The sequence below is a fragment of the Nonomuraea sp. NPDC051941 genome, assembly GCF_044593615.1.
On record NZ_JBIUCF010000006.1, the window covers coordinates 114444 to 169415 of the forward strand.

At 70.7% G+C, this 54972-nt stretch carries 54 protein-coding genes and 1 pseudogene (2 of these 55 running past the window's edge); 22 read left to right on the forward strand and 33 right to left on the reverse strand.

The annotated features are described in order from the left end of the window. Positions 1 to 412, forward strand: the 3' end of a protein-coding gene (locus ACIHFD_RS13360; protein ID WP_397367054.1) for a PEP/pyruvate-binding domain-containing protein. Its footprint begins 1943 nt before the window's first position; only the last 412 of its 2355 coding nucleotides appear in the window; the start codon falls outside the window, past its left edge; its stop codon occupies positions 410 to 412. Between the two features lie 6 nt (positions 413 to 418). Further along, positions 419 to 1009 (forward strand): TetR/AcrR family transcriptional regulator, encoded by a 591-nt coding sequence (locus ACIHFD_RS13365; RefSeq protein ID WP_397367056.1) that lies wholly within the window; start codon positions 419 to 421, stop codon positions 1007 to 1009. Here the strand turns inward: ACIHFD_RS13365 and ACIHFD_RS13370 are convergent. The 3 genes from ACIHFD_RS13370 to ACIHFD_RS13380 are packed head-to-tail and all read right to left on the reverse strand — an operon-like array spanning position 996 to position 2920. Then, positions 996 to 1877: a hypothetical protein gene (locus tag ACIHFD_RS13370; protein ID WP_397367057.1), complete on the reverse strand. Its 882-nt coding sequence runs from the start codon at positions 1875 to 1877 to the stop codon at positions 996 to 998. The two genes, ACIHFD_RS13365 and ACIHFD_RS13370, sit on opposite strands and share 14 nt — an antisense overlap. After that, positions 1874 to 2203: a PadR family transcriptional regulator gene (locus tag ACIHFD_RS13375; RefSeq protein WP_397367058.1), complete on the reverse strand. Its 330-nt coding sequence runs from the start codon at positions 2201 to 2203 to the stop codon at positions 1874 to 1876. Before ACIHFD_RS13375 ends, ACIHFD_RS13370 begins: the two co-directional genes overlap by 4 nt. A 24-nt stretch (positions 2204 to 2227) precedes the next feature. Further along, positions 2228 to 2920 carry a TetR/AcrR family transcriptional regulator gene (locus tag ACIHFD_RS13380; RefSeq protein WP_397367059.1) on the reverse strand — a complete coding sequence of 231 codons (693 nt, stop codon included), beginning with the start codon at positions 2918 to 2920 and terminating at the stop codon, positions 2228 to 2230. A gap of 113 nt (positions 2921 to 3033) precedes the next feature. Between ACIHFD_RS13380 and ACIHFD_RS13385 the strand changes: the two genes are divergently transcribed. The 3 genes from ACIHFD_RS13385 to ACIHFD_RS13395 are packed head-to-tail and all read left to right on the forward strand — an operon-like array spanning position 3034 to position 5185. Then, entirely contained in the window at positions 3034 to 3387 is a 354-nt protein-coding gene (locus ACIHFD_RS13385; protein ID WP_397367060.1) for a YrdB family protein, read from the forward strand. Between the two features lie 2 nt (positions 3388 to 3389). Then, positions 3390 to 4301 carry an NAD-dependent epimerase/dehydratase family protein gene (locus ACIHFD_RS13390; protein WP_397367061.1) on the forward strand — a complete coding sequence of 304 codons (912 nt, stop codon included), beginning with the start codon at positions 3390 to 3392 and terminating at the stop codon, positions 4299 to 4301. Then, positions 4298 to 5185 (forward strand): Gfo/Idh/MocA family oxidoreductase, encoded by an 888-nt coding sequence (locus tag ACIHFD_RS13395; RefSeq protein ID WP_363967403.1) that lies wholly within the window; start codon positions 4298 to 4300, stop codon positions 5183 to 5185. The genes ACIHFD_RS13390 and ACIHFD_RS13395 overlap by 4 nt, the downstream gene beginning before the upstream one ends. On the opposite strand, the gene ACIHFD_RS13400 is transcribed toward ACIHFD_RS13395, so the two are convergent. Genes ACIHFD_RS13400 through ACIHFD_RS13415 form a run of 4 tightly spaced genes read right to left on the reverse strand, consistent with a single transcriptional unit; the run spans position 5169 to position 9547 of the window. After that, complete coding sequence (locus ACIHFD_RS13400; protein ID WP_397367062.1) at positions 5169 to 5990, reverse strand: trypsin-like serine peptidase; 822 nt, start codon at positions 5988 to 5990, stop codon at positions 5169 to 5171. The genes ACIHFD_RS13395 and ACIHFD_RS13400 overlap by 17 nt on opposite strands. Positions 5991 to 6047: 57 nt before the next feature. Next, a complete protein-coding gene (locus ACIHFD_RS13405) occupies positions 6048 to 7052 on the reverse strand; it encodes an acetamidase/formamidase family protein (RefSeq protein WP_350725005.1) in 1005 nt (334 codons plus the stop codon). Beyond that, on the reverse strand, positions 7049 to 8416 hold the full coding sequence (locus ACIHFD_RS13410; RefSeq protein WP_397367063.1) for an APC family permease: 1368 nt from the start codon (positions 8414 to 8416) through the stop codon (positions 7049 to 7051). Before ACIHFD_RS13410 ends, ACIHFD_RS13405 begins: the two co-directional genes overlap by 4 nt. 51 nt (positions 8417 to 8467) lie before the next feature. Then, complete coding sequence (locus ACIHFD_RS13415; protein WP_363967397.1) at positions 8468 to 9547, reverse strand: substrate-binding domain-containing protein; 1080 nt, start codon at positions 9545 to 9547, stop codon at positions 8468 to 8470. A 49-nt stretch (positions 9548 to 9596) separates the two neighbouring features. On the opposite strand from ACIHFD_RS13415, the gene ACIHFD_RS13420 reads away from it, so the two are divergent. Beyond that, positions 9597 to 10043, forward strand: coding sequence for a MarR family transcriptional regulator (locus tag ACIHFD_RS13420; RefSeq protein ID WP_350725011.1), 447 nt, complete (start codon positions 9597 to 9599; stop codon positions 10041 to 10043). Between the two features lie 109 nt (positions 10044 to 10152). Here the strand turns inward: ACIHFD_RS13420 and ACIHFD_RS13425 are convergent, their stop codons facing one another. After that, positions 10153 to 10779: a TetR/AcrR family transcriptional regulator gene (locus ACIHFD_RS13425; protein WP_397367065.1), complete on the reverse strand. Its 627-nt coding sequence runs from the start codon at positions 10777 to 10779 to the stop codon at positions 10153 to 10155. A gap of 75 nt (positions 10780 to 10854) precedes the next feature. Between ACIHFD_RS13425 and ACIHFD_RS13430 the strand changes: the two genes are divergently transcribed. After that, entirely contained in the window at positions 10855 to 11850 is a 996-nt protein-coding gene (locus ACIHFD_RS13430) for an MBL fold metallo-hydrolase (protein ID WP_397367066.1), read from the forward strand. Positions 11851 to 11966: 116 nt separating this feature from the next. Here ACIHFD_RS13430 and ACIHFD_RS13435 read toward each other — a convergent pair whose 3' ends face one another. Further along, the gene (locus tag ACIHFD_RS13435) at positions 11967 to 13244 is read right to left on the reverse strand and encodes a Glu/Leu/Phe/Val dehydrogenase (protein ID WP_350725016.1); all 1278 of its coding nucleotides are present in this window, start codon (positions 13242 to 13244) and stop codon (positions 11967 to 11969) included. A gap of 205 nt (positions 13245 to 13449) precedes the next feature. On the opposite strand from ACIHFD_RS13435, the gene ACIHFD_RS13440 reads away from it, so the two are divergent. From ACIHFD_RS13440 to ACIHFD_RS13455, 4 genes are all read left to right on the forward strand, one after another. Further along, on the forward strand, positions 13450 to 14997 hold the full coding sequence (locus tag ACIHFD_RS13440) for an alkaline phosphatase D family protein (protein WP_363967393.1): 1548 nt from the start codon (positions 13450 to 13452) through the stop codon (positions 14995 to 14997). A gap of 5 nt (positions 14998 to 15002) precedes the next feature. Continuing rightward, positions 15003 to 15716 (forward strand): class I SAM-dependent methyltransferase, encoded by a 714-nt coding sequence (locus ACIHFD_RS13445; protein ID WP_397367067.1) that lies wholly within the window; start codon positions 15003 to 15005, stop codon positions 15714 to 15716. A gap of 91 nt (positions 15717 to 15807) precedes the next feature. Further along, on the forward strand, positions 15808 to 16386 hold the full coding sequence (locus ACIHFD_RS13450; protein WP_350725021.1) for an RNA polymerase sigma factor: 579 nt from the start codon (positions 15808 to 15810) through the stop codon (positions 16384 to 16386). Then, complete coding sequence (locus ACIHFD_RS13455; protein WP_397367068.1) at positions 16379 to 17650, forward strand: CU044_5270 family protein; 1272 nt, start codon at positions 16379 to 16381, stop codon at positions 17648 to 17650. Before ACIHFD_RS13450 ends, ACIHFD_RS13455 begins: the two co-directional genes overlap by 8 nt. 188 nt (positions 17651 to 17838) lie before the next feature. Here the strand turns inward: ACIHFD_RS13455 and rocD are convergent, their stop codons facing one another. The 3 genes from rocD to ACIHFD_RS13470 form a co-directional block, all read right to left on the reverse strand. Then, positions 17839 to 19053, reverse strand: coding sequence for an ornithine--oxo-acid transaminase (gene rocD / locus ACIHFD_RS13460; protein WP_364239944.1), 1215 nt, complete (start codon positions 19051 to 19053; stop codon positions 17839 to 17841). A 2-nt stretch (positions 19054 to 19055) separates the two neighbouring features. Next, positions 19056 to 19853 carry a dimethylargininase gene (ddaH, locus tag ACIHFD_RS13465; RefSeq protein ID WP_397367069.1) on the reverse strand — a complete coding sequence of 266 codons (798 nt, stop codon included), beginning with the start codon at positions 19851 to 19853 and terminating at the stop codon, positions 19056 to 19058. A gap of 123 nt (positions 19854 to 19976) precedes the next feature. Then, positions 19977 to 20462, reverse strand: a complete 486-nt coding sequence (locus ACIHFD_RS13470; protein ID WP_355201945.1) for an Lrp/AsnC family transcriptional regulator — start codon at positions 20460 to 20462, stop codon at positions 19977 to 19979. A gap of 91 nt (positions 20463 to 20553) precedes the next feature. On the opposite strand from ACIHFD_RS13470, the gene ACIHFD_RS13475 reads away from it, so the two are divergent. After that, entirely contained in the window at positions 20554 to 22899 is a 2346-nt protein-coding gene (locus tag ACIHFD_RS13475) for a GH1 family beta-glucosidase (RefSeq protein WP_397367071.1), read from the forward strand. A 21-nt stretch (positions 22900 to 22920) separates the two neighbouring features. Here ACIHFD_RS13475 and ACIHFD_RS13480 read toward each other — a convergent pair whose 3' ends face one another. Further along, positions 22921 to 24093, reverse strand: a complete 1173-nt coding sequence (locus ACIHFD_RS13480) for a hypothetical protein (RefSeq protein WP_397367072.1) — start codon at positions 24091 to 24093, stop codon at positions 22921 to 22923. Between the two features lie 77 nt (positions 24094 to 24170). On the opposite strand from ACIHFD_RS13480, the gene ACIHFD_RS13485 reads away from it, so the two are divergent. Further along, positions 24171 to 25133 carry an isopenicillin N synthase family dioxygenase gene (locus ACIHFD_RS13485; protein WP_397367073.1) on the forward strand — a complete coding sequence of 321 codons (963 nt, stop codon included), beginning with the start codon at positions 24171 to 24173 and terminating at the stop codon, positions 25131 to 25133. A gap of 19 nt (positions 25134 to 25152) precedes the next feature. On the opposite strand, the gene ACIHFD_RS13490 is transcribed toward ACIHFD_RS13485, so the two are convergent. From ACIHFD_RS13490 to ACIHFD_RS13515, 6 genes are all read right to left on the reverse strand, one after another. Next, positions 25153 to 26538 (reverse strand): glycoside hydrolase family 16 protein, encoded by a 1386-nt coding sequence (locus ACIHFD_RS13490; RefSeq protein WP_397367074.1) that lies wholly within the window; start codon positions 26536 to 26538, stop codon positions 25153 to 25155. A 110-nt stretch (positions 26539 to 26648) separates the two neighbouring features. Next, positions 26649 to 27494, reverse strand: a complete 846-nt coding sequence (locus ACIHFD_RS13495; protein WP_397367075.1) for a vWA domain-containing protein — start codon at positions 27492 to 27494, stop codon at positions 26649 to 26651. Beyond that, the gene (locus tag ACIHFD_RS13500; RefSeq protein WP_397367076.1) at positions 27491 to 28342 is read right to left on the reverse strand and encodes a hypothetical protein; all 852 of its coding nucleotides are present in this window, start codon (positions 28340 to 28342) and stop codon (positions 27491 to 27493) included. Before ACIHFD_RS13500 ends, ACIHFD_RS13495 begins: the two co-directional genes overlap by 4 nt. Before the next feature lie 745 nt (positions 28343 to 29087). Then, entirely contained in the window at positions 29088 to 29546 is a 459-nt protein-coding gene (locus ACIHFD_RS13505) for an NUDIX domain-containing protein (protein WP_397367077.1), read from the reverse strand. Next, on the reverse strand, positions 29543 to 30634 hold the full coding sequence (locus ACIHFD_RS13510) for a hypothetical protein (protein WP_397367078.1): 1092 nt from the start codon (positions 30632 to 30634) through the stop codon (positions 29543 to 29545). The genes ACIHFD_RS13505 and ACIHFD_RS13510 overlap by 4 nt, the downstream gene beginning before the upstream one ends. Then, on the reverse strand, positions 30631 to 32577 hold the full coding sequence (locus tag ACIHFD_RS13515; protein ID WP_397367079.1) for a nucleotidyltransferase domain-containing protein: 1947 nt from the start codon (positions 32575 to 32577) through the stop codon (positions 30631 to 30633). The genes ACIHFD_RS13510 and ACIHFD_RS13515 overlap by 4 nt, the downstream gene beginning before the upstream one ends. 140 nt (positions 32578 to 32717) lie before the next feature. Here ACIHFD_RS13515 and ACIHFD_RS13520 point away from each other — a divergent pair, with 140 nt between their 5' ends. Continuing rightward, positions 32718 to 33737: a hypothetical protein gene (locus ACIHFD_RS13520; RefSeq protein ID WP_397367080.1), complete on the forward strand. Its 1020-nt coding sequence runs from the start codon at positions 32718 to 32720 to the stop codon at positions 33735 to 33737. Between the two features lie 686 nt (positions 33738 to 34423). On the opposite strand, the gene ACIHFD_RS13525 is transcribed toward ACIHFD_RS13520, so the two are convergent. Both ACIHFD_RS13525 and ACIHFD_RS13530 read right to left on the reverse strand, forming a co-directional pair. Continuing rightward, complete coding sequence (locus ACIHFD_RS13525; protein ID WP_397367081.1) at positions 34424 to 35146, reverse strand: DUF5941 domain-containing protein; 723 nt, start codon at positions 35144 to 35146, stop codon at positions 34424 to 34426. After that, a complete protein-coding gene (locus tag ACIHFD_RS13530; protein ID WP_397367082.1) occupies positions 35143 to 36654 on the reverse strand; it encodes a CDP-alcohol phosphatidyltransferase family protein in 1512 nt (503 codons plus the stop codon). The genes ACIHFD_RS13525 and ACIHFD_RS13530 overlap by 4 nt, the downstream gene beginning before the upstream one ends. A gap of 140 nt (positions 36655 to 36794) precedes the next feature. Here ACIHFD_RS13530 and recO point away from each other — a divergent pair, with 140 nt between their 5' ends. The 4 genes from recO to ACIHFD_RS13550 all read left to right on the forward strand — a co-directional run bounded on the left by recO (position 36795) and on the right by ACIHFD_RS13550 (position 40840). Further along, positions 36795 to 37529: a DNA repair protein RecO gene (gene recO / locus ACIHFD_RS13535; RefSeq protein ID WP_397367083.1), complete on the forward strand. Its 735-nt coding sequence runs from the start codon at positions 36795 to 36797 to the stop codon at positions 37527 to 37529. After that, positions 37526 to 38299 carry an isoprenyl transferase gene (locus tag ACIHFD_RS13540; protein ID WP_350725046.1) on the forward strand — a complete coding sequence of 258 codons (774 nt, stop codon included), beginning with the start codon at positions 37526 to 37528 and terminating at the stop codon, positions 38297 to 38299. Before recO ends, ACIHFD_RS13540 begins: the two co-directional genes overlap by 4 nt. A 111-nt stretch (positions 38300 to 38410) precedes the next feature. Continuing rightward, entirely contained in the window at positions 38411 to 40036 is a 1626-nt protein-coding gene (locus ACIHFD_RS13545) for an ABC transporter permease (protein ID WP_397367084.1), read from the forward strand. Between the two features lie 42 nt (positions 40037 to 40078). Then, a complete protein-coding gene (locus tag ACIHFD_RS13550; RefSeq protein WP_397367085.1) occupies positions 40079 to 40840 on the forward strand; it encodes a phosphotransferase family protein in 762 nt (253 codons plus the stop codon). Positions 40841 to 41029: 189 nt separating this feature from the next. Here ACIHFD_RS13550 and ACIHFD_RS13555 read toward each other — a convergent pair whose 3' ends face one another. Then, the gene (locus tag ACIHFD_RS13555) at positions 41030 to 41446 is read right to left on the reverse strand and encodes a winged helix-turn-helix transcriptional regulator (protein ID WP_397367086.1); all 417 of its coding nucleotides are present in this window, start codon (positions 41444 to 41446) and stop codon (positions 41030 to 41032) included. Between ACIHFD_RS13555 and ACIHFD_RS13560 the strand changes: the two genes are divergently transcribed. Both ACIHFD_RS13560 and ACIHFD_RS13565 read left to right on the forward strand, forming a co-directional pair. Continuing rightward, on the forward strand, positions 41445 to 41666 hold the full coding sequence (locus ACIHFD_RS13560) for a YybH family protein (RefSeq protein ID WP_397367088.1): 222 nt from the start codon (positions 41445 to 41447) through the stop codon (positions 41664 to 41666). The two genes, ACIHFD_RS13555 and ACIHFD_RS13560, sit on opposite strands and share 2 nt — an antisense overlap. A gap of 315 nt (positions 41667 to 41981) precedes the next feature. Beyond that, entirely contained in the window at positions 41982 to 43016 is a 1035-nt protein-coding gene (locus ACIHFD_RS13565) for a WXG100 family type VII secretion target (protein ID WP_397367089.1), read from the forward strand. Between the two features lie 29 nt (positions 43017 to 43045). On the opposite strand, the gene ACIHFD_RS13570 is transcribed toward ACIHFD_RS13565, so the two are convergent. Then, a complete protein-coding gene (locus ACIHFD_RS13570) occupies positions 43046 to 43318 on the reverse strand; it encodes a hypothetical protein (protein WP_397367090.1) in 273 nt (90 codons plus the stop codon). A gap of 169 nt (positions 43319 to 43487) precedes the next feature. Then, positions 43488 to 44015, reverse strand: coding sequence for a CGNR zinc finger domain-containing protein (locus tag ACIHFD_RS13575; RefSeq protein ID WP_364240559.1), 528 nt, complete (start codon positions 44013 to 44015; stop codon positions 43488 to 43490). 92 nt (positions 44016 to 44107) lie between these two features. Between ACIHFD_RS13575 and ACIHFD_RS13580 the strand changes: the two genes are divergently transcribed. Beyond that, the gene (locus ACIHFD_RS13580; protein WP_397367091.1) at positions 44108 to 45037 is read left to right on the forward strand and encodes a DMT family transporter; all 930 of its coding nucleotides are present in this window, start codon (positions 44108 to 44110) and stop codon (positions 45035 to 45037) included. A gap of 6 nt (positions 45038 to 45043) precedes the next feature. On the opposite strand, the gene ACIHFD_RS13585 is transcribed toward ACIHFD_RS13580, so the two are convergent. From ACIHFD_RS13585 to ACIHFD_RS13625, 9 genes are all read right to left on the reverse strand, one after another. Further along, positions 45044 to 45421: a Fur family transcriptional regulator gene (locus tag ACIHFD_RS13585; protein ID WP_397367092.1), complete on the reverse strand. Its 378-nt coding sequence runs from the start codon at positions 45419 to 45421 to the stop codon at positions 45044 to 45046. Next, complete coding sequence (locus tag ACIHFD_RS13590) at positions 45418 to 46290, reverse strand: metal ABC transporter permease (protein ID WP_350725343.1); 873 nt, start codon at positions 46288 to 46290, stop codon at positions 45418 to 45420. Before ACIHFD_RS13590 ends, ACIHFD_RS13585 begins: the two co-directional genes overlap by 4 nt. A gap of 28 nt (positions 46291 to 46318) precedes the next feature. Further along, positions 46319 to 47098, reverse strand: coding sequence for a metal ABC transporter ATP-binding protein (locus ACIHFD_RS13595; protein ID WP_397367093.1), 780 nt, complete (start codon positions 47096 to 47098; stop codon positions 46319 to 46321). Further along, on the reverse strand, positions 47095 to 48009 hold the full coding sequence (locus ACIHFD_RS13600) for a metal ABC transporter substrate-binding protein (RefSeq protein WP_397367095.1): 915 nt from the start codon (positions 48007 to 48009) through the stop codon (positions 47095 to 47097). The genes ACIHFD_RS13595 and ACIHFD_RS13600 overlap by 4 nt, the downstream gene beginning before the upstream one ends. A 217-nt stretch (positions 48010 to 48226) precedes the next feature. After that, positions 48227 to 49087 (reverse strand): formate dehydrogenase accessory sulfurtransferase FdhD, encoded by an 861-nt coding sequence (gene fdhD / locus ACIHFD_RS13605; protein ID WP_397367096.1) that lies wholly within the window; start codon positions 49085 to 49087, stop codon positions 48227 to 48229. 66 nt (positions 49088 to 49153) lie between these two features. Continuing rightward, on the reverse strand, positions 49154 to 49996 hold the full coding sequence (locus ACIHFD_RS13610; RefSeq protein WP_397367097.1) for a 2Fe-2S iron-sulfur cluster-binding protein: 843 nt from the start codon (positions 49994 to 49996) through the stop codon (positions 49154 to 49156). Further along, complete coding sequence (locus tag ACIHFD_RS13615) at positions 49993 to 51786, reverse strand: NAD(P)H-dependent oxidoreductase subunit E (RefSeq protein WP_397367098.1); 1794 nt, start codon at positions 51784 to 51786, stop codon at positions 49993 to 49995. Before ACIHFD_RS13615 ends, ACIHFD_RS13610 begins: the two co-directional genes overlap by 4 nt. Positions 51787 to 51790: 4 nt before the next feature. Beyond that, the gene (locus ACIHFD_RS13620) at positions 51791 to 53692 is read right to left on the reverse strand and encodes a molybdopterin oxidoreductase family protein (RefSeq protein WP_397367100.1); all 1902 of its coding nucleotides are present in this window, start codon (positions 53690 to 53692) and stop codon (positions 51791 to 51793) included. 38 nt (positions 53693 to 53730) lie between these two features. After that, positions 53731 to 54708, reverse strand: a complete 978-nt coding sequence (locus ACIHFD_RS13625) for a 2-dehydropantoate 2-reductase (RefSeq protein WP_350725070.1) — start codon at positions 54706 to 54708, stop codon at positions 53731 to 53733. A 115-nt stretch (positions 54709 to 54823) separates the two neighbouring features. On the opposite strand from ACIHFD_RS13625, the pseudogene ACIHFD_RS13630 reads away from it, so the two are divergent. Next, positions 54824 to 54972, forward strand: a pseudogene (locus tag ACIHFD_RS13630) (RNA-guided endonuclease InsQ/TnpB family protein) (its annotated part continues 1031 nt past the right edge of the window); the annotation flags it as partial.

Sequence of the window (54972 nt, forward strand, 5' to 3'; positions counted from 1 at the left end):
GGTCCGGGCACGGGCGGCCAAGCGGGAGGAGCTGTCGGGCGTGCGACTGATCGACCCCGCGGCCGTCTTCCCGATCCGCGAGACGGGGGACGCGCTGGTCACCGGCTCCCCGGCCAGCGGCGGCGTGACGACCGGGCCGGTGAAGGTGATCAGGGAGCCGGCCGAGTTCGCCAGGCTGGAGAGCGGCGACGTGCTCGTCTGCCCGTACACGAACCCGTCGTGGACGCCCCTGTTCCAGCTGGCGTCGGCCGTGGTCGTGGACGCCGGCGGCGCGGCCTCGCACGCCGCCATTGTCGCCAGGGAGTACGGGATCCCGGCCGTCATGGGCACCGGCAGGGCCACCTCCGTGCTGGTGGACGGCCAGCCGGTGACCGTGAACGGCGACACCGGTCGCGTCACCCGAGCTCTTTAAGATGCCATGGTGACCGACCACCGCAAGCTGCCGCGACGCCGGGGCGAGGCGCTGAACGCCGCGATCTTCCAGGCGACGCTCGACGAGCTGGCCGAGGCCGGCTACGCCGGGCTGACCATGGAGCGCGTCGCCGAGCGGGCCAAGGCCAGCAAGGCGTCGCTCTACCGGCGCTGGCCCACCCGCATCGAGCTGGTGATGGACGCGGTCTACAATTCGCTGCCCACCCCCGGGGCCGCGCCCGACACCGGCAACCTGCGCGACGACCTGGTGGCCATGCTCAGGATGACGTCGAAGGCGCTGGCGGGCCCGGCGGGCGAGGCCATGCGCGGGCTGCTCGGCGAGGCGCTGAGCAGCGGGTCCCCGCTGCGCGCCCTGCGCAAGGACTCCCAGAGCACCTCCAGGAGGCTGATGACGGAGGTCGTCGGCCGGGCCGTCGAGCGCGGCGAGGTCGCCCCCGAGGCCGTCACCCCCCGCCGCCTCGACGCCGGTCACGCGCTGCTGCGCCACCACTTCCTCTTCGAGGGCTCGCCCATCCCCGACGAGCTCGTCGTCGCGATCGTGGACGAGGTGCTGGTGCCGCTGTTCACGCGGGGCTGAGCTGGCCCATCAGAGTCCTGCCACGCCTGATCGCGCTCCTCGTCACGACGATGGTCATCCACACGCTCACCATCGCGCTCGTCGCGACCATCGCCAGGAACGACCAGGACGCCTTCTCCAGGCCCAGCACCAGCAGGGTCGCGACGGCGCCCCAGGCGAGCGCGTTGCAGAGGGCCGCCGACGCGAGGATCTGGCCGGTGCCGCGCACGTCGGAACCCAGCGACGGCGCGCCCGCTGCCGTCATGGGCAGCGGCAGGACCAGCGCCATGATGAGCGGCACGTGGAAGCCCCCCGCCATCGCTTCGCCCAGCGGCCCGACGGGATAGCCGGCGTGCAGGAAGGCGAGGCTCACGAAGGTCAGGCCGACCAGCCCGACGGGGATCACGAGCAACCAGGCCGTCATGACAACCCGTCGCGCGGTCATCCGCGTGAGCGGCCCGTGCACGGAACGGCGCATCGCGGCGAGACAGGTGTTGAGCAGCGGCGCCACCGAGAGCACGGATATGACGCCCGCCATGCCGAACAGACTCTGCGCCATGCCCTGTATGTTCCTGGCGATCGGCCCGGCTTCGGCCCACACGCCACGCAGGCTGGCCACGTCTGCCGCGTCGCGCAGACCCGGGTTCCACATGAGCAGGAGCGCCGCCCCCATGCAGGTCAGGACCGCCGCGAGCGGAACGGTCAAGGTCCGGGCCCCCGGGACGCGCCGGTGGTGCAGCCACGCGTCGGCGGCGCCCGAGACCAGGTCGAGCACCGTGCGCACGCGTGCCGGTCGCGACGCGATCAGGTCGGCGACCTCCTCGCCGTAACGCTCCCGCCACGCCTTCGGGTAGAGGCTGAGCATCGCCGACGCCACCGCGCGCATCATGCGAGCCCCCAAGCCGCTCCCGTGCGCCTGGCGCCTGCCTGCTCGATGCGGCGCAGGGTGGCGAGCTGCTCGCCGAGCGCCGAGCGCCCGCTCTCGGTGATCCGGTACGGCTTGCGCCGCTCGGCCGACTCGACCGGCTCGATCCAGCCGCGCTCCTCCAGCCGCATCAGCGCCCCGTAGAGCGTGCCGGGCTCCAGCGAGGTCCCCGAGAACTCCTCGATGTCGTTGATCATGCGATAGCCGTGTTTCTGCCCCTCGGCCAGGCTGATGAGCACCAGCAGCGCCACGTCCGTGAAGCGGCCGAGCTCCTTCGTTCTCCGTGCCATGTATTCAGTAAAACTTAGTAAGTCTTACTGAGCAAGCCCGATCGCCGAACCCGCCAGCCGCATCGAGTGCTCGAACGCCGCGCGCCTGTTCTCGATCGTGTTGTTGAACTGGCCGAACACCTCGAAGTTGACCCACCCGTACAGCGTGGTCCACGCGGACAGGCCGCGCCAGAGCACGTCGTCGGGCACGCCGGGCATGAGCCCGCGGATCGCCTCCGCCTCCGGCGCCAGCTCGCGCGGGGCCTCGCCGGGAAGGGCCTGGACCGCGCCCGCGGCCCAGGCGTCGGAGACGATCCGGCCCAGCACGGTGACATCGCGGATCCGGGCCGGGACCGTGTCCTGCGGAGCCTGGTAGCCGGGCACGGGGGAGCCGTAGAGCAGCGCGTACTCGTGCGGGTGCGCCAGCGCCCAGTCGCGTACGGCGTGGCAGGCCGTCATCCACCGGCGCAGGTAGTCGTCCTGCCGGCACTCGGCATCGGCGCGCTCCACGCTCTCGCCGAGCGCGTTGTAGCCGTCGATGATCAACGCGGTCAGCAGGTCGTCGCGGCTCGGGAAATAGCGGTAGATGGCCGAGGAGACCATGCCCATCTCCCGGGCGACCGCCCGCAGCGACAGGCCGCCGGCGCCGTCGGTGGCGAGTTGGCGACGCGCGATGTCGGTGATCTCCCTGGTGAGCTCGGCCCTGACGCGTTCTCTGGCGGTGCGGCTGGCTGTCATGGAAGCAGGCTATCAGAGCGGTGCAAAAAAACGAGAGCACTGCTCTTGACGATCCCTGCTCTTTTGAGAGAGCATTGCTCTCGTAAGCGAATGGCAGTTCACGGAGGACCGAAATGCTCGGCACAGTCAAAGGCGCCAACGCCGTCCTGATGTTCTTCCTGGAGCTCGGCGTGCTGGCCTCCGTGGGATACTGGGGCTTCACCCTGAGCGCCGCCTGGTGGATCCGGCTGCTGGCCGGGGTGGGTGCGCCGGCGCTGTTCATCGCCGCGTGGGCGCTGTTCGGGGCCGGCGGGGGCGCCAACGCCACGTTCCCCCTCACCGGCCTGGCCCGCGCCGCGCTGGAGATCCTCTGGTTCGGCGGCGGCGCCGTCGCGCTCTACGCCTCCGGCCTGGTGACCCCCGCCGTCGTCTTCTTCGCTGTGTTCGTCGTCAACGCGGTTCTCCGCATCATCTGGAAGCAGGTCTGATCATGGGTAAGCACGTCGTCGTGGGCTCCGGCCAGGTCGGCACGCATGTGGCGAACAAGCTGCTCGCTCAGGGACACGAGGTCGCCGTCGTGACCCGCTCGGGCAGCGGTCCCGAGGGGGCCGTCAAGGTGGCCGCCGACATCTCCGACAAGGCCGGGCTGATCGAGGCGACCAAGGGGGCCGACGTCCTCTACAACTGCGTCAACCCCAAGTACCACCGCTGGCTCACCGACTGGCCGCCGATGGCCGAGTCGTTCCTGGCCGCCGCCGAGGCGAGCGGCGCCGTGTACGTGATGCTCGGAAACCTCTACCCGTACGGGCCCGTGAACGGCCCCATGACCGAGGACCTGCCGCTCGCCTCCGACAACCCCAAGTTCCGGGTGCGGGCGAAGATGTGGCGGGACGCGCTGGCCGCGCACGAGGCGGGCCGGATCAGGACGACCGAGGTGCGCGGCTCCGACTTCTTCGGCCCGGGCGCCAGCGACCAGTCCTATCTGGGCGGCCGGTTCCTCGTGCCGCTCAGGGAGGGCAAGACCATCCAGCTGGTCTACCCCCCGGACATGCCGCACAGCTGGACCTACCTGCCCGACGTGGCGGACGCGCTGATCGTGGCCGGCGGCGACGAGCGGGCCTGGGGCCGGCCGTGGCACGTGCCCACCGGCGAGCCGCTGAGCTTCCGCCAGATGGGGGAGCGGATGGCCGCGCTGCTCGGGCGGCCCGCGCCCAAGTTCGCGCAGCTCCCGTGGCCGCTGGTCAGGGTGGCCGGCCTGTTCTCGCCCATGATCGGGGAGCTCGGCCACGTCAGGTACCAGTTCACGCAGCCGTTCGTGCTCGACTCCTCGGCCTTCCAGACCACGTTCGGTGTCGCGCCTACGCCGATCGAAGTGAGCCTCAAGGCTACGCTCGAGGCGTGAAGATAGCCGTGATCGGCCTGGGTGACATCGCGGAGAAGGCCTACCTCCCCGTGCTCGCCGCCCAGCCCTCCCTCGACCTGCACCTCTGCACGCGCAACCAGGCCCGCCTGGACCGGCTCGGCGACACCTACCGGATCGCCGGGCGGTCCACGAGCGTGGACGAGGTGATCAAGGCGGGGGCCGACGCGGCGTTCGTGCACGCGGCCACCGAGGCGCACCCGCAGATCGTGGAGCCCCTGCTCAAGGCCGGGATCCACGTCTACGTCGACAAGCCGATCGCCTACACGCTCCAGGACTCCGAGCGACTCGTACGGCTCGCGGAGAGCGAGGGGAGGTCACTGATGGTCGGCTTCAACCGCCGGTACGCGCCCGGATACGCCGGGCTCGCCGCCCATCCCCGGCACCTCGTCCTCATGGAGAAGAACCGCGACAACCAGCCCGACGAGCCGCGCCGGGTGATCTTCGACGACTTCATCCACGTGGTGGACACCCTCAGGTTCCTCGCCCCCGGCCCGGTGACCGGCACCAGGAGCAGGACCCGCGTCAAGGACGGCCTCCTCGAGCACGTCGTCCTGGAGCTGACGGGCGACGGCTTCACCGCCATCGGCGTCATGAACCGGACGAGCGGGGCGAGCGAGGAGACCTGCGAGGCCATGGGCGACGGCGCCAAGCGCCGCGTGGCCAACCTCGGAGACGTCGTCGACTACCGGGGCGGCGAGACGCTCGCCCGTCGCCCCGACTGGGTGCCGGTGGCCAGGCAGCGCGGCATCGAGCAGATCTGCCTCGACTTCCTCGCCGCCGTGCGCGAGGGCCGCCGCATCGCCGCCGACGACGCCCTGGCCACCCACGCGCTCTGCGAGGAGATCGTCAGCCGGGCAGCTTGAGCATCTCCTTGTCGGCCTTGGCCAGCATCCGCCCGAACACGGACTCGCCCAGCCTGGTCAGCACGGTGTACCCCTGGGTGTCGGTCATCGGGCTGGACGACGACACGACGCCGGCCAGCGCGTCGCCGTACAGGGCGGGACCGCCGCTCCCGCCGGCGGCGGCGTGGCAGTTGCGCGTGATCATCAGCCCGGGCCCCTCGGAGAGGCCCTCGCTCGCGTCGCCCACGCACCGGTACATCTTCGTGCCCGGATAGCCCTTGCCCGCCGGATAGCCGAGCAGTTCGAGCCCGCGCAGCTTCGTGCCCCTGGTGGTGGGCATCGGTCGCACGCCCTTGCCGGTGACGGCCTCCAGCGGGCGCTCGCGGCGCGCCACACCGACCAGGCCGACGTCGTACGGCAGCAGACTCGCCGAGTACGGCTCGGTGCGCCACCTGTCGGGCACCCAAACGCGCACGGCCTGCCAGACCCCCAGCTTCGGCTGCCCCAGGTCGTAGCCGGGCAGGAAGGTCACCTGCTGGAGCGAGCGGCCGTTCTGGTAGAGGCAGTGCGCGGCGGTGACCACCAGGCTGCGGCTGCGCGAGCCGATCACCGTGCCCCCGCACAGCACGTTCGTCCGCGTCACGGGGTCGCGGCCGAGCAGGACCCCCGTCAGGCGCCGCGCCCCTGTGTAGGGGCGCGGGACCGGCGCGTAGCCCAGGCGGTCGCCGTCGGGGGTCAGGACGCGGGGTACGGGGACGTTACGTTGCGACACCTCGGCGACGGCGGTGGGGTCGAGCAGGACCAGAGACAGCACCAACCTGAGCACACTCCCACCTTAAGGTGACGATGATCAGTGCTCTGACCTGCAACATCAATCTTTACCTCAACTTGTGTACTGAGAGCCCAGCGCGCGCAGCCGGGCGTGCGCCGACTCGTAGGCGGCCGGGCGGCCCAGATACTCCTTGGGCAGTTTCGCGACCATCGTGTAGTTGGTGTCGCACACGTTGCCGACCGGCGCCTGCCCGGCCTGGCTGACGAGCTGGTAGGCGTCCAGCGTGTCCAGCCCGGTCAGCTCCGACGTCCAGGTGACCAGGTCGTGCTGGCTGATCCGGTACGCGTCCTCCAGCGGCCTGGCCGAACCCGTGGACATCAGGTGCAGGTCGTCCTCCAGCCGCGGCCACGGCGTCGCCACCCCCTTGACCAGCTCGACCGCGACCACGGTGTTCATGGCCGACTCCACGGCGGTGCCGCAGACCTCACCGTGCCCCTGCAACCCGTGGCCGTCGCCGATCGAGAACATCCCGCCCTCGACGTTGACGCCCAGGTAGACGGTGACGCCCGCGCGCAGCTCCGGGGTGTCCATGTTGCCGCCGTGCGCGTCCGGGGTGATCGTCATGCGTGCCTCGTTCGCGGCGGGGGCCACGCCGACCGTGCCGTGCATCGGGTCGAGCGGCAGTGCCACGCTGAAGTCGCTGTTGCGGGCGTGATAGACGGCCACGCCACGGTCGAGGTCGATGTCGTACCGCCAGACCCGCTCCTCCAGCGGCGGCTGCAGCATGGCCGTGGTGTGGGTGCCGGTCAGCGCGCCGAAGTGGGGGAACGTCGTCGACACCGCCCAGTCCCTGGCCGGTGTGATCTTCACGAAGTGCAGGGCCAGCGTGTCGCCGGGCTCGGCGCCCTCGACGTGGAAGGGGCCCGTCACTGGGTTCAGGTAGGGGAACTCGCACACCTGCGACGGCAGGTCGTCCACGGTCCGCACGCGGCCGCCGAAGCAGTCCTCGGTGTACAGCTCCAGGATCGTGCCCGGCCGTACCTTGCCGACGGCCGAGCGGCCCCCGAAGGTGTAGCTCAGGTCCTCCGGGGAGGGACGGTAGGAGACGACGTTCATTTGACCTCCGAGGGGAGTACGGGCCGGCGGCCGCGGGCGTACGAGATGCCGAGGACGACGAGGCCGACGGCCAGCCAGATGCCGCCGGCCCACTGTGCGTAGACGCTCTGGTTGAAGACGACGGCCACCAGGACGACGATGCCGACCACGGGCAGGACCAGGTGCGCGAGCCAGTTGCGGCTGCGCTGCCTGATGACGTAGTGGACGACGACGGAGACGTGCAGCAGCAGGAACGCGGCCATGGCGCCGAAGTTGACCAGCGAGCTCAGCTCGCCGATGCCGGTCGGCCGCGTGCTCATGTAGACACCGATGATCAGCGAGAGCGCGGCCACCACGAGGGTCGCGTTGACCGGCACCTTGTGCTTGGGGTCCACCTTCGCGAGGAACGAGGGGAGCTGGCGGTCGCGGCCCATCGCGAACAGCAGGCGCGAGGTGGCCGCCTGCGCGACCAGCGAGTTGGCGAACCCCCACGCGACGGCGGTGGCCACGGCCGTCAGCACCGACAACCAGTGCCCGCCGGCGAACTCCGCGGTGGTGTAGAACGCGCTGCCCGCCGGGTCGTCGTTCGCGATCAGAGCGTCACGGCCGGGGGTGAGCAGCGCGGCGACCCAGGTCTGCGCCACGAACAGCACCGCGGCCAGCCCCAGCGCGGCCACCATGGAACGGCCGAGCCGGCGGGCGTCCTCGCGGTTCTCCTCCGCCAGCGTGGAGATGCCGTCGAAGCCGAGGAACGACAGCACGGCCACCGACGCGGCGGCCAGGACCACGCTCCAGCTGAATCCGGCGGAGTCGAAGAACGGGGTGAGCGCGCCGGTCTGCGCCTTGCCCTGGACCAGCGCGATGCCGCCGACCACCAGGAAGATCGCCAGCACCGCGAGCTCGGCCACCAGCATGACCCGGGTGATCCTGGCGGTCATCTGGATGCCGAGGTAGTTCACGACCGTGTTGAGCACGATGAACGCCACCAGCCACAGCCAGACGGGCACCGCGGGCACGAACGAGTTCATGGCCACGCCGGCCACCAGGTAGAGCAGCGAGGGCACGAGCACGTAGTCGAGCAGGATCGCCCATCCGGCGATGAACCCGACGGGGGCGGCGATTCCCCGGCCCGCGTACGTGTAGACCGAGCCGGCCATGGGGAACGCGCGGGCCATCTGCGCGTACGACAGCGCCGTGAACGCCATCGCCACCAGGCCGATGACATAGGCGAGCGCCACCATCCCGTGGGAGACGGCGAAGACGTGGCCGAAGATGCCGAACGGGGCGATCGGCACCATGAAGATCAAGCCATAGATCATCAGGTCGGCGAAGCCTAAGGAACGCTGGAGTTCCTGGCGGTAGCCGAACTGCTCGACTGTGCTCATTACGGCTCCTAGCTGCGTGGGGGGCGATTCGCACCCTAGAGCCAAAGCTTTCTACTGAAAAGGTTTCTCTAGAAAGAATCCCAGGCCGTCCGCCCTGCCCAGGTGCACGGGATGGCGTACCTGGCGGTCGAGCAGCGTGAGCGTGCCCCGGGCGCTGGTGATCTCGGTGCCGTCGGCGACCGCGTCGAGCGCGGGCACGGCCAGCGACCCCGCCCGCGCCGCCAGCGCGGCCACCATCGCCACGGCCTCGTAGCAGCCGTGGCCGTGGGCGTTCAGCATGGGGGCGTCCTCGCCGAACCTGGCCGCGTACCGCTCGGCGAAGTCGAGACCGGCGTCGGTGGACAGGTCGCGGAAGTAGCCCATGGACGCGTACAGCTCGCCGGTGACGTCCCCGCCGACGCCCAGCAGGCCGTGCTCCTCCAGCGCCCCGCACAGCCGGGCCGCGCCGAGCCCGGCGGCCGCGTACGCCCGGTTGAACGCCATGAGGTCGCTGCCGATCAGCGTCAGCAGGATGGCGTCGGGCCGCGCGTCCGCCACCCGGTCGAGCCGGCTGACGGCCTCGCCGTACGGGACGAAGCTCTCACCCACCACGCTCGCACCCCGGGCGCGCAGCCGCCCGCGGGCGCTGGCGTGCACCAGGCGTGGCCAGACGTAGTCGTTGCCCAGCAGGTACCAGCGGCGCGCCTTGCGCGCGCCGGCCAGCCACTCGATGCCCGGCGCGAGCTGCCTGCCCGGGGTCTCGCCGAGGAAGTAGACGCCCGGCGCGTGGCCGCCGCCCTCGTACGGTGGCGCGTACACGAACGGCACCCGCCCGGCGATCGCGGCCACGACCTCCACCCGCACGTCGCTCGCGTGGGCGCCCGCGACGGCCTGCACCGTCTCCGAGCCGACCAGCCCGGCCACCTCGGCCGCCACCTGGCGCGCGGGCCGGCCGCCGTCGATGAGCACCAGCTCGACCGGCCTGCCCAGCACGCCGCCGCCGGCGTTGACCTCCTCGGCGGCCAGCACCGCGCAGTTGATCGCGCACGGGCCCATCAGGCCGAGCACCCCTGACACGGGCACGACCAGGCCGATCCTGATCGACTCCGACGGTATGAGCCGCGCTTCCAACGGATCGACGGTCGCCGCCACGCCGACGAGTATCCTCCGTTCTAGCTCTCCGATGAAAGGACCTTTCTCCATGACCACCTCTGGGCTCGGGTCCTCACTCGCCTACCTGCTGAGCCGTGCGGAGCGCAGCGTCAATCGCGGGCTGGCCGCGGTGCTGGCCGGCGAGGACGTCACGGTCGAGCAGTGGCGCATCATGCGGGCGCTGGCCGACGGGCACGGCGATTCGATGGGCGAGCTGGCGGAGGCGGTGCTGATGCCGCACCCGACGCTGACCAAGGCGATCGACCGGCTGATCGACCGGGCGCTGGTCTACCGCGGACCGTCCAAGGGTGACCGGCGGCGGGTGGCGGTGTTCGTCTCGGACCGGGGGGCGGAGCTGCTCGCGCGGGTGGACGGGGCGGTGGCCGAGCATCATGGGCTGATCGCGGGGGCGTTCGGGCGGGAGCGCACGGAGCAGCTCATGCGCGACCTGGAGAGGCTGATGGAGGCCCTCGACTACGCGGAGCTCCGCGTCTGACACCCGGTCCCGCTGGGTGACGCGCTCTTCCCCGACGCCGGGCGGGCCGCCGACGTGGGCTGGGGTCCTTGGAGCGGGCGGGTGCGGTGGGTCGCTGCCGTCGGTGGGTTCAGCGGGTGAGCGTTTTCGCGAACAGGGCGGCGTGGGCCTTGATGCGGTCGCGGGCGCGCTCGCGCTGGGCCTCCGTGGCGTTCCCGTGCAGCCACAGCAGCCGGGCGTGGGCGATCGGGGCCAGGAGGGCGTAGGCGAGGTCGTCGGGAGTGCCCAGGTCCGTACGGATCCGCCCCTCCGACTGCCACCGCGCGAACACCTCGGCGAGATGGCCCAGTACGTTCTCGATGCCCACGGAGAGGATGTCGTCGTGGATCAGGCCGTCACGTGAGACCAGGCTCATGACCTGCCTGGACTGCGGGGTGTCCCACGCGGCCAGCACCCGGGCCGCGAACGACTCGACGAAGGCCGCCGGTTCGTCCGGGGCCTGGTCGAGCGCCACGTCGGCCGCCTGCGGGCCGGCCAGGGACATGGCCGCGTCGTAGATCGCCTGCTTGCTGGCGAAGTGCGCGTAAAGGACGCTCTCGCTCAACCCCACCTCTCTGGCGATGGCCCTGATCGAGGTCCCCGCGTACCCCTTCTGCGCGAACAGGCGCAGTGCGGCGTCCAGGAGCGCGGCCTTGGTGTCGCCTGCCTCGGCCTTGGAAGGACGGCCCGGACGGCGGCCGCTGGTGATGCTGCTCACGAGGACATCCAATCACCTTGAAAAATAATCGCTCGTTCGATTAGTTTAGAGACACAGAGAGAGATGGGAGCGGAAATGTTCACTTCGCGGATTCCCGAGCGTGAGATCGCCGAGCGGCCGGCCGGTTACGGCGGGCCGAACCTGTCGCCGGTGGGCCTGGAGCTGGTGCCGCACGCGTTCACCGAGGGTGTGTACGCGTTGATGGCGAGCCTCCCGCCGAAGGACAACAACGGGGTGGTGGCCGGGCGGGACGCGGCGCTGGTCGTCGACGCCGGGATCACACCCGAAATTTCGGCAAAAATCCAGGCGATCGCCGCCGACCTGACCGACCGGCCCGTCCGCTACCTGGTCAACACCACGTACCACGGCGATCACAGCTTCGGCAACGCCGCGTTCCCCGACGAGGTCGTCGTCGTCTCGTCCCGGACGAACCGCGACAACATGTCCGACCTCGCGTACGAGAAGCAGACCAGGTCGGCGAACATGTACGGCGACGACGCCCTGCTCGACGCGGTCACCACGTGGCGCCTGCCCGACCTGGTGTTCGACGAGTACGCGGAGATCGACCTCGGCGGGCGCGTGGTCCAGCTGCACCACTTCGGCCCCGGCAACGGTCCGGGCGACACCGTCGTGTACGTACCCGACACCCGCACCGCGTGGACCGGCAACTTCATCTGTCACGCGGGTACGGCCCACATGCTGCTCCAGGGCGGTCCTGAGCCTTACCTGGGGTCGTTGCGCAGGATGCGCGAGGCTCTGCCCGAGCTGGAGACGATCGTCCCGGGCCACGGCCCGATGGGCGACGGGCCGGCGGCGGTGGACGCCCTCATCGGCTATCTGGAGCGGCTGCACGATGAGGTGCTGGCCAGTGTGCGGGCGGGGCGCAGCCTGGAGGAGACGTACGCGGCCTGCGTCGATCCGTGGGCGGAGGCGCTCGATCCCGGCCTGGCGGCGGCCCTGGCCCGTTATCCGGTGCCGCGGGAACTGGCCGAGCAGGGGATGCTCGCGCTCTGCCGGGACCTCCACCGGCTCAACGTCCTGGCCACTTACCGCCTCTACGAGCACCAGTAGGCGGGTGCCACGGCGACGTCCGCTCCACCGTCGCAGAGGGCTGGGGTTCTTCGGGGAGGGGTGGGCGCGCGTGGTGGCGCGCCCACCCTGGTTCAGCCGGTGGGACTGAGGTGTGGTTACGGGTAGAGGCCGCGGAGCTGATGGGCCTCGACGACGCGGCCCACGCCGATGACGTGCGCCGCCTGCCGGAGCGTCAGGCCGCGTTCGGCCGCCACCGACTTCACCTCGGCGAAAGCCTCCAGCATGAGCTCGCGCAGCTTGCGCTCGACCTCTTCGGCGCTCCACGAGTAGGCCTGCAGGTTCTGCACCCACTCGAGGTAGGACACGATCACCCCGCCCGCGTTGGCGAGGATGTCGGGCACCACCGTGGTGCCGTTGGCCGTCAGGATCTCGTCGGCCTCGGGCGTGGTGGGGCCGTTCGCGCCCTCCACGATCAGCCGGGCGCGGATCCGGGGCGCGTTGGCCTCGGTGATCGCGCCTTCGAGGGCCGCCGGGACGAGGATGTCCACGTCCAGCTCCAGCAGCTCGTCATGGGTCAGCGCGTCGGCCTCGCGGAAGCCGCGCACGCCCCCGGCCTCGGCCGCGTACGCGACCAGGGCGGGGATGTCGAGGCCGCCGCGTGCGTACACGGCTCCCGTGGCGTCGGAGACGGCCACCACCTTGCAACCCGCGTCGGCCAGGAACTGCGCGGCCGGCCCGCCCACCTTGCCGAAGCCCTGCACGGCGACCGTGCTGCCGGCGGGCGAGCGGCCGAGCGCGGCCAGCGCCGCGATCTGCACGCCGCGCGAGGTGGCGGACATGCGTCCGTGCGAGCCGCCCAGCGTCTTCGGCTTGCCGGTGACGACGCCGGGCACCGGGAAGCCGGTGTGGACGCTGTAGGTGTCCATGATCCAGGCCATGGTCTGCGCGTCGGTTCCGACGTCCGGAGCCGGGATGTCCTGCTCAGGGCCGATCAGCGGCATGACCTCGTTGACGTAGCGGCGGGTCATGCGCTCCCGCTCGCGCTCGGTGAGTGTGGACGGATCCACGGCCACGCCGCCCTTGGCGCCGCCGTACGGGATGCCGACCAGCGCGCACTTCCACGTCATCCACATCGCGAGCGCGGTGACCTCGTGGATGTCGGTGTCCGGATGAAAACGGAGCCCGCCCTTGGCGGGTCCTCGCGAGACGTTGTGCTGGACGCGGAAGCCCTGCACGACGTCCAGGCGGCCGTTCTCGCGCCGGACCGGGACCGAGACGGTCAGCGACCGCCGGGGCGTGGCCAGCATCGTGCGGAGCCCGTCGTCGAGTCCGAGCTGCTCGGCGGCCTGGTCGAGTTGGTGGAGTGCGGAGTCGAGGGCCTGACGGCCCGGGGTGATCAGGGCCGGCGTCTTTGACGGCACCATGATGCTCATGGAAGAGAATCCTCCTGCTATGACGCCCTTTTTAAGAGAGAAGCGCCTTTGCCTCCCGCTTTGGGCGTGCTTGTCTCGATCATCCTAAGGCGGAGGGTTTGACCTTGCCTAGCGGTCGATGAAATCCCGAGGTGCTGTGGCCGTGCCACTCTGGCAGGCTTGCGTCCGGTCAGTGTGCTGAATCGTGAATATCTCGGGGAGTGAGATGCCCGCACTCGTGATGGGGCCGATGTTGCGATACGTGGACTCCGTCAGCGCCTCGATCTGGGTGGAGACCGCCGAACCCTGCACGGTCACCATCGAGGCGGACGGCAGGTCTTACCGGTCGCCTACCTTCACCGTGCACGGTCACCACTACGCGATCGTGGATCTCGTTGAACTCTCCCAGGATATCGGGTCGTATTCGGTGAGGCTCGACGGGGAGCAGGTATGGCCTCTGGCGGGTCGCCCGCCGAGCCGGATCCGGCTGCTGCCCGCCGACGGGCTGCGCAAGCTGGCGTTCGGCTCGTGCCGCACCAGCGTCCCGCATGACGCCACGTACGTCCTCACCCACGGCGACGACGTCCTGCGCGCCTACGGCGAGCACCTCCCCACCGCGGACGACGAGGAGTGGCCGGACCTGCTGGTGCTCCTCGGCGACCAGGTCTACGCCGACAACCCCTCGCCCGCGATGCTCGAATACATCCGCTCCCGCAGGAGCACGGAGCCGCAGGGGGAGATCGCCGACTTCGAGGAGTACGCCGAGCTCTACCGCCTGGCCTGGACGGACGAGGAGATCCGCTGGCTGCTGTCCACCGTCCCGTCCGCGATGATCTTCGACGACCACGACCTGCGTGACGACTGGAACACCTCGCAGCCCTGGCGCGAGCAGATGGCCGCCGTGCCGTGGTGGCCGCGCCGCGTCGTCGCGGGGCTGGGGGCGTACTGGATCTATCAGCACCTCGGCAACCTCTCGCCGGCCGAGCGCGCGGAGGACCCGCTGCTGCGCAAGCTGATGGACGGCGACGGCGGCGCGGCCCTGGACTCGTTCGCGGAGAAGGCCGACGCCGAGCCGAGCAGCAACCGCTGGAGCTACGCCCGCGACCTCGGCAACGCCCGCCTGATCATGGTGGACACCAGGTGCGCCAGGCAGCTCACGCCCGGCGACCGCCGCATGCTCGACCCGGGGGAGTGGGCCTGGCTGGAGGAGCAGGTCGCCGCCCCGGCCGAGCGGCTGATCATCGGCTCGTCGATCCCGTTCCTGCTCCCCGAGGGCGTCCACGGCGTGCAGAACTGGAACGAGGCCCTGTGCGACGGCAAGTGGGGCGGGCCGGCGCGACGGTGGTCGGAGAAGTTCCGGCAGCGCATCGACCTGGAGCACTGGGCGGCGTTCCGGCGCTCGTTCGAGGACCTGTCCCGGCTGCTGGTGAAGGCCGGCCGGCCCGTGCTGATCCTCTCGGGCGACGTCCACTACTCCTACCTGGCCAAGGCCGGTGCCGGGCAGATCTACCAGATCGTCTGCTCGCCGATCCGCAACCCGCTCAGCCGCCTGCTCCGCTGGGCCAACGTGTTCACCCAGTTCTCCATCGCCACGCTGGTCGGCGGCCTGCTGGCGCGGCTGGCGGGCATCCCGAAGCCGCCGTTCAGGTGGCGGGTCACGAAGGGGCCCTGGTTCCAGAACGCGGTGGCCACGCTGACCCTGCCCGACGAGGTCACCTGGTACGAGTCCGTCGGCGATGCGGTCAGGCCGATCGACTCCGTCCGCCTACGCTGAAGCGCATGCACAAGGATGATTACGCCGCCGCCGTGCCGTTCTACGACCTCTGGCACGAGGACGGGCATGTCCCAATGGTGCGGGAGCTGCTTCCCCTGCTGCTGAAGGGGGTGCGGCGGAGCGTGCTCGAGATCGGCGCGGGCACCGGCCTGATCACCGAGCTGATCGCCAGGGAGACGCCGGCCGAGATCTACGCCCTGGAGCCGTCGCTGGGCATGCGCTCGGTCCTGGTCTCCCGCCTGGCGTCCGACCCCGCGACGCTGCGGCGGGTGACCGTGCTGCCTTATGGGGCGCTCGACGTGGAGGTGGACGAGCCGGTCGAGGCGGTCGTGATGATCTCCGTCCTGCAGAGCTTCGACGCGGAGGAGCGGGCCACGCTGTGGGAGGTGCTGGCCAGGCAGCTGGAGCCGGGCGGGCGGCTGGTGTTCAACTGGCGGGAGCGGTCCGCGCCGGTGCCGGGCGATCTGGAGGTCATGGGGTCGTACCAGGTCGGCAGGCACGCGTACGAGGTGGCCGGGCAGGTGCTGGAGGCCGAGGGGGAGAGCGTCACCACGCGTTTCGTCTACCGGATCAAGCAGCACGGCGTGGCCATCAGCGAGGACGAGGTGGTCCTCACGAACCACTGGCCCGCCCGGGAGCGGCTGGTCTCGGAGCTGGAGACCGCGGGCTTCACCCCGGAGCCGGCTCCGGAGGGGATGGAGGTGTGGCGCCTCCTCTAGCCGCAAGAAAGGTGGAACCGCCCTCCGGCGTGCGGCCAACAACAGGGTGACCGCATGAGAGAGGACCGGCAGAGTGGTGGGTGTTCAGGATGTGCCTGAGACGCTGGATGACTCGACGCTGATCGGGCATTCGCTGGCCGACCCGGAGAGTTTCGCGGCGCTGTTCGACCGGCACGCCGACGAGATCCACAGGTACGCGGCCCGGCGCCTCGGAACCGAGCTGGCCGACGACGTGACGGGGGAGGTGTTCCTCGTCGCGTTCCGCCGGCGGGCGCGTTACGACCGCTCGTGGCCCGATGCCAGGCCATGGTTGTACGGCATCGCGACCAATGTCGTCGCCCAGCACCGCAGGGCCGAACGGCGGCGCACCGCCGCCATGGCCAAGGTGAACGTGGAGCGCCCCGGCAGCTTCGACGACCGCAGCGCGGATCGGGTGACCGCCGAGCAGCTCCAGCCCAGACTGGCCAGGGCGCTCACCCGGCTCAGCGCGGGCGAGCGCGACCTGCTGCTGCTCGTGGCGTGGGCGGACCTGACGTACGAGGACGCGGCGCTCGCGCTCGGCGTGCCGGTCGGCACCGTCAGGTCCAGGCTCCACAGGCTCCGCGTCAAGGTGCGCAGGGCTCTCGGCGGCACCGATCCCTTCGCAGCAGAGGAGCCCCAGCATGGATGAGGACGAGATCCGCACGTTCGCCGACGGCCGGCCCGCCGTGCCGCCGTACGGGGCCGAGGCGAGGGCCACGGCGCGGGAACGGCTGCTGGTGGAGGCGCGTGGCGGGGGCCGCTTTCGCCTGCCCGGATTCGGCTGGCAGGCCGCGGCCGCGTTCGGGGTCACGGTCGCGCTGGTCGGCGGGGTGGCCGTGGCCCTGACGAACCAGGGCCACGGGAGCACCGGCCCCGCCACGGGGGTGACCCAGTCGGCCGCCGTGTCGTCGTCCGACGAACTCGCTCCCCGTCCCGGCCAGTTCATCCTGATCGAGTCCGACACCATGTACAGGTCGATGTCGGCCGGACAGAGCGGCGAGACCACCCGCCACCTCTACCGGACCCACAGGAAGATCTGGCAGTCGGTGGACGGGAGCGCGAACGGCCTGCTGCTGATCGAGGGCCGCGAGCCCCAGCCGTGGCCGGGCGAGCAGCTGCCGGCGGACGCCAAGAACTGGCAGGGCTCCGACTGGCACGTGCTGCCGGCCTGCCCCTCCCAGCTGGGCGAGAACCGCACCGACTACACCTACCTGAGCACGCTGCCGACGGACGCCGCCGGGATGCGGGCACGCCTCTACAAGATGCCCGCCGTGGCGGCCGAAGCCAAGGGCGACGAGAACGACCGGGCCGCCTTCGACCACCTGACGGACCTGGTCAGGGAGACGTACCTGCCGAAGGCGCAGCGCGACGCGCTCTTCGAGGCGGCCAAGTCGATCCCCGGCGTGCAGGTGACCGAGGGGGTGGAGGACTCGTCGGGCCGCAAGGGGGTGGCGCTCGGGCGGGTCGATCCCCAGGGCATCCTCAGGCAGGCCATCTTCGACCCGGCCACGCACGTGTTCATGGGGGAGCGGGAGACGGTCGTGGACGACCGGCTCGCCCGGGCTCCCAAGGGGAGCGTGCTGGCGCTGACCGCCCAGCTCAAGACGTCGGTGGTGGACGTGCTGCCGCAGGCGACGCCCTCGGACAAGGGGGAGGCGCTCTGCGCCCCGTCCAGCGCCGAGCCCACCACGGGAAGCTCGGCCGTGCCGTCGGAGTTGCCGAGCGACGAGGCCGTCACGGAGCCGGTGCCGACCATGACGGCCTCGCTGGAGGCGACGGACGGCCCCGCGCTGCCGGAGCCGGCGATCAGCGCGGAGCCGTCGGACGGGCCCGTCGCGCCGCCGACGGTCACCGAGGGGCCGTCGGACGAGCCGGCTCCGGCGACCGCGAAGGCGTCCCCGGCCGGCAAATGACCACCCAGACGGGTGACCGGGCGCCGTAACGGCGCCCGGCCCCGTGAACCGGAGAAGCGTCTCCCTGGACAGGGCCCGGCCACGTGCGGTGGCTGGGCCCTCCCGTGCTCCGCCGTAAAAACCCTGCAAAGCCCGGCCACGAGCGGCGAGCCCGGCTGTGAAGGGCGGGTCGGCTTTCTGAAACCGGGTCAGGCGGTGTTGAGCTCGTAGAGCGCGTCGGCGAGCTGGTTGACGGCCCAGATCAGGTCCTCCTCGGAGACCACGATGGGCGGGGCGAGGCGGATCGTGGAGCCGTGGGTGTCCTTGGCGAGGACGCTCCGCGCCATCAGCGCCTTCGACACCTCGCGGCCGGTCGCGAGCTCCGGGTCGATGTCCACGCCGGCCCACAGCCCGCGCCCGCGCACCTCCAGGACCCCCTTGCCGATCAGCTCGCGCAGCCGGGCGTGCAGCACCTCACCCAGCTTGGCGGCCCTGGCCTGGAACTCGCCGGTGTTCAGCAGCTCGATGACCGCGATGCCCACCGCGCACGCCAGCGGGTTGCCGCCGAACGTGGACCCGTGCTGGCCGGGCTGGATGACCCCGAGGACGTCGCGGTTCGCGGCGATGGCCGAGACCGGTACGACACCGCCGCCGAGCGCCTTGCCCAGGACGTAGACGTCGGGCACGACCCCTTCGTAGTCGCACGCGAACGTCTGCCCGGTGCGCCCCAGCCCCGACTGCACCTCGTCGGCGATCATCAGGATCCCCTGCGCGGTGCAGAGCTCCCGGATCTCGCTCAGGTACCCGTCCGGCGGCACGAGCACCCCGGCCTCGCCCTGGATCGGCTCCACCAGCACCGCGACCGTGTTCGGGTCGACGGCCTGCCTGATCGCCTCGGTGGAGCCGTACGGCACGAGCCGGAAGCCCGGCGTGTAGGGCCCGAAGTTGTCGTGCGCCTCCGGATCGGTGGAGAAGCTCACGATCGTGGTGGTGCGGCCGTGGAAGTTGCCTTCCATCACGATGATGTTCGCCTGGTCGGGCTCGACGCCCTTGACCTCGTAGCCCCATTTGCGGGCCACCTTGATGGCGGTCTCGACGGCCTCGGCGCCGGTGTTCATGGGCAGGATCAGGTCCTTGCCCGTGAGGTCGCCGAGCCCGGCGCAGAACTGCGCGAACTGGTCGTGATAGAACGCGCGGCTGGTCAGGGTCAGGTTGTCGAGCTGGTCGCGGGCCGCCTCAATGATCTTCGGGTGGCCGTGGCCGAAGTTGAGCGAGGAATAGCCGGACAGGCAGTCCAGATATCGTTTGCCCTCCACGTCGGTGACCCAGGCGCCGTGCGCCTCGTGGATCACGACGGGAAGCGGATGGTAGTTGTGCGCGCTACGGCGCTCGCTCATCTCGATGAGCTCTGCGCTGGTGGTCATGGTCAGTTCTCCCCCCTGATCTCCAGTGTGCAGCACTTGGGTCCGCCACCTGCTTTACGCAGCTCCGACAGGTCGACGGGAATGACCTCGTAGCCGCGTCGCTTGAGCTCCAGCTGCAGGTTCGAGGCCTCGGCGTTGATGACGACGTTCCTGCCGTCACTGACGGCGTTCAAACCGAGCACCTCGGCGTCCTCGGCGGTCGCGATCACCGCGTCCGGGAACAGCTTGCGCAGCACCTTCCTGCTGCCCTCGGAGAACGCCTCCGGGTAGTACGCGACATTGCGCCCGTCGAGCGGGAACAGCGCCGTGTCCAGGTGGTAGAAGCGCGGGTCCACCAGCGTCAGGGAGATCACCGGGCGGCCCAGGAACTCCTGCGCCTCCTGGTGCGCCACCACGTCCGTGCGGAAGCCGGTGCCGGCCAGGATGACGTCGTCGAGCGTGAGGAAGTCGCCCTCGCCCTCGTTGACGTGCAGCGGCTCGCGCGCCGGGTAGCCGTGCTCGGTGAACCACCGCAGGTAGGCGGGTCCCTCGGGGCCGCGCTCGGCGTGGGCGAACCGGGCGCCGTAGACGAGGCCGTCCACGACCAGCGCGCCGTTGGCGGCGAAGACCATGTCGGGCAGCCCCTCGATCGGGTCGATCAGGCTCACCCGGTGTCCGAGCTCCTCGTACGCCGCCTTCAGGCCCTCCCACTGCCGGACCGCCAGGTCGCGGTCCGCACCGGCCTCGGGGTCCATCCACGGGTTGATCGCGTACTCGACCGTGAAGTAGTCCGGACGGCACATCAGGAAGTGTTTGGGCATGCAGGTCTCCGTCGAGGTTTATGGGTGGATGTCCTTTTCGAAGGGACGGAGACAGCCTAAGAATGCATGTTTATGCAGGCCAAGTGTTTGGCATTGCGTGTTCGCGCGGGTCTGTTGCGTCTTTCAGAGCTGGGCAGGGGATCCGTTGCGCGGCTCCGGAACGGAGGTGCCGGGAGGTGCGTCCACGAGCCGCGAGAGCACGATGGAGCTCTTGGTCCGCACCACGAACGACTGCGCCGCGATGCGCTCGATCACCCGCTCCACGTGGCGCACGTCCGTGGCCCTGATGTGCAGCAGCGCGTCCGCCTCGCCCGTGATCGTGGCCGCCCCCACCACCTCGGGGAACTTCGCCACGGCCAGTGCGATGTCCGACGGCTTGGTCTTGCCCTGGCAGAACAGCTCCACGTACGCCTCGGTCGTCCAGCCGAGCGCCTGCGGCGCCACCCTCGCGCTGAACCCGGTGATCGCCCCCGTCTCGCGCAGCCGGTCCACCCGGCGCTTGACCGCCGACGCGCTCAGCCCCACCTGGTGTCCGATGTCCGCGAAGGTCGCGCGGGCGTCCTCGACGAGCGCCGCGATGATGTCACGATCGAGCCGATCCAGTTCCACGCGCTCTGTATACCGCCTGGCCAGGCTGGCGCGCGACGAGCGGCACGCGGGAGACTAAGCGGGCAAACAGTCATCGGAGGGTTCCGCCAAAATGAGCACCGCAAGCTTCCCCGAGGGTTTCGTGTGGGGAGTCTCTACCTCGGCCTTTCAAATCGAGGGCGCCACGTCCGCCGGCGGCCGGGGGCCGTCCATCTGGGACGTCTTTTCCGCCGACCGCGCCGAGGCCTGCGACCATTACCACCGTTATCCCGAAGACGTGCGGTTGATGAAAGACCTGGGAATGGCCGCCTACCGGTTCTCGGTGAGCTGGCCGCGGGTTTTCCCCGACGCCTCGGGCAAGGTGAACGAGGCCGGTCTCGACTTTTACGACCGGCTGCTCGACGAGCTTCTCGCGGCCGGCATCACGCCTTATGCGACCCTTTATCACTGGGATCTGCCGCAGGCGGTGGAGGAGCTCGGCGGCTGGCCGTCCCGCGACACCGCCCGCCGTTTCGCGGATTACGCCGCCGCCGTGCACGGCCGGCTCGGTGACCGGGTCGACACCTGGTTCACGCTGAACGAGCCCTGGGTGGCGGCTTTCCTGGGATACGGCGACGGGAGCCACGCGCCGGGCCGGAAATCGGCCGCCGAGGCGTTCAGGAGCGCCCACCACATGATGCTCGCGCACGGGCTGGCCGCGCAGGCCCTGCGCTCCGGCGGGGCGGCCCGGGTCGGGACGGTGCTCAACATCTCGCCCGTCCTGACGCCCGCCCAGGTCAGCGACTTCGGCAGGCAGCTGTCGGAGGAGGACGCCGAGGCCGTGGCCAGGATCGACGCCCTGGCCAACCGGCAGTTCCTGGAGCCGATGCTGCGCGGCTCGTACCCCGCCGAGATCCTGCCCATCATCGAGCGCAACGGCGGCCTCGACCACATTCGCGACGGCGACCTCGACATCATCGCCCAGCCCCTCGACCTGCTCGGCATCAATTACTACTCGCCTTCCGTGGTGCAGGCCCAGCCCAGCGAGCCCGCCGCCCCGGCCTATCCGGGAAGCGAGGGGGTGCTGTTCTGCACGATTCCGACGGCGGTCACCGCGATGGGCTGGCCGATCGTGCCCAATTGCCTTTCACTGGTGCTGCGGCGCCTTTCCGCGGAATATCCGGAGCTCGACCTGATGGTCACCGAGAACGGCGCCGACTTCGTCGACGTGGTGACCGGCGACGGCATTCACGACGTCGAACGCATCAGTTTCGTCGAGGAGCATCTACGGGCCCTGCTGTCGGCCGTCGAGGACGGCGCCCGCGTTCGCGGATATCTCGTCTGGACCCTGCTCGACAACTTCGAATGGACCGAGGGCTACCAGCGGAAGTTCGGCCTCGTGCACGTCGATTTCGCCACCCAGAAACGGCGGCCGAAGGACAGCGCGCTGTGGTACCGCGACGTCATCCGGCGCAACGGCCTCACCGAGACCCGGCCCAGGCGGCCCACCCTGGAGACCGTCGCCGCCCGCTCCGGCGTCTCCCGCGCCACCGTCTCGCGCGTGGTCAACGGCGAGGCTTCGGTGAGCCCCGAGGTCCGCACGGCGGTGATGCGGGCCGTCAAGGAGCTCGGCTACGTACCCAACGCCGCCGCCCGCAGCCTGGTCACCCGGCGGACCAACGCCATCGCCCTCGTCCTGTCCGTCCCCAGGCAGGGGGACGCGCTGACGGCCGCCGTCGTGCAGTACGTCACCAGCATGCTGGAGGGCGCCGGCAAGCAGATCACGCTCATGCTGGCCGACACGGCCGAGAGCCACCGGCGCATCGTCCAGCAGGCGGAGGCCCGGTTGGTGGACGGCGTCGTGCTGCTGCCGCCCGACCGGGGCGACACGCTGGCCGAGCGGCTCTCGCGTACGGACGTGCCGATCGTGCTCCTCGGCAAGCCGGCCGTCGCCTCGCTGGTGCCGTACGTGGACGTGGACAACGCCGGCGGCGCGGCCGCCGCCACCGAGCACCTCCTCGCGAGCGGGCGCCGCCGCATCGGCATGATCTGCGGCCCGATGGACCTGGTCGCCGTCCAGGACCGCCTGGCCGGGCACCGGGCGGCGCTGCAGCGGGCGGGCGCGCAGCCGTTACTGGCCCTCGCCGACCTCACCCGCGCCTCGGGCGCGGCGGCGGCCCGGCAGCTTCTCGGCGACGAGCCGGCGCTGGACGCCGTGTTCGCCGCCACCGACCAGCTCGCCATCGGGGCGCTGCAGACCGCGCGCGAGCTGGGCCGCCGGGTGCCCGAGGACCTGGCGATCGTGGGCTTCGACGACATCGACGCCGCCTCGGCCACCACGCCGGGGCTGACCACCGTGCGGGTTCCGCTGGCGGAGCAGGCGCTGGCCGTCGCGCGGCTGCTGCTGTCGCGGCTGGAGGGCCGCCACACCACCTCCGTCGTGCTGCCGACCCGGCTCGTGGTCAGGGAGTCGAGCTGAGCCCTCGTACCGGTACGGGAGTCAGGAGCGAGTGCGGCGGTGGAGGACGATGCGTTCGGCCCAGCTGGCCGCCTCCGGGTCCTTGAGGCCCTCCACCACGCCTCCCAGGTACGCCGTGGCCAGGCTGTCGAAGCCGCTGTCGAGCTGGCGCAGCCGGCCGGCCCTGCGCCGGTCCACCGCCTGAAGGTATTGGGCGATGCTCTCGGCGTACCCGGCGTCCCGCTGGTAGGCGGCCTGGGCAGCGGCGCAGGCGCGGGCCTCGGCGTCACGCTTGGCCCGCAGCTCCCGTAACCGCTGGTCGTTGGGGTTGTGCATGCGCCGCCCCAGGTCGGCGGCGATCAGGGCGGTGGCGATCAGGAGAGCCAGGAGCAGGATCATGGTGGGCACCTGGCTGACCCCCTCCGAGGTCGGCCCGATGTCCTGGCCGTCGACGACCAGTGGCTTGACCAGGGCGTCCCGGCGCAGGACGGCCACGGCGACGATGAGGCCGAGCCAGACGAGCGCCACCCCGGCCAGCAGCCACCGCCCCTTGGCCGGGCTGCCGTGCTCCTGCCACGACCGGAACGCGCGACCGTACATGTGCGGCGCCACCAGCATGATCAGAGCGGCACCGGCGGCGAGCAGCGCGGTCATCGCCACGCTGTCGCCCCAGTTGAGGATGACCTGGTAGAGGATGGGCACCTCGACGATCAGCAGGAGCAGCAGGAGGAGCGCGGCGGGCAGCCAGCGGCGGACGACCGGCCAGCGGCTGCCCGAGATCGCGATGGAGCTGGGCCGCCCGTCGCCCGGCCGGCGGCTCGGCTGCTCCAGCTCGGTGACCTGGCGCTGGCTGTCGTCCAGCGCCTTGCGCGCCTCCCCGAACGCCCGCTGCGACTCGGCGAGACTGATCTTCTGCGACTCGAACTCGGCGCGGGCCCGCTGGATCTCCTGCTCGGTACGGTCCTCGATCTCGGCCAGCTCGGCCAGCCGCTCGTCCTCCAGCTCGTGGAAGCGCGGCACGCTGCCGGTCTGGAGCGTGAGCGTGTCGATCTGGCCGTCGGCCGCGTGCCCCCGGCCGAGCTCGCGCTCCTCGTGGCGGCGCCGCGCCCAGTCGGGCAGGTGGTAGAGGTCGCCGTCGTACGCCACGGCAGGCGTGATGCGGGTGACCTGGCCAGGCTCGACGTCGTCGTCCTGCTTCCGGCGAATGAAGCGCATCAGGCCTCCTACCGCGGGTCCTGCTTTCGATTGTGCGCCACCGGGCGCCTGGAGCGGGCGGATGTCAAAATGACGGTGTGAGCGAATTGCCGGTGATCGACGTCTCGCCCCTGCTCGCCACCGACCCCGACCTCACCGCCGACCCTGCCGCCGCCAAGCGTGCCGTGGCGGAGGCGATCGGCGAGGCGTGCCGGGACAGCGGCTTCTTCTACGTCTCCGGCCACGGCGTGCCGCCGGACCTCCCGCGCCGGCTCGACGCCGCGAGCAGGCGCTTCTTCGCCCTGCCCGAAGAGGTCAAGGCCGAGATCTCCATGGAACGGGGAGGCAAGGCCTGGCGCGGCTTCTTCCCGGTCGGCGGCGAGCTGACCTCGGGGCGGCCCGACCTGAAGGAGGGCATCTACTTCGGCGCCGAGGAGCCGCCGGGCCCGCTGCCGCTGCACGGCCCGAACCTGTTCCCCGCCCAGGTGCCCGAGCTCCGCGACGCCGTGCTCGACCATCTCGGCTCGATGACCGCGCTCGCCCAGGCTGTCATGTCGGGGATCGCCCTGAGCCTCGGCCTGGACGAGGACTACTTCCGTTCCGGCTACACCGCCCAGCCGACCGTGCTTTTCCGGATATTTCATTATCCGCCCGCCCCGCCGGACGACCCCGACATCTGGGGCGTCGGCGAGCACACCGACTACGGCCTGCTGACCCTCCTCCTCCAGGACGCCAACGGCGGCCTCCAGGTACGCACCCCGCGCGGCTGGATCGAGGCCCCGCCCCTGGAGAACACCTTCGTCTGCAACATCGGCGACATGCTCGACAAGCTCACCGGCGGCTACTACCGCTCGACCCCGCACCGGGTGCGCAACCGCAGCGGCAACGAGCGCCTGAGCTTCCCGTTCTTCTTCGACCCAGGCTGGGACAGCGAGGTACCGCCGCTGCCGTACGCCCCCGGCCATCGCTGGGACGGCCAGGTCGACTTCACCGGCACCTACGGCGAGTACCTGCTGTCCAAGGTCTCCAAGGTCTTCCCGCGCCTCTTCGAGACCCTCTGAGCCTCAGCTGGTCGAGCGCTCAGCTGGTCGAGAACGTGAACCAGTTGACGTTGACGAAGTCCGCGGGCTGACCGCTGCTGAAGGTCAGATACACAGTGTGTGTCCCGGTCACGCCCGAGATGTTGGCCGGCACCGTACGCCAGCTCTGCCACCCGCCCGTGTTGGCCAGGGCGAAGTCCCCGATGGGAGCGGCGGTGGGGCTGTCCAGCCGGACCTGCACCAGCCCGCTCACCCCGGCCGCGGCCCCGGACGCCACCCTGGCCCTGAACTGGCGGGCGGTCTCAGTCCCGAAGTTCACGCCGTCGAACCGGAGCCAGTCGCCGTTGGCGATCGCCCCGACGTTCTGGCCGCCGCCGGTGTCCGTGGTGGTCTCGACGATGGTGCCCGACTGCGCCTGGTACTGCTCGGCCTGGATCGTCGAACGGGCGTCCACGCCCCCGGGCGGGTTCGTCGGCGGGGTGCCGCTGCCGCTCTGCCACACCGCCACGTAGTCGACCAGCATCGGCCGCCCCGGCACGGTCGCCGCCGTGGGTGTCTGGCCGCCGAGCGCGTTGGGGAAGGCCCCGCCCATGGCCACGTTGAGCAGCAGGAAGTAGCCCGCGTGTCCCGTCATGTTGGACCAGGTCGCGGCGTCGAACTGCGACTGGCTCACGCTGTGGAACTGCTGCCCGTCCACGTACCACCGCAGCTGGTTGGGGCTCACGCTGCGGTCCCACTCGAAGCGGTAGCTGTGGAAGGCCGCCTGGCACGTCGATCCGGGGCAGGCGCGGTTGGCGCCGAGGCCGGTCGTCTCCTGGCACGGCCCGCCCGGGTTGACGCCGCAGTGGAGCACGCCCCAGACGGCGTTGATGCCGTTGACGTTCTCCATGATGTCGAACTCGCCGATGCCCGGCCAGTTCCAGTAATTGCCCCGGTACGGCGCCCCGAGCGCCCAGAACGCCGGCCAGTAGCCCAGCGCGGCGTCGCCGGTCACGTTCGGCATCTGGATGCGGCCCTCGATGCGCAGGATCCGGCCGTCGGCGGGCTTGAAGTCGGCCCGCCGGGTCTCGATGCGCGCCGAGGTCCACTCGCCCGAGCTGCTGCGCTGCGGCGTGATGCGGAGGTTGCCGCCGCCGTCGAGGCTGAGGTTGGAGGTGCTGGACGTGTAGTTCTGGATCTCTCCGGTGCCCCAGTTGGCCGGGCCGCCGGGGTAGGCGTGCCCCGTGTCGACGATCCAGTTGGTAGACGAGGGCAGCGTGTTGGCGGCGCCGTCGAAGTCGTCCGACCAGACCAGCGACCAGCCGGACGGGGTGGGCGGGACGGCGGCCGAGGCGCTGACGGCCACGTTGACGAGCAGGCCGCTGAGCGCCGCGATCGCCACGGCCACCGCCGCCAGTCGGCGCCGGTGCCGGAGGGCTGTTGTCATCGTTGCTCCATGGGGGGTGGGGGCCTTGTGAGAGAGAGCGCTCTCTGGGCCGATGTCAACACAGTCTTTACCTGATGTCAACGTTGCGTATCCGGAGGGAGCGCGCTCTCCTAGAGCAGATCCACCGTGCTCGCGCCGGACGCCTCGAAGGACTCCCTCCAGAAGCCTTCGAGCAGCGGGAACCGGTCGGGGCTCGACGTCTTCTCCCGCAGGAAGCCGTGCACGACCACCGAGTACCCGGTCAGGTCGGGCAGCAGCCGCGCGTCCCGCAGTTCCTTGATCTTCTGCTTGCGCGCGCCCTCGCTCAGGTCCAGCTTGTTGATGTTCAGGTCCCCCCGGTTGTTGATCAGGTCGCTGAACACGATGAGCCGGTGCGGCTTGTCCGGCTGCCGCTGCGCGCCGAGCTGCTTGGCCACGTACCGCAGGGCTCCCAGCACGTCGGAGCCCTCGCCCTCCGCCGGGCAGTCGAACAGCTTCACCGCCCTCGGCACCACCTCCGTGATCCGGTGCGCCCTGACGCGATCCTCGACCACGGGGTTGTCGTTGGGGTTCTCGGCCTGGGTGGCGGCGATGGAGACCGGGTCCTGGCGGCAGGTGCTGCTCTCCGAGCTGCCCGTGACGGCCGCGAACCCGATCCAGTCGCAGCCCTGGGCGAAGGCGGGCAGCTTGGAGGTGACGTCGTTCCTGGAGGTGGCGGGGTCGGCGTAGCTGGTCGAGTCCACGATCACGCCGCAGACCGCCTTGGCCTCCGTCCCGCACGCCGCCACGGTGGCGGCCACCAGCAGGATCACCCCCAGCACCGCCCCAACCCCACGCGCCCTCGCCACCGCCTCCGGCCTGCACGCCTCCGACGCCGCGACGGGGTCGGGCGCTCCTCGAGCCGCCACCGGCCTGCGCGCCGGGATGCGCCGTTCCCGAGCCCCGTCGTCGTCGCCGTCACGCTCCTCGGCCCTCACATGCCCTCCTGCTCACTCCCTGAAGCGCGATCGTCCCCGGCGTCCCCCGCGTCGCGGTCCTCCGGGACGCCGGCATCGGCTGGCGGCGGCGGGGAGAGCTGGCGGCGCGCCCCTCCCGGCAACTCGCGGGGCATCACCTCGGCGTGCCACACCTCGATGCGGTCCTCGACCTCCCGCAGGATCCGCGCGATCTCCACCCGCCCGGAGACCGCCGTGGCGGTCTCACCCGTGGCGCCCATCGCGATGACCTCGCCCTTCCATAAGGACGGGATCTCCTCCCTGCGCGGATGGGCCCGCAGTACCCCGCCCTTGTACGCGGCGATGAGCTGCTCGGCCCTGGCGTGCACCGTCTCCACCTCGTGGTCGCGCTCGATCAGCGCGCTCTCCCACTCCTGGGTGAGGTGCTCGATGCGGGCCCTGGCCCGCTGCACGCCGACGTTCGCCTCCTCCACCACGGCCCGCCGCCGCGCCTCCGCCCGCCGCGCTCTCGCCTCCGCGATCGAGATGAACGCGTCAGGCTGCTGCTCGTCGACTTCGTCAGAGACGTGACCGTTGGCGAGGGACGGCTCCGGGTGGGTGTCACTCCTGGCCAGCTCCTGCAAGATCACCTCGCGCGCCCCCAGCGCCCGCTCCAGGATCGCGGTACGGGTGGCCGCCAGCCGCCGATCGACCTCGGTGACCTGCTCACGGGCCAGGGCCCGGACCTCGGTGACGTAGGCGGGCTGGAACTCCGGATCGGTGAACTCGCCCAAAGGATGCTCCCGGGCGTCCCGCATCCCCCGCCGACGCGCTTCCTCCCGCTCGGCCGGCGGATCGCCCCGCTTGAACAGCCGCGACAAGAACGCCATCCGCGTCTCCTGGCTTCAGCCGGACCCGTGTCCCTGCCCCCCCAGGCTAAACGGCCACTATCCGGAATGGCGGCGATGTCACCGTCACACGCATCGCTCGTGGCCCGAGAACGAGAGCTTATTAACTTACAGTAAAGACTTGAACTCCTACGGTTATAGTCGGCGCCGTGCAGGGCTGTAGGCGGCAGGCGGGACCAGCACGTCACCGAAGAAGTCGAACGGGTCCTCGGGTTCAACGGCGAACTGCTGGAGCTGCTTCCGGAGATCCACGTCGACCCGGGGCCCGATTGGTTCCGCGACTGGCCCGGCATCGAGGCGGCCGCGCACACCATCCGGGCATACCAGCTCGCGCTCATCCCGGGGCTCCTCTGTGTTCACCGGTTCCGAGTGGACGGCCTTCAGGGACGGGATGAGCAAGGGAGAGTTCGACTTCTAGCCGGATCACACAAGGAGCAGGGCGCCTGCCGGTTGACCACGCCATCGGCCCACGTGGGGCCGCGACGGAGGGAAGGTGCGGAACCCTCGTGGGCGCTTCCCGATCGGCTGGAGGCCGGCCAAGGCGACGAGCGCGCGCACCTGCTCGACCGTCATCTCAGGATGGAGCTCGCGGGCCGCATCCTCCGCAGTCCACAGTTCGGCAGGCAGGTCGAGAGCCACGCCTCCATGATGCCTGCCCCAGGCGCCAGTAGGGCGGCGCCCGGGGAAACCCGACAAAGGCTCGTTGTGCCGCCGCACGACGACGGGATCAGCGTGCGAAGGGGAGCCACTCCGGCCGCAGGTCGGCGAGCTCGAACACGCCTGACCCGTGTTCGGCCAGTAGCTCGGCCACTTGCTCGGGCTTCAGATCGATCGACGCGATCCCCGCAGCCGAAAGCGGCACCTCCTGCACGAGGTACTCGCCTCTGGCCGGCTCGGCAAACTCCGGGCCTGTCCGCTTCGCCGGATCCCAGGACTCGATGGTGGCAAGGAAGAAGAGCTGACGTTCCTCTGCACCGTCGATCACGTGGATCAGCGAGTGGATGCGCGCCTTGCCCGCCAGTTCCTCGCGTATCTCCCGCAGCAGCGCCTCCTCCAGGCTGGCATCGCTGTCCTCCACGCCACCTCCGGGAAGCACCCAGTACGGCGCCATTGCGGGCCGCACCCGTTTAATGGTCAACACGCCGTTGCCCGGCGTGACGAGAACGCCCCGAACGCGTGTCTTCATGAACGTCCCTCCGATCGGGCTGGCTGTATGCCGTTCACCGCCACCGGGCCGGGCTCGACGCGGGCGAGGTCCTTCAGCAGGATGCGCTCGCACAGCACCTGGGCCAGTAACGCCAGACAGAACGCCCGGTCCGCCTGGGCCATGGCAGTGAGAGGCAGGACGCCCAGGATACGCAGCACCAGCCATGGGCGGAGGGCGCTCAGCGGATCGTCGCCGGCCGCGACGAGTGCACCAAGGTCGCCGTGCAGGCGCCGCGTCAGGGTGGCGATTGCCGCGTGGCGTCCCGCGCTCACCTGCAGGTTGCCGCTGACCTCCAGTCGGCCTTGTCCGGTGCGCAAGTGGGTCAGCGCTGGGGGCCATGCCGGGCCGGGCGTGCGGACGGTCCGCCAGTAGGTCAGCGGCTTGTACCTCGGCACGAGCCAGCCGCCCATTGCCAGGAGGTACCACAGCAGGATGGCCGCCTCTCCGGCCAAGGCATTGCGGCCTGCGTGTTCGCAGTCCAGCCAGCACAACGGCGCGGCGAGGTTCGGCTCAGTCGGGTCGCCTTGAGTGAGCGCCGTAGCTGTCACCGTGGCCGGGGCCAGTTGCTCGCGGAGCTGGGCGAACAGGCGGAGGAAGTCGATGTCGACGGTCGACTCGCCGGTGACGACGGTCAGCGGGGGCTCCGCACCGTACCAGCGGTCCAGCCGTCCGCCTGGGCGTAGCCGTCTGGCATACAGGCCGGGTTGGCACGAGCCGATCGGAGCTGGTTCGCCGGTGCGCTCGGCGGCCAGCAGGATGCTGTCACAGGCCGCGTCCATGAGGGCGGTGACGGCGGGAACCTGACTGGGGTCGGCGTCGGCGCGGGTGATGAGGTCGGCAAGGAGAGCGGTGCAGCGGCCGTCGGCGAACACGTCCTGATAGATCAGGGTGTGCCGGCCGTCGGGGTCTACGGTGGTGCCGAGAAGGACGGCGGCCGGAAGATGGCCGCGTACTGCCGCATGGCCGCGCGCCTCAGCTTGGGCCAGCGCCGCTGGCATGCTCTTGCGGAAGGTGCCGTCATCGTGGTGGTGGAAGCTGCCGGGCGCGTCCTGGATCATCGCGGTCATACTGCCGACTCCAGGCTGGCCAGCCACCACGCCAGCACCTGTTCGGCCATCGCGGTGACCTGCTCGGCCGCGCCGAACCGCGGGTCGGATGGGGCCTCGGGCAGGTCGCCGGCGAGTTTGGCGAACGCGACCAGGGCGTCGCTGTCGGCGGCGTGCAGCTCCCCCTCGCACCGCAGCACGATCTTCGCCAGCAGCGCGGCCACCTTGTACACCGCGCGCACGTCGATGGGTTCGCGCAGAAGGAGCCGCCGCAGGTCCATAGCCGCCGTCGCCCCGTCCCGCCAGGTGCGCGCCGTCACGGTGGCCGGGTCCGGATGCGGCACGGTGAACCCGGGGGCGGCCCAGATCGCGGGGAGCGCGCCGTCGGCGATCTGGGCGAGCGTGTACAGCAGGCGGGACGTGAGCGCGCCGGCCTGGCATTCAGCGGGAGCGAGCACGGTCAGCCCCAGCTTGACGCCAGCGAGGCGCCCACGGGCCTGCCGGAGAGCCGCGCCGATGGCGGGCAGTGCCGGCGGGTCGGCCACGATGAGCACGTCCAGATCGGACCAGCCGTCCAGATACTTTCCGCGGGCACCAGAGCCGGTGACCGCGATCAGGCGGACTGTGTCGTCTGGCCGGGTGAGTGCGGCCACTATGTAGTCGAGGAAGCCGGTGAGGTGATCGGGCAGGCCGAGCTCGGCCGGGAGCACCACCCGCGGGGAGCGGCGTGGCCAGAGCCGATCGCGTATCAGCCGGTCCAGGGCGTGCCCGAGTTCGGTGACCGACCGGTTGTTGTCGATCACGTGCTGGGCGATGTCGCGGACGCGGTCGGCGCCGCGGGCGCGTTTGATGCGGTCGCGTTCGGTGACGTCGTCTGGGCCGAGGGTGCCGCGTGTGGCGCGCACAGTCGGGTCGGCGTCGAGGTAGACCGTGGTGAGGCTGTCGCCGAGGAGCTTGCGCAGTTCGGTGGCCAGGTCGTGGCTGTGGAGGCTTTCGATGCTGAACGTCTGCTGGTAGTGGTGGGCGTGCGCGTAGGCGTCGAGTTCCAGCGCCAGCAGTTCGGCTTGCTCGGCGATGGGGAGGGCGTAGATGTCGGTGAGCCGGTGGCGGGCGGCGGCGAGGTCGAGCAGGTAGCCGATCTTCAGGCGGCTGACGCCGTGCTCGTGCTGGAGATGGCGGCCTGCGGTGGACTTGCCGCATTCCGACAGGCCGCCGAGCGCGATGATCCACCGATCATTGATCGTGGGTGCCAGGACGGCCGGGCGGGTGAGCGTGGTACAGATGTCTGCGTGCACGGCGAGGATGGGGTGTACACCGGTCACGATTGCGTCGCCCGGGGGGAGTTTGGCGAGGTGCTCGTTGAGGGCGTGCTGGTAGCGGCGGTAGACGGGGGTGATCGCGGGCTCCCGTGACAGTGCCATCCGGGCGCCTTCGCGGGGGGCGGCGTGGTGCAGAAGCAGGATTTCGTGCTCGGCTTGCTGGGCGTGGGCGATGGCCGACGCGTAAGGGGCGAGCAGGAGGTGAGCGCGCTCGGCGGCGAGTTCGGTGCGCGTGTGTTCGCGGACGGCGATGGTGGCAGCGACAGAGGCCACGAGCATGGTCATGCCGCGGTCGATGAGGATCAGCGGGGCGGGCGGACCGCTCTGGGCGGCGGCGGAGCGGGCGAGGTAGGAGCAGGCCAGCACGTCTGTGACCTCTTCGATCGGCGCGGTGCCGAACCACCAATCGGGCAGGCCGTTGCGTTTGGCGTGCTGCCAGCGGCGGTCGTAGTCGTCCAGCGGGCCGAGGCTGCGGGCGCCGGTCCGGTGTTGCAGGAGGCGGGCGTGTGTGGTCTTGCCGACGTTGTCGGGCCCACTCAGGGCCACGACGGCAAGGTGGCCGGGGGTGAAGCCGCTGGTCGGCTCGGACTGGCCGATTGGGTACGCGCCGAGCGGCACGGCTGCGCCGGATCTGAGGACGTGCATGGTGTCGGCCCTCCGTTGCTGGGTGATTGAGTGCCGCCACACTCCGCTGAGCCGATGGCAGGCATCAATGCCGCCCTGACCGGAACATTGCCTCGGCGGCAATGTTCGTTCCGTGCTCGTGGCGCTACGGTCTGCACAGGATGGGCGCGCTGGAGGTCGCCATGGCCATGAGCCGAGCACGACGGGCAGAGCTGCAGCGCCGCGCCCGGGAAACCCGTCTGGACTGCCAGCGCCGCGCTGCTCCCGCAGAGCAGATCGCGCAGGAGATTCTGACCGCCGTACCGGAGTTGCGGCCTCTGGAGGCGTACCGGCTGGCCTACGGCTGGTCGCGGCCGACGGCGCTGGAGGCCCTCGCCGCCCTGTACCGCGCGGCCGGCCTGCCCGAGCCGCCGACGACACCGGCGATGCTGTGCCGGTGGGAACACGGCACCGCCACGCCCAGCCCGGAGTACGCCGCGGCACTGTGCCGCCTGTATCGAGTACCACCCGAGCGGCTGGGGCTTCGGCCTGACCTGTACGCCACATCGGCGTGTGGCCACTGCATCCGCAGGCAGCCGGAAATTACAGTTAGTGAGCAAGGCGATACAGAGGGAGATTCGATGCGGCGACGCACACTACTGGCCGCGGTGGGACTGAGCATTCCCATCCAGCTGATCCAGAAAGTGGATGACGTGCTCGCCGTACCGCTCGAGCCGGAGGCCCCGACAGATCAAACGGAGATCACGCAGCGGCTCCAGGTGGCGCGGCGCCAGTACGGCACGAGCGCGCTGTCCGCGCTGGTGGCAGGACTGCCGACCCTGCTCACTGCGGCACGGGACATGGCGGAGCGATCGGGTACGCCTGGCGGTTGGGCGCTGCTGGCCTCCTGCCATGACCTGGCGACGGACACGATGAACAAGGTCGGGAGGCCGGCGACGGCCCGGCTCACCGCCGATCGCGCCGTGCTGTATGCGGACCGCTCGGAGGACCCAGTGGCGATGGGCGCCAGTGCGCGCGCTTGGCATGGTGTTGCGGACGGAGGGCCGCCACCAGACAGCCGCCGCCGTGATCCAGCGGGCCATAGACCGGCTCGACGCAGCCGGGCTGCGCACGCCGACGCAGGCCAACACCTACATGCGACTGGTGTGCGCCTCGGCATACACGGCGAGCTGGGCCGGTGACAGGGCCAGTGCGCTGGACCAGGTGGGGGACGCGCATCGGGCCGCCGACCGTCTCGCACGCGTCGCCGGCCGCCCGGGGGCCGGCCGGGCGTTCGTCCGCCTGTACGAGGTGGACATCCACTACGCACTGAAGGACACAGGCGCAGCGCTACGCGTGGGGCGCGGCCTGCATCCGGGCATGTTCCCTACGCCCGAACGACGCGGACGGCTGCACACGGACATGGCCCGCGTCTGGTGGCAGGCAGGTCAGCCGGAGGAGACCGCCGCCGCGTTGCTGACTGCGCACAAGGAAGCGCCGGCCGAGGTCCGAGATCGACCGTCTATCCGAGCGATTGCTGACAACCTCGCCGCGCATCATCCGCGAGTGCCTGGAGTACGGCAACTCACTGCCGCCGTACGTGCGTAGCCTTGCCGCACCCCATCTCGGAGCAGGGGTCTCAGTCGGGTTGCCGTTCAGCGGTGTTGCGTCCTGGCCGATGGGTGGCCGGAGGCGGGTTGGTCTGGGTGGGTGTCAGTCGGCCCACCGCCTCGTCAGTCAAGGGGCGGGCTGCGCGATGGCGCCGTAGGCGCGGGGGTTGCGCCGGAAGGCGCCTGGATGGGGACGCCTGAGCCCCGAGCGCGAAGCGCTCCCTCGGGAGGCCCTTTGCGCTCGGGGCGGGCGTCGGCAAGCCGGACCGCGTGTGGGGTCAGCCCTTGTCGGCCTCGCCGGTGGCCTGTTCGAGCTGGTCCTCGGGGGAGGCCTCGAGGTCCTGCTCGGCGTCGGCGCCCGCCTGGGCGGAGGCCTTGTCGAGGCGGACCCAGCTCGTCACGCTCTCCACCGCGAACAGCACGAAGAGGTACGCCGTAAGCACCGCCAGCACCGGCGTCAGGATGCCGAGCGCGGCGCCCAGGCCGATGACCAGCAGGCGCAGCTCCCAGCCCAGCCCCGCGTGGAACACCCAGGTGGGCGGCCAGATGCTCTGCCGGGTCCGGTAGACGGTGTCGTACGTGTGGTAGCCCACGACGTAGACGAGCACGAACAGCAGCCACTTGGGCGCTTCGGCGGCCAGGCCGATCGAGATCACGGCGAGGAACTCGGCGCCGCGCAGCAGCGGCGGGGTGAGCCAGTCGAAGCGGCCCAGGTGGTCGCGCGGCGTGGTCGGCAGCACGAGCAGCAGCGTGGTCGCGACGGGCAGGAGCAGGATCGGGCCGCCCTGGTCGAGCAGGCCGGTGACCAGGAAGGCCAGCACGGCCAGGAGGGCCACGAGCGTGGCGGGCACGGGCGGCAGGCCCTTGCCGAGCTTGCCGGCGAGGGCGTGGGCGAGCGGGCCGTCGTCACGGTAGGCGAGCAGGCGGGCGGTCTGGATGCGACGGCGTTCCTCGTCGGGGTCCGGCGTGGGGGTGGCCATGGCCTGCGGTTGGGTGATCATACGAGCGACCTCATGAGGCGTCCGGTGAGAGTGTAGGCGGCGGCGACGGAGCCCCAGATCACCAGGGTGATGAAGGTGATCCGGGCGTCGAAGAGGGCGGCGGTGATCGCGATGGCCGCGAACCGCTCGCCGATGGGGAAGACGATCATCTTGCGGGCCCAGTGGACGGCGCGGAACTTGCCGGCCTTGGTCCACATCTTGAGCACGCCTCGCAGACCCTGGCTGCGCTCGACCTTGCGGCGCGTGAGGGCCTGACGCAGGTCGCGGTCGTCGGGCGCGTCCAGTGCCAGCGTGGGCAGCGGGGACGGGGCTTTGCGGCGGTTGGAGACGCCGAAGGAGAAGTCGAGCAGGTGGCGTACGGACTGCAGGCCGATCGCGGCCAGCGCCAGGATCCAGATGTCGTCACTGTTGCCCGAGACGACCCAGCCGACGGCGAGCCCGGCGAAGACCACGTACTCCTTGAACCGGTCGAACGTGGCGTCCAGCCAGGCCCCCAGCACGCCGAACTTACGTGCGTAGCGGGCGACCTGCCCGTCCACGCAGTCGAACACGAACGCGAAGTAGATCAGCACACCGCCCAGCACCATCCACGGCCGGTCGCCGGTGGCGAAGCAGGCTGCGGCGGCCACGCCGAGCGTGATCGAGATCAGCGTCACCTGGTTGGGCGTCAGCCCGCGCCGGGCCGCCCAGCGGGCGATGAAGCGGGAGTAGGTGGAGACGAAGTACGTGGTGAAGAAGCCGTCGGCGCCCTTGACCGCGTTGTTGAGCCTGGCCCGGTCCTCGTTCATGCCGGCCATCTCGGTGCCGGCCTCGTTGACCTCTTCCTGGGTCGTGACCCGGCGGTAGAACAGGTCGCGCCGGCCCCTGATGCCGACCGACACGCCGTTGCGCACCAGGCCGAACACGATCAGCTGCAGCAGGTCGTCGTCCTCGCCGAACGTGTCGGCCATCGCGGCCAGCTCGCGGCAGGTCTGCGCCAGCATCGGCGCGTTGCGCGCGCTCAGGTGCAGCGGGCCGAGCAGGACGGCGTTGGGCCTGGTCACGGCGTGGCGCGCGGTGCCCACCGAGACCACGCGCGACTTGCCGACGCGCGAGCGGATGGGCAGCCCTTCGAGGCGGCCGAGGCCGATCTCGGGCTCTGCCTCGTCGATCGGGACGATGTCCTCCTGCGGCTCCTCCTCTGTCACGTCCGGCCGGGGCTCTTTGGCGACGAGCGCCAGCGCGCCGCGCTTGGCCTTGGTGATCTGGTAGATCAGCTCGTCGTGGATGACAGAGTTTTCCGGGATGATGAAGAGGTTCTCCGTCGCGGTCTCCGCGACGTCGGCCAGCGCGCGCAGGGCGGCGGCCACGTCGCCTGACTCGATCGTGGCGAGCCGCGGATCCAGGGAAGTGAGCTGGCTGCGCAGGCGCTCGGCCACGGTGGGCGTGCCGGGCAGCGCGGCCAGCCTCAGGCCGGTCGGAGAGGTGTCGGGGCCGGGCGAGGCGCCCAGCAGGACCACGCGGGTCATGACTCCCTTTCGAGGCGGTAGCGGGGGGTTGAACAACGGGTAATCCGGGGACAGACGTCAAAGTCTAGTGAGGGTGACGTAAAGTCGCGTCACCAGAGCATGCCCGTAACGTCGCTTCGGTGCGGCCGTAAGATGTCCGAGTGAGTCTCTACCGTGACGAAGGCGTAGTTCTACGCACACAGAAGCTCGGTGAGGCCGACCGCATCGTCACCATCCTGGCGAAGCGCACCGGCAAGATCAGGGCCGTGGCGAGGGGCGTGCGCCGCACGAAGTCCCGCTTCGGCGCCAGGCTGGAGCCGTTCACGCATGTCGACCTGCAGCTCCACGTCGGCCGTACGCTCGACGTCGTCACGCAGGCCGAGACGATCAGACCCTACGGCGAGGCGCTGGCCGTCGACTATCCCCGCTACACCGCGGGCAGCGCGATGCTGGAGACCGCCGACCGGCTGACGCACGGGGAGAAGGAGCCGGCGCTGCGGCAGTTCCTGCTGCTGGTGGGCGGGCTGCGCACGCTGGCCGAACGCGTCCACGAGGCCCGGCTGGTCCTGGACGCGTACTTCCTGCGCTCGCTGGCCGTGGCCGGCTACGCCCCCGCGCTCGAGGCGTGCGCCAAGTGCCAGGCACCGGCGATCAGGGCGTTCGCCATCGTCGCGGGGGGTGTGGTGTGCGGGGCGTGCCGCCCGGCCGGCTCGGCCGTGCCCGCCGGGGAGACGATCGGGCTCATGACGGCGCTGCTGCGGGGCGACTGGGCCACCGCCGACGCCTCGGAGTCGCGCCACCGGAGTGAGTGCAGCGGGCTCGTTGCCGCATATCTGCAATGGCACCTCGAACACGGAATACGCTCTCTCCGACACGTCGAAAGGGAGCCTGTGTGAACGTACGACCTCCGACCCCGCATCCGTCGGGCGCGACGCCCCCGCCGATCCCGCGCGACCTGGTGCCCAAGCACGTCGCGATCATCATGGACGGCAACGGCCGCTGGGCCAAGTCTCGTGGCCTGCCCCGCATCGAGGGGCACAAAGCGGGGGAGTCCTCGCTGTTCGACGTCATCGAGGGGGCGCTCGAGCTGGGCATCCCCTATCTGAGCGCGTTCGCGTTCTCCACGGAGAACTGGCGGCGCTCGCCCGACGAGGTCCGCTTCCTCATGGGGTTCAACCGTGACGTGATCCGGCGGCGGCGCGACGAGCTCAACGCCATGGGCGTGCGCGTCCGGTGGGCGGGCAAGCCGGGGCGGCTGTGGAAGAGCGTCATCTCGGAGTTGCAGGCGGCCGAGGAGATGACGGTCGGCAACAGCAAGCTGACGTTGCAGTTCTGCGTCAACTACGGCGGGCAGGCCGAGATCGTCGAGGCGGCGGTCAGGCTGGCCGAGGACATCGCGGCCGGGCGGGTCAAGCCGTCCAAGGTCAACGAGAAGGTGTTCGCGCGTTACCTGGACGAGCCGGAGATCCCCGCGGTGGATCTGTTCGTGCGGTCGTCGGGGGAGCAGCGCTTCTCGAACTTCCTGCTGTGGCAGTCGGCCTACGCCGAGATGGTCTTCCTCGACCGGCTGTGGCCCGACTTCGACCGCAGGGATCTGTGGGAGGCCTGCGAGGTCTTCGCCAAGCGCGACAGGCGCTACGGCGGGGCGCTCCCCAACCCGGTCTGACCGGCCCCAACCTCTGGATCGGGGCCCAGGGCTGGCTGTCGCCTATACGCGGGTATAGCCTGCTGTTCATCGGAACAGTTGGCTGTACTCGTGAGTAGGAGCTGATGCCGAATGGCTGACGCACGACAAGGCCGGGCCGGCGCCCTGGCAGGCACCGGCCACCTCGTCCGCCTGGCGCTGCGCCGCGAGCGGGGCATCGCGCCCTGGTGGATCCTCCTGATCGTGGCCCTGGCCCTGGCGCTGGTGTCCTACGTCAACCGGGCCATGGGCACGTACGAGCTGAAGCTCACCTATGTCGAGCTCGCCGCCAGGAACGTCTTCCTGCGCGCGCTCGGCGGCGGCCTCATCGAGCCGCGGCTGGAGGTGATCGCGACGTGGCGCAGCGGCGGGTTCCTGTACGTGGCGAGCGCGCTCGCGGCCCTCATGTCGGTCGTCCGCCACACGCGCAGGGAGGAGGACGAGGGGAGGGCCGAGCTGGTCCGCTCCGGCATGGTGAGCCGCCACGCGCCGCTGACCGCCGCCCTGCTGGTCGCCGGCGGGGTCAGCCTGGCCGGCGGGGTGCTGACCGGGGCCGTGCTCGTCGGGCTCGGGTTCGAGCCCGTCGGGACCGTCGCCTACGGGGCCGCGATCACGGTCGCGGGCTGGGTGTTCGGCGCCGTCGCGGCGGTGGCCGCGCAGCTCGCGCGCAGCGCCCGCACGGCCACCGCGATCAGCCTGGCCGCGCTCGGCGCCGCCTACGTGATGCGCTACGCCGGTGACGCGACCGGACAGTACTGGCTGAAGGCGCTGTCGCCGATCGGCTGGAGCCATCTGGTGCGGGCGTACCAGGACGAGCGGTGGTGGCTGCTCGGGGTGTCGGTGCTGGTCAGCGTGGCCCTGTGCGCAGTCGCGTACCGGCTGCTCGGCCGCCGCGATCTCGGCGAGGGCCTGCTGCCCGAGCGCCTGGGCCGGGAGTCGGCGCCGGAGCTGCGCGGCCCGATCAGCCTGGCCTGGCGGCTGCACCGCGCTCTGCTGGCCAAGTGGGCGGCCGGGGTCGCGTGCTTCGCCATGGCCGGAGCCGGGCTCAGCCCGCTCGCGCAGGACCTGCTCTCGCGGCCGAGCGTCGTGGTGCAGAGCATCATGAGCCTCCTCGGCGTGTCCGACACGGGCACCGCGCTGGGCGCGTACTCGTGGTACCTGATCCTCATCATCGCGTACGCCGTCGCGCTCTACCCGGTGCTCATGACGTTGCGGCTGCGTTCGGAGGAGACCTCGGGCCGCGCGGAGACCGTACAGTCCACCCCGATGACCCGCCTGCGCTGGGCGGCCGGCCACCTGGTCGTGACCGGGCTCGGCACGGCGGCGCTGATGGCCGTCGCCGGGCTCGTGTTCGGCACGCTGTACTCGCTGCTCGTCGGCGATCTCGCCCGCGACCTGCCCCGCTTCCTGGCGGGGGCGCTGAGCGCCGTGCCGGCGGCCTGGTGCGTGGGGGCGGTCTGCGTGCTCGCGTACGGGCTGGCGCCGAGGGCGAGCGTGGCGATCTCCTGGATCGTCTGGCTCCTGACCGCCGGGCTCGGCAAGATCGTCAGCCCCCTGTACGGGCTGTGGCAGGGGACCCCGCTGGAGCCGTTCCACTACATCCCCAACCCGATGCTCGGAACGACCTTCGACGTCCGCCCCGCCCTCGCGCTGACGGCCCTCACGGCCATGCTCCTCGGCGGCGCCCTCGCGGCTCTGCGCCGCCGCGACTTCGGGTGATTGGTCTAGCATGTCCTCCCATTCGACAAGATCGGAGGGCGGATGGGCGGCCATTCCATCGAGGTGCGGTCCGACGTGGTGATCAAGCGATACCGGTCGTCGGACTACGGTGAGCCCGAACGCGAATGGCGTGCCCTGGAGCTGCTGGGCGAACACGATCCCGGCCTGGCCCCGGCGCCGGTGACCGCCGAGCTGGAGGCCGACCCGCCGACCGTGGTGATGACCCGCCTGGACGGCACGACGGTGAGCGGGGAGATCGCGGGGAAACTCGTCGATGCCCTGGCCGAGGCCATCACCGGCGTCCAGCGCTCGATCCCGTCCCGGCTGCTCGACCGGGTGCCGGCGCGTGCCGGGCACCCGGTCTATCTCCTGCAGAAGGTACGCGACTGGGCGGCGGCGGCCACGCCCGAACCCGCGACCGCCGAAGCCCTCCGCGCGGCCACGGACTGGGTGTCCGGGCCGGGCCTGGAGGCGATGTTCGCGCAGCCGGGCACCCCGGTGTTCGGCACCGGCGACGGGAACCTGGCCAACTACCTGTGGGACGGCACCAGGGTCCGGGTCATCGACTTCGAGTACTCCGGGCGCAGCGACCGCGCGTTCGAGCTGGCCGAGGTCACCGAGCACATCTCGGTCTGGGAGAACGATCCGGCCGGGCTGACCGCCGTGCTCGACCGGTTCGAGCTGACCGCCGAGGAGGCGGCCAGGCTCACGGAGTGCCGGCGGCTGCTCGCGCTGTTCTGGCTGCTGCGCTGCCGCCGGGAGATCCGGCCCGCGCAGGCGGACCGGATGCTGGCCCTGCTGTAGGACTTCTCTTGATCAAAGGGTGCTGACCACGTCCGCCAGCCGGTCCATCTGGCCCGGATCGCCGCCGTAGCAGTAGAGGCATTCAGCGCGCCCGGCCCAGTCGAGCAGGGCCGCCGGAGTCGCTGATGGGCACCCCGCCGCCCGAGCGAAGCCGCACCCACCCGCCCTCACCCGCTCACTCGCCCGCGCTCAGTTGTGATCGCTCTCGGCCGTGGCGGCCAGACCCGACTGGACCTCCTGCCCATGGCGGCCTTCAACCTGGGCGCCCCAATCCCAGAGCGCCTGGAGGACGGGCCCGAGGCGGCGCCCGTGCGGGGTGAGCCGATAGTGCGTACGCGGCGGCCATCCGGACCTCCGGCGACGTTCGAGCACCCCGGCCTCGGCGAGCTGCGCCAGCCGATCGGACAGCACCTTGTCCGACAACTCGGGCAGCGCCTGCCGGAGCTCCGTGAACCCACGCTCACCCCGCAGCAACTCGCGGATCACGAGAGTCGTCCACCGCCCGCGCAGCGCCGCGAGCGCGATCTCCACCGGACACGACGGAGTACCCGAGCCCGGCTCCCCGCTGACGGGCCCGCAGGCCCAAGCCGCCAACGCCCGCTTCATGGCCCTGGGGCTGCCGATCACGGTCCGGCCGCGGCACGTCTACGCCGCTGGCGACACGGCCCTGCTGATCGTGGACTGGGCCATCGACGGTGTGGACCGGGACGGGCAGCAGGTCCACATCGAGGGCACCGCCACCGACGTCGCCCGCCGCGGAAGGGACGGGCACTGGCGGTACGTCATCGACAACCTTTTCGGCGTGCGCTCGACAATCGATGGCTGAGGCTGATTTGCGTGGATCGGCCGAAACGCCGACGCCTCGGTGATCAAAGACGCGTTTGATTCGGCGGGATACGAAGGTTGCGGCCGGTCCTGAGCACTTCCCGGTCGGGCAGGCCCACCTGCTGCTCGTGGACGACCTGCAATGGATAGCACTCCCGGCCTGAGGCGGCCGGTGCCGGCGCCACGGCGGCCTGGAGTGATCGATCTTCACCAGCAGTTCATCGCATGGTTTCGGGTAGTTCTTATCGAATTAGCTAGGCTCCCGAGGGCACTATCCTCCGCAATCAATCAATCACACCGTGAGAAGGCGATTCGCGTGACTTTGAGAACGGATCCGCAAGAGGATGGAGCGGGTGCGGACAGTGTACCCAGGCCCAGTGACGATTGGCCTGGACTCGGCGACCTGGTCAGAGATGGCATTGACGTCGATCGCAGGGCGCTGCGGGAGACGGCCGAGCAGCTCGTGGTCGATCTCAACGATGTCGAAATCCCCGACTGGTGGGGCGGGAAGAGCTTCAATGCCGGAGATTGGGGCAGGGCCGACGACGTCTCGAGGATCTTCCGATCTTTCACGGATAGCTTGTACTGCATTACCAGTGATGCGGTGGTCGAGTGCGTCGTGGCCGCGTGCGGCATTGCCACCGCCGGCCAGAATTACAATATCGCCGAAGAGAACAGTTGGCTCAACAGACAGTCCTTCTGGAACAGATATCATGACTCCACCTCCACGGTGAGTCCTTATTCGGACACTCCGAGAAGCAGCTGGAGCAGTGTCGAAAAAGGCTATGCCGTCAGCAACCAATATCCGTCGGGATACATCGTCGTCGACTGGAACGGCATCGAGCTGCGTCATGACTACGACAGCCTTGACAAGGAACAGATCAGGGAGCTGTTGATGACCGGCGACGAGCAGTCGATGAGAAACTTTTCCAGTTCCATGACGGCGATTTCCGACGACCTGGGGACGATCGCCGGCAGGCTGCGGTTTCATGCGAATGACGTCAGCTACCATTGGGCCGGTGCTGCGGCGGAGAAGGCGCAGCAGGCGCTGAAGGCGATCCACGACACCGTCCGCCCGCTGGCCGAGGTCTACAGCACCATCGGTTCGCTCGCCCGCACGTGCGCGGATGACATCGTGGCACCCGCCAAGGCACGCTTCGATCACGCGGTGGCCGACGAAAACTGGTTCACCGACATCTTTCAGAACGACGACGACGTGTCCGCTCGCAACTACCTGAAAAAAATCGACCAACAATTCTGCGACGAAGTGATTCCACGCTTCCCACAGTCCGCCCAGCTCGGCCTTCCAGGCCTGATCCGCTCAGAGGACCGGCTCATATACTTCACCTAGCTCGGCGGCCGCCCATGCGTTGGCTGACCTCAATGCCGTTCAGACAGCGATCTTGCTGGTGGCTTCAAGGCCGAAGCGTTCTCATGTTGTGGCACCGAGTAGCCGAAGGCCGTCGGCGGGGTGGTTGCGGCAATGTCGGTCCAGCCGATCAGGCGTGCCGGTCCGATGGCCAGGTTGCGGAGGCGGGCCATGATCCGGGGTGCGGTGCCGATCCGGACTCGGCAGGCGTCCTCGCGGTAGGTGACGTCGCGGACGTGGTGCAGGGCCTCGACGGTGACGTGCTCCAGGTGGCCCTCAGCCACCCAGCCACGCCATGCCCGCAGGCGCCCGCCAGCCGAGAACGCTTCGGCCCTGCCTGCCGTGCCCTTCGGGATATCGAGCCTCGGTGGGGTGGTCGGGGTCGCGTCCGAGGGGTGCGGGGGCCGGCGGGTCCCCGCCTGGGGGTGTGAGGGCTTGCCCCCACAGCGAGGGTTAGGCGCGGCGGCGGGCGCGGTAGGCGGCCACGTGCATGCGGTTGCCGCACGTGCGGCTGTCGCAGTAGACGCGGGACCGGTTGCGGGACTCGTCGACGAAGACGCGGTCGCAGTCCGGGGCCGAGCAGGTGCGCAGGCGTTCGACCTCGCCCTCCACCAGCAGGTGGGCCAGGGCGACGCCGCAATCGGCCGCCACGTGCTCCGCCAGGGTGGAGTCCGCGGCGAAATAGTGCATGTGCAGCGGGTGGCCGTCGTGCTCGGTCAGCCGGGGGGTGATGCGCGTCTCGGCGAGCAGGACGTTCAGGGTGCGGACCGCCGTGGGCTGGTCCGGGGAGATGAAGACGCGGTAGAACACCTCTCGTACCATCCGCACCTGGCCCAGGTCGCGGGGCGTCAGCTTGGTGACGCCGCTGATCTGGCGGGACTCCACGAACGCCTGCAATTCAGCCAGGCCCGCCAGGCCCTCGTCGCCCCCGGTGGAGGGCGAGGTGTTGACCAGCTCGACAACGGTGGCCAAAGAATGCACCATGTCATGGCCAAACGGCATGTTGACTCCTGTCCGCGCCGGGTTCTAGCGTGGTCGCACTGTATCTCCTGCATGGCCGTACGGGGGTTTCTATGAGTGCACATCGCCGTATCGTGCTGATCGCGATCGTCGGTGCGCTGATCATCTCCACCTCCGCCCCTTTGGTTCGGCTCTCAGGTGTATCGCCTGCCACGTCCGCGTTGTTCCGTTGCGCGTACGCCGTGCCGCCCATGATCGTGCTGGCCTGGCTGGAGCGGCGCAGGCTGGGGCCGCTGCCGTGGAAAGGGGTGGTGCTGGCCTGGCTGGCGGGCGTGGTGTTCGCGCTCGACCTGCTGTTCTGGCATCACGCGATCGACTACGTGGGCGCGGGGCTGGCCACCGTGCTGGGGAATCTGCAGGTGTTCCTGGTGGCGTTCGCGGCCTGGGCGCTGTTCGGGGAGCGGCCGTCGTCCCGGTTGATGGTCGCGACGCCGATCGTGTTCGCGGGGGTGGTGCTCATCTCCGGGGTGTTCGACAGCGCCGCCTACGGGCGCGATCCGATCATGGGGGTGCTGGCCGGGGTCGCCACGTCCATCTCGTACGCGGCGTTCCTGCTGCTCATGAAGGCCGGGCCGGCGCGGGCCGTGGGGCCGCTGGCGCACGCCACGGTGGTCGCCACCGTGGCCATCGCCCTGCTGAGCCCGCTCTTCGGGGGCGCCGACCTCATGCCGAGCTGGCCGGCGCACGGGTGGCTGCTGCTGCTCGCGCTGGGGCCGCAGGTGCTGGGGTGGTCGCTGATCACGTTCTCGCTGCCGCGCCAGCCGGCCGCGCTCACCGCGTTGCTGCTGCTGGTCCAGCCCATGACGACCGTCGCGCTGTCCGCGGTGGCGCTGGGCGAGCGGCCGTCGGCGCTGCAGCTCGCCGGGTGCGCGGTGATCGTCCTCGGAGTCCTGTACGGCTCCCGCACCCGCACCCGCTCGCCGCGGCCCGGCGAGACACGCCGGAAAGAGCCGCGCGAGCAGCAGGTGCCGAAGGCCGGCTGACGCCGGTCAGCCCTTGGAGCAGGCGGCGCAGGTGCCGAAGACCTCGACCGTATGGGTGATCTCGGTGAAGCCGTACTCGCCGCCCACCGCCTCGGCCCACCGCTCGACCGCGGGACCGGCCACCTCCACCGTGTGGCCGCAGCGGCGGCAGACCAGGTGGTGGTGATGGACGTCGCTGGCGCACGCCCGGTAGACGGACTCGCCCTCGTCCGTACGCAGCACGTCGACCTGCCCGCCGTCGGCCAGCGCCTGCAGGGCGCGGTAGACGGTGGTCAGGCCGATCTTCGCCCCGTGCAGGCGCATCTCGGCATAGACGTCCTGCGCGCTGCGGAACCCCTCGCTCCTGCGGAGGGTGTCGTGCACGGCGTCGCGTCTCGTCGTCATGCGACCTCCTCCACGCGCATCTTCGGTCGCTCGCTCACTGTCGACTCCTGGGTACGGCCTCGGCGTACGAATTTACCGACACCGAGGGCCAGGACGAAGCCGGCGAGAGCAAGAAGCACGATCGCCGCGCCGGGAGGCACCTTGGCCGAGTAGGTGGAGGCGAGCAGGCCGCCCACCGAGGCGAGCACCCCGAACAGCATGGCCAGCCCCATCGTCGTGCGGAAACCCCGGGTGAGCTGCTGGCTGGTGGCCACCGGGATCACCATCAGCGCGCTGACCAGCAGCAGACCCACCACGCGCATCGCGATCACGACGGTGAGCGCGGCGGTGACCGCGATCAGCAGGCTGAGGAAGCGGACCGGCAGGCCGCTCGCCCTGGCCATCTCCTCGTCCTGGCAGAGCACGAACAGCTCCCTGCCGAAGACCACGACCACGCCGATCACGGCCACGGCCAGCGCGGCGATGACCCAGATGTCCTGGACCGTGACGCTGGCGATGGCGCCGAACAGGTAGGAGTTGAGCTTGGCGTTGCTGCCGCCCGGCGCGATGCCCATGAGCATGACGCCGCCCGCGATCCCGCCGTAGAACAGCAGCGCCAGCGCCACGTCGCCGCTCGTCCGCCCGCGCGCCCTGACCAGCTCGATGGCCACCGCCCCGACGACGGAGACGATCACGGCGGTGAGCACGGGCGTGGTGCCGGTCAGGAAGCCGAGGGCGACGCCGGTCAGCGCCACGTGGCCGATGCCGTCACCCAGCAGCGCCAGCCTGCGCTGCACGATGAACGTCCCCACGGCGGGCGCGCACAGGCCCACCAGCAGCGCGGCCACCAGGGCGAGCTGGAAGAGCTGCTCCTGGAGCAGGTCCATGATCATCGCGGTTCCCTCCGTCGGCCGCCGTTCACGGCGCCTCCCCCTGCCAGCCGGTCAACGGCCCCGCGGCCGGCGTGGCCGCGTGCGGATGCTGATGTTCGTGGCCCGGCCGGGCGCAGTCGCCCTCCGGGCGCGGCGGCCTGCCGTCGTGCGCGACGCGGCCCTCGCGGATCACCACGCCGCGCGTGATGATCGGCTCCAGCGGCCCCAGCTCGTGCGCGACCAGCACCACCGTCTTGCCGTCGCGCACCAGCCCGGCCAGCGTGTCGGCCAGCAACTGCTGCGTGTCGGCGTCCACGCCCGCCGTCGGCTCGTCCATCACGTACGTGTCCGGCTCCCCGGCCAGCGCCCGGGCGATGAGCACCCGCTGCTGCTGGCCGCCGGACAGCGACTGGACGGGGTCGTTCGCGCGGTCGGTCAGCCGGACGGCCTCCAGCGCGCCGGCCACGGCGGCCTTGTCGGCCGGGCTGGTCCTGCGCAGCCGGCTCTGCCTGGCGATCCGGCCCGAGGCCACGACCTCGCGTACGGTGGCGGGCACGCCGCCCCCGACCTGGAGCCGCTGCGGCACGTAGCCGATGCGCCACCAGTCGCGGAACCTGCCCGGCGGGGACCCGTACATCAGCGTCGAGCCGCCGGTGAGCGGCGTGAGGCCGAGCAGTGCGCGGACCAGCGTCGACTTGCCCGAGCCGTTGGCCCCCAGGAGGGCGACGACCTCCCCCGGGCAGACGGTCAGGTCGATCCCCCGGAGGACGGGCTTGCCATCGAAGGAGACCCGGCCGTCGGTCATCGCGAAGGCCGTTTCGCTCATGCCGTACACCCCAGTGCTGTTTGTAGGGTTTTGAGGTTATCGCGCATGGCCGACAGGTAATCGCCGGAGGGCCGGCTCTCCAGCGGGTCGAGCACGGCGGTCTTCGCGCCCACCTCGTTCGCGAGCACCTCGGCCACCTTGGGGCTGACCAGGGACTCGGTGAAGATCGTGGTCACACCCTCGGCCTTGGCCAGCTTGGCCACCTCGGAGATGCGCGCGGGCGACGGCTCGGTCTCGGGGTCGAGCGTGATGCCGACCTGCTTGAGTTTGTAACGGTCCGCCAGGTAGCCGAACGCCTCGTGCGCCGTGACCAGCGACTTGGTCCTGCACGTGCTCAGGCCCTTGGCGAACTCCTGGTCGAGCGTTCCAAGCGCGCCCGCTGTCTTGGCGGCGCGGTCCTTGTACGCCTGCGCGTGCGCCGGGTCGGCGGTGGCCAGGCGCTCGCCGAGCTTGGTGGCGATGGTGGCCAGGCGGGCGGGGTCCAGCCAGAGGTGCGGGTCGTACGAGACCTCGTGGCCGTGCTCCTCCTCGCCCTCCTCGTGCCCGCTCGCGGGCAGGGTCGTGACGGCCGTGGCGGCGTCGAAGCTCTTGTCGGCGTCGACCGCGTCGTCCACGGCGGGCTGCACGCCCTTGATGTAGACCGTGAGCGCCGCCTTCTGGATCTCGGTCACCTGCTGGATGCTCAGCTCGAGGTCGTGCGGCTCGACGCCGGGGGCGGTCAGAACGGTCACGTGCGCGTCGGATCCTCCCACCTGCTCGGTCAGCCATTGGAGCGGATAGAACGCGGCGACCACCTCCGGCCTGCCCCCTGCGGCGGTCTCGGCGGAGCCGGATCCGCAGGCGGCGGTGGTGAGGAGGGTGGCCCCGGCCAGCAATCCGACGGCGTACGACCGGGAAAATCCTGACATCATGTGAGTCAGTATGCGCCAAAATGAAAATGGTTGTCAAAATCCCGGCGAGGGAGCGCCGTGCCTGGACTGAGGAGCGCAGGGAGCGTAGCGACCGGAGTGACGAGGGAAGGCGACGGCTCGCAGCGACCGAGCCCGCCTCCGCGAAGCGGAGGCAATAAGCAGGGAGGGGATGCCGACGGCACGCTGGGGGCCAGGGGTGCCGTGCGGCATCCCGCCATCACCCCGGTGAGTGTGCGCCGGCCGAGCCATAGCCGGCGCTCGGGGTGATGCTCAGGCGGCGCTCGCCCGTATAGACGTTCATCGAGTTTCCGCGCAGGAACCCGATGAGCGTCAGCCCCTCCTCCGCGGCCAGTTCGACCGCGAGCGACGACGGCGCCGAGACAGCGGCGAGCACCGGGATGCCCCCCATGACCGCTTTCTGCACCAGCTCGAACGAGGCCCGGCCCGACACCATCAGGACGGTCCCGCGCAAAGGGAGCCGGTCGTTGCGCAGGGCCCAGCCGAGCAGCTTGTCCACCGCGTTGTGCCGGCCCACGTCCTCGCGCACGCACAGCGGCTCGCCGTCGGACGTGAACAGGCCGGCCGCGTGCAGGCCCCCGGTCCGGTCGAACACCCGCTGGGCCGCGCGCAGCCGGTCCGGCAGGGCGGCGACGGTCGGCTGCGCCAGCTCGACCGGGTCGTCCCCGGCGCTCCAGCGAGCCACCGTGCGTACCGCCTCCAGCGACGCCTTGCCGCAGACGCCGCAGGAGGACGTGGTGTAGAAGTTGCGCGGCGCGGGCGCCGTCACACCGGGCGCCAGCCGCACGTCGAGCACGTTGTACGTGTTCCCGCCGTCCACCGTCGCGCCCGCGCAGTAGCGGATCGTGGCGATGTCGTCGGCCGCGCCCACGGCCCCCTCGCTGACCAGGAACCCGGCGGCCAGGTCGAAGTCGTCGCCGGGCGTGCGCATGGTGACCGTCAGCGGCGTCCCGTCGAGGCGGATCTCCAGCGGCTCCTCGGCGGCCAGCGAGTCGACCTTGGGGATGCGGGCGGTGTCCTTGACCCGCAGGATCCGCCGTTTCACCGCGACCCTAGACATGAGCGCTCCCCTCGGCTCGCGTGAGCGCCCTAGACATGAGCGCTCCCCTCGGCCCGGATGAGCGCCCTAGACATAGCCGTACCCGAAGCGGCCCTTGACGCAGAGGTTGCCCTTGGTCACCGGATTGTCGTGCGGCGAGCTCACCTTGACGATCTTGTTGTCCTGCACGTGCAGGGTCAGGTTGCAGCCGACCCCGCAGTAGCTGCAGACCGTCGTGGTCTCGCTCTGCCGCGACTCGTCCCAGGTGCCCTCGGCCCGCATGTCGAACTCGGTCTTGAACGACAGCGCGCCCGTCGGGCACACCTCTACGCAGTTGCCGCAGTAGACGCAGGCCGAGTCGGTGAGCGGCGCCTCGAACTCCGTGGAGATCGTCGCGTCGAACCCACGGCCCGCGACGGCGATGGCGAAGGTGTTCTGCCACTGGTCGCCGCAGGCGTCCACGCACCTGTAGCACAGGATGCACTTGCTGTAGTCGCGCACGTAGAGGTCGTTGTCCACCTTGGCGGGCTGCTCGACCGTGGCCGCGTCGTCGCCGAACCGCGTGGGGTCGGCGCCGTACTCCTCGGCCCACTCGGCGGCGCGAGGCGTGGTCGACAGGTCCACGGAGGAGCCGAGCAGCTCCAGCACCACCTTGCGGCTCTGCCGGGCCCGCTCGGTGTCGGTGCCGACCTTCATGCCGGCCTCGGCCTTGCGGGAGCAGGCGGGCGCCAGCGTCCTGGCGCCCTCCACCTCCACGACGCAGACGCGGCAGGCGTTCTTCGGGGTCAGCGTGTCGCCGTAGCAGAGGGTGGGGATGTCCTTGCCCGCCGCGTGGCAGGCGTCGAGGATCGTCGAGCCCTCCGGCACCCGTACGTCCTCGCCGTCGATCTGGACGTCGATGAGCCGCCGGGGCGGCTGGAGCGGGATCATTTGAACACTCCCAGACGGTCGATGGCCGATTCGACGGCGTTCCAGGCGGTCTGTCCGAGGCCGCAGATCGAGGCGTCCCGCATGGTCTGGCCGACCTCGCGCAGCAGCACGAGATCATCGTCGGAGACCCGGCGCGACAGCCGGTGCAGGGCCTCCTCCTGCCGTACGGTGCCGACCCGGCAGGGCACGCACTGGCCGCAGGACTCGTCGCGGAAGAACTCCGCGATGCGCAGCAGCAGCCGTTTCATGTCCACGGTGTCGTCGATGACGAGCACCACGCCGGAGCCGAGCGTCGCCCCCGCGTTCCTGGTGCCTTCGAAGGTGAGCGGGATGTCCAGGTCGGTGACGAACGCGCCGGCCGCGCCGCCGAGCAGCACCGCTCTCGTCGTGCCGGTGGTGCCGGTCATGTCCAGCAGCTCGCGCAACGTCGTCCCGAACGTGAGCTCGTACACGCCGGGCCGCTCGACCGCGCCCGAGACGCAGAACAGCTTGGGCTCGGCCGCCGTGTACGCCCGGGCGCCGCGCTCCAGGATCGGCAGCACGTTGACCAGCGTCTCGACGTTGTTGACCACGGTCGGCTTGCCGAACAGCCCCTTCTCCACGGGGAACGGCGGCTTGCTGCGCGGCTCGCCCCGCTGCCCCTCGATGGAGTTGAAGATCGCGGTCTCCTCGCCGCAGATGTACGCGCCCGCGCCCCTGCGCAGCTCGATGTCGAACGACAGGCCCTTGCCAAGGATGTCGTCGCCGAGCAGGCCCCGCGCGCGGGCGGTCGCGATGGCGTGCTGGAGCCGCGCGGTCGCTCTGGGGTATTCGCCCCTGATGTAGAGGTATCCCTTGGCGCAGCCGGTGGCGTAGGCGGCGATCGTCATCGCCTCCACCAGCGCGTACGGGTCGCCCTCCATGATCACGCGATCCTTGAACGTGCCCGGCTCGCTCTCGTCGGCGTTGCAGACCAGGTAGTGCGGGTGGTCGGGCTGGCGCGCGGTGGCGTCCCACTTGCGGCCGGTCGGGAACGCGGCGCCGCCCCTGCCGACCAGCCCCGACTCCAGGACCTCCCGGATGACCCCGGCGGGCCCCAGCTCGAAGGCTCTCCTGAGCGCGCTGTAGCCGCCGGCCGCCCGGTAGTCGTCCAGGCTCGCGGGATCGGTCGTGCCGACCCTCCTGAGCAGGGTCAGCCCGTCCTGCCCGGCCTGCGGCACGGCCGCCGCCACCGGGGCGTCACCGGCGACGTCGAGGCTGGGGGTGGTGCCGTTGGGGATGGGGGAGTCCAGGGTCAGGGAGGCGTTCGCGGGCGCGTACACCTGGGCCTTGGGAGGCGTGCCCGCCTCCAGGGCGAGCGCGGCGGGGGCCCGCTCGCACAGGCCCAGGCAGGGGCTCTCGTGCCACGCCTTGCCGGGCGGGCCGAGCCGCTCCTCCACCCGCCTGCGTACGTCCTCGCCACCCTTGGCCTGGCAGGCCAGGTCGGTGCAGACGTGCAGCACCCGCTTCGGCCGCGGCTCCATGGAGAACAGCGAGTAGAACGTCGCCACCCCGTACGCCTCGGCGGGCGGCACGGTCAGGCGGCGGCAGATGTAGTCGAGCGCGCCCTCGCTGATCCACCCGACCCGGTCGTTGACCGCGTGCAGCGCGGGCAGCAGCATGTCGCGCTGCGACTCGGCGCGGGCGGCCACCCGCAGGTCGGCCTCGGTCCTCCCGCCGCCGTCCCACGCCGACGCGGGCGGCCCGAGCAGGGCGTCGACGGCCGCGCGCTCCTCGTCGGACGGCTCTGCGCCACGGAACCTCAGATCCATCTGATCACCCGGCCTTCACGAGCTTCTCGACGCGTACGGCCGCCGCCTTGAACTCGGCGGTGCCCGCGATCGGGCAGGTGGCCTCGATGGTGAGCGAGTTGGTGTCCACCTCGTCCGGGAAGTGCATGGTCATGAACACCAGCCCCGGCCGCAGGGCGGGGTCGATGAACACCGGCGCGACCACCGACCCGCGCCGCGAGCTGATCCGCACCTCCTCGCCCGCGACGACGCCGAGCCGGTCGGCGTCCTCGGGGCAGAGCTCCACCGTCTCGCCCCGGCGCAGGGGAGAGGCGAACCCGGAGGACTGCACGCCCGTGTTGTACGAGTCGAGCCGCCGCCCGGTCGTCAGCCGCAGCGGATACTCCTCGTCCAGCAGGTCCACCGGAGGCGAGTGGCGCAGCACCGCGAACGGCGCCGGCACGCCCCGCCTGACCGGGTCGCTCTCCCACAGCCTGCCGTGCAGGTAGGGCGGCTCCAGCGAGTCCTCCGACGGGCAGGGCCACTGGATGCCCTGCAGGTCGGCCAGCCGCTGGTAGCTCATGCCGTGGTGCTGGGGCGACATGGCGCGCAGCTCGTTCCAGACCTCTTCGGCGCCGTCGTAGTGCCAGTCGTGGCCCAGCCTGCGGGCCAGCTCGCACATGATCCAGATGTCGTCGCGCGCCTCGCCCGGCGGATCCAGGGCCTTGCGCACCCGCTGGACCCGGCGCTCGCTGTTGGTGAACGTGCCGTCCGCCTCGCACCAGGCGGCGCTGGCGGGCAGCACGACGTCGGCCATCTGGGCGGTCTTGGTGAGGAAGATGTCCTGCACGACCAGGTGGTCGAGCATGGACAGGCGCTTGATGCAGGCCAGCGAGTCGGCCTCGGACTGCACGGGGTTCTCACCGATGAGATAGCAGGTGGTCACCTCGCCGTCGGCCATGGCCTCCAGCATCTGGGTGAGGTTGAGGCCGTAGCGGGGCTGGATCTCCCTGCCCCACGCGCTCTCGAAACGCGCCCGGATACCGGGGTCGAGGATGTCCTGGAAGCCGGGCAGCCGGTTGGGGATGGCGCCCATGTCGCCGCCGCCCTGCACGTTGTTCTGGCCGCGCAGCGGCGACAGGCCGGAGCCGTAGCGGCCGACGTGGCCGGTGAGCAGGGACAGATTGATCAGGGCCCGTACGTTGTCCGTCGCGTTGTGGTGCTCGGTGATGCCGAGCGTCCAGCACAGCTGGGCGCGGTCGGCGCGGGCGTAGGCGTGGGCCAGCTCGCGGATGGCGTGCGCGGGCACACCGGTGACCTGCTCGGCGGTGGTGAGCGTCCAGGGCTCGACCGACTCCTTGAACTCCTCGAACCCGATCGTGGCCCGCTCGATGAACGCCTCGTTGTGCAGCCCGGCGTGGATGATCTCCCTGGCCACCGCGTGGGCGAGGGGGATGTCCGTGCCCACGTTCAGTCCCAGCCACAGGTCGGCCCACTGGGCGGTGCCGGTGCGGCGCGGGTCCACCGCGAACATCCGCGCGCCGTTGTGGATGCCCTTCAGCACGTGCTGGAAGAAGATGGGGTGGGCGTTACGCGCCGCCGAACCCCACATCACGATCACATCGGTGTCCTCCACCTCCTGGTAGGAGGACGTGCCGCCACCACTGCCGAACACCGCCGACAGCCCCGCCACGCTCGGCGCGTGGCAGGTGCGGTTGCAGGAGTCCACGTTGTTGGTGCCGATCACCACGCGGGTGAACTTCTGCCCGACGTAGTTCATCTCGTTGGTGGAACGGGCGCACGACAACATGGCGAAGCAGTCGGGCCCATGCGCGGCGAGGTTGCGGCGGAAGCCCTCCGCCGCCCGCTCCAGGGCCTCCTCCCAGGTCGCCCTGCGCAGCACGCCGTTCTCACGCACCAGTGGATGGGTCAGGCGGTCATAGCTCATGATCCCTCCATTCTGTATACAGGCTACGGTATTCCCCGCTAGACCGCGCGGACAAGGTTCGCGTTGAGGAGGTCGCTCACCGCGTGGATGGCACGCAGCGTCGGCACCTCGGCGCCGGTGAGGTCGGCCAGCTCGACCACCGCCGCGAGCAGCACGTCCAACTCCAGCGGCTTGCCCTTCTCCAGGTCCTGCAGCGTGGAGGTCTTGTGCTCGCCCGCCTTCTCCGCCCCCTTCAGGCGGCGCTCGATGGAGATCCCCGGGTCGCAGCCGACCCGCCCGGCCACCTCGACGGTCTCCCGCATCATGGCCACGACCAGCTCCCTGGCGCCGTCGTGGCGGCAGATCCCGGCCATCGTCGCCCTGGCCAGCGCGCTGATCGGGTTGAAGGCGATGTTGCCCATGAGCTTGACCCACACGTCTTTGCGCAGGTCGCGCTCCACCGGGCACTTGAGCCCGCCGGCTATCGCGGCCTGGCTGAAGGCGGCGCACCGCTCGGTCAGCTCGCCGTCCGGCTCGCCGATGGAGAAGCGGGTGCCCTCAAGATGGCGGATCACGCCGGGCCGCTCGATCTCGGTGGCGGCGTACACGACGCAGCCGACGGCACGGTGCAGGGGCAGCGCGGTCGTGACCGCGCCGCCCGGGTCGACGCTCTCGATGCGGTAGCCCTCGTAGGGGCCCTTGAGCCCGTGGAAGTACCACCACGGGATGCCGTTCTGCGCGGCGATGATGCTCGTGGCCTCGTGCAGGAGCGGCCTGATCATGGGGCCCGCGGAGGCGTAGCTGTTCGCCTTGAGGCCCAGGAAGACGTGGTCCACCGGGCCGACCTGGGTGGTGTCGTCGGTGGCATGGGGATGGGCGGTGAAGTCGCCTCTGGGGGTGAGCACCCGCACACCGGCGCGCCGGATCGCCTGCAGGTGCTCGCCTCTCGCGATGAGGTGCACCTCGACTCCCGCCCGGTGGAGGGCGGCCCCCACGTATGCGCCGATGGCGCCGGCGCCAAGAACAGCGACCTTCATCAGATCTCCTTAAGGCCGGAGGGCCCCCTCCTCCAAGGTGGGGGAAAGTCGGAACAATGCCGCTATATCGAACATGCTCTCGAATCTCGCATGATCACGCAGTAGACTGTGCGGCATGGGGCAGATCGTGAAGCGGGCCTACAAGTACCGCTTCCACCCGACCGCCGAGCAGGCCCAAGAGCTTGCCCGCACGTTCGGCTGCGTGCGCCTCGTCTACAACAAAGCCCTGGAAGAGCGCACCCGCGCATATGCCGAAGCAGGCCG

What these genes read in the sequence shown, in the direction of transcription:
- ACIHFD_RS13620 (WP_397367100.1), bottom strand. Translation starts at nt 53,692, where the DNA reads ATGAGCTATGACCGCCTGACCCATCCACTGGTGCGTGAGAACGGCGTG.
- ACIHFD_RS13435 (WP_350725016.1), bottom strand. Translation starts at nt 13,244, where the DNA reads ATGAGCATCATGGTGCCGTCAAAGACGCCGGCCCTGATCACCCCGGGC.
- ACIHFD_RS13510 (WP_397367078.1), bottom strand. Translation starts at nt 30,634, where the DNA reads ATGACCGCGATGATCCAGGACGCGCCCGGCAGCTTCCACCACCACGAT.
- ACIHFD_RS13490 (WP_397367074.1), bottom strand. Translation starts at nt 26,538, where the DNA reads ATGACAACAGCCCTCCGGCACCGGCGCCGACTGGCGGCGGTGGCCGTG.
- ACIHFD_RS13440 (WP_363967393.1), top strand. Translation starts at nt 13,450, where the DNA reads ATGCCCGCACTCGTGATGGGGCCGATGTTGCGATACGTGGACTCCGTC.
- ACIHFD_RS13405 (WP_350725005.1), bottom strand. Translation starts at nt 7,052, where the DNA reads ATGAACGTCGTCTCCTACCGTCCCTCCCCGGAGGACCTGAGCTACACC.
- ACIHFD_RS13380 (WP_397367059.1), bottom strand. Translation starts at nt 2,920, where the DNA reads ATGACAGCCAGCCGCACCGCCAGAGAACGCGTCAGGGCCGAGCTCACC.
- ACIHFD_RS13550 (WP_397367085.1), top strand. Translation starts at nt 40,079, where the DNA reads ATGGGCGGCCATTCCATCGAGGTGCGGTCCGACGTGGTGATCAAGCGA.
- ACIHFD_RS13545 (WP_397367084.1), top strand. Translation starts at nt 38,411, where the DNA reads ATGGCTGACGCACGACAAGGCCGGGCCGGCGCCCTGGCAGGCACCGGC.
- ACIHFD_RS13365 (WP_397367056.1), top strand. Translation starts at nt 419, where the DNA reads ATGGTGACCGACCACCGCAAGCTGCCGCGACGCCGGGGCGAGGCGCTG.
- ACIHFD_RS13580 (WP_397367091.1), top strand. Translation starts at nt 44,108, where the DNA reads ATGAGTGCACATCGCCGTATCGTGCTGATCGCGATCGTCGGTGCGCTG.
- ACIHFD_RS13430 (WP_397367066.1), top strand. Translation starts at nt 10,855, where the DNA reads ATGTTCACTTCGCGGATTCCCGAGCGTGAGATCGCCGAGCGGCCGGCC.
- ACIHFD_RS13410 (WP_397367063.1), bottom strand. Translation starts at nt 8,416, where the DNA reads ATGAGCACAGTCGAGCAGTTCGGCTACCGCCAGGAACTCCAGCGTTCC.
- ACIHFD_RS13555 (WP_397367086.1), bottom strand. Translation starts at nt 41,446, where the DNA reads ATGAAGCGGGCGTTGGCGGCTTGGGCCTGCGGGCCCGTCAGCGGGGAG.
- ACIHFD_RS13585 (WP_397367092.1), bottom strand. Translation starts at nt 45,421, where the DNA reads ATGACGACGAGACGCGACGCCGTGCACGACACCCTCCGCAGGAGCGAG.
- rocD (WP_364239944.1), bottom strand. Translation starts at nt 19,053, where the DNA reads ATGACCACCAGCGCAGAGCTCATCGAGATGAGCGAGCGCCGTAGCGCG.
- ACIHFD_RS13385 (WP_397367060.1), top strand. Translation starts at nt 3,034, where the DNA reads ATGCTCGGCACAGTCAAAGGCGCCAACGCCGTCCTGATGTTCTTCCTG.
- ddaH (WP_397367069.1), bottom strand. Translation starts at nt 19,853, where the DNA reads ATGCCCAAACACTTCCTGATGTGCCGTCCGGACTACTTCACGGTCGAG.
- ACIHFD_RS13370 (WP_397367057.1), bottom strand. Translation starts at nt 1,877, where the DNA reads ATGATGCGCGCGGTGGCGTCGGCGATGCTCAGCCTCTACCCGAAGGCG.
- ACIHFD_RS13480 (WP_397367072.1), bottom strand. Translation starts at nt 24,093, where the DNA reads ATGCGCTTCATTCGCCGGAAGCAGGACGACGACGTCGAGCCTGGCCAG.
- fdhD (WP_397367096.1), bottom strand. Translation starts at nt 49,087, where the DNA reads ATGTCTAGGGTCGCGGTGAAACGGCGGATCCTGCGGGTCAAGGACACC.
- ACIHFD_RS13595 (WP_397367093.1), bottom strand. Translation starts at nt 47,098, where the DNA reads ATGAGCGAAACGGCCTTCGCGATGACCGACGGCCGGGTCTCCTTCGAT.
- ACIHFD_RS13610 (WP_397367097.1), bottom strand. Translation starts at nt 49,996, where the DNA reads ATGATCCCGCTCCAGCCGCCCCGGCGGCTCATCGACGTCCAGATCGAC.
- ACIHFD_RS13515 (WP_397367079.1), bottom strand. Translation starts at nt 32,577, where the DNA reads ATGCACGTCCTCAGATCCGGCGCAGCCGTGCCGCTCGGCGCGTACCCA.
- ACIHFD_RS13375 (WP_397367058.1), bottom strand. Translation starts at nt 2,203, where the DNA reads ATGGCACGGAGAACGAAGGAGCTCGGCCGCTTCACGGACGTGGCGCTG.
- ACIHFD_RS13600 (WP_397367095.1), bottom strand. Translation starts at nt 48,009, where the DNA reads ATGATGTCAGGATTTTCCCGGTCGTACGCCGTCGGATTGCTGGCCGGG.
- ACIHFD_RS13475 (WP_397367071.1), top strand. Translation starts at nt 20,554, where the DNA reads ATGAGCACCGCAAGCTTCCCCGAGGGTTTCGTGTGGGGAGTCTCTACC.
- ACIHFD_RS13445 (WP_397367067.1), top strand. Translation starts at nt 15,003, where the DNA reads ATGCACAAGGATGATTACGCCGCCGCCGTGCCGTTCTACGACCTCTGG.
- ACIHFD_RS13625 (WP_350725070.1), bottom strand. Translation starts at nt 54,708, where the DNA reads ATGAAGGTCGCTGTTCTTGGCGCCGGCGCCATCGGCGCATACGTGGGG.
- ACIHFD_RS13420 (WP_350725011.1), top strand. Translation starts at nt 9,597, where the DNA reads ATGACCACCTCTGGGCTCGGGTCCTCACTCGCCTACCTGCTGAGCCGT.
- ACIHFD_RS13455 (WP_397367068.1), top strand. Translation starts at nt 16,379, where the DNA reads ATGGATGAGGACGAGATCCGCACGTTCGCCGACGGCCGGCCCGCCGTG.
- ACIHFD_RS13530 (WP_397367082.1), bottom strand. Translation starts at nt 36,654, where the DNA reads ATGACCCGCGTGGTCCTGCTGGGCGCCTCGCCCGGCCCCGACACCTCT.
- ACIHFD_RS13560 (WP_397367088.1), top strand. Translation starts at nt 41,445, where the DNA reads ATGGCCCTGGGGCTGCCGATCACGGTCCGGCCGCGGCACGTCTACGCC.
- ACIHFD_RS13520 (WP_397367080.1), top strand. Translation starts at nt 32,718, where the DNA reads ATGGGCGCGCTGGAGGTCGCCATGGCCATGAGCCGAGCACGACGGGCA.
- ACIHFD_RS13390 (WP_397367061.1), top strand. Translation starts at nt 3,390, where the DNA reads ATGGGTAAGCACGTCGTCGTGGGCTCCGGCCAGGTCGGCACGCATGTG.
- ACIHFD_RS13505 (WP_397367077.1), bottom strand. Translation starts at nt 29,546, where the DNA reads ATGAAGACACGCGTTCGGGGCGTTCTCGTCACGCCGGGCAACGGCGTG.
- ACIHFD_RS13615 (WP_397367098.1), bottom strand. Translation starts at nt 51,786, where the DNA reads ATGGATCTGAGGTTCCGTGGCGCAGAGCCGTCCGACGAGGAGCGCGCG.
- ACIHFD_RS13525 (WP_397367081.1), bottom strand. Translation starts at nt 35,146, where the DNA reads ATGATCACCCAACCGCAGGCCATGGCCACCCCCACGCCGGACCCCGAC.
- ACIHFD_RS13500 (WP_397367076.1), bottom strand. Translation starts at nt 28,342, where the DNA reads ATGGCGTTCTTGTCGCGGCTGTTCAAGCGGGGCGATCCGCCGGCCGAG.